At 72.6% G+C, this 57,671-nt stretch carries 42 protein-coding genes and 1 pseudogene (2 of these 43 cut by a window edge); 24 read left to right on the top strand and 19 right to left on the bottom strand.

Translation table 11 applies throughout. The annotated features are described in order from the left end of the window. Together NP777_RS21285 and NP777_RS21290 are read right to left on the bottom strand one after the other, a co-directional pair. Positions 1–831, bottom strand: partial view of an NAD-dependent succinate-semialdehyde dehydrogenase gene (locus tag NP777_RS21285; protein ID WP_256651765.1) — the 5' portion only. It extends 642 nt beyond the left edge of the window; the window shows 831 of its 1,473 coding nt (coding positions 1–831); its start codon is at positions 829–831; its stop codon lies off the left edge, out of view. Positions 832–918: 87 nt separating this feature from the next. Further along, positions 919–2,178, bottom strand: coding sequence for an aspartate aminotransferase family protein (locus NP777_RS21290; RefSeq protein ID WP_256651766.1), 1,260 nt, complete (start codon positions 2,176–2,178; stop codon positions 919–921). Between the two features lie 202 nt (positions 2,179–2,380). Between NP777_RS21290 and NP777_RS21295 the strand changes: the two genes are divergently transcribed. Further along, positions 2,381–4,066 carry a PucR family transcriptional regulator gene (locus tag NP777_RS21295; protein WP_256651767.1) on the top strand — a complete coding sequence of 562 codons (1,686 nt, stop codon included), beginning with the start codon at positions 2,381–2,383 and terminating at the stop codon, positions 4,064–4,066. A 159-nt stretch (positions 4,067–4,225) separates the two neighbouring features. Here NP777_RS21295 and NP777_RS21300 read toward each other — a convergent pair whose 3' ends face one another. The 6 genes from NP777_RS21300 to NP777_RS21325 form a co-directional block, all read right to left on the bottom strand. Beyond that, a complete protein-coding gene (locus NP777_RS21300; protein ID WP_256651768.1) occupies positions 4,226–4,831 on the bottom strand; it encodes a LuxR C-terminal-related transcriptional regulator in 606 nt (201 codons plus the stop codon). Positions 4,832–5,162: 331 nt separating this feature from the next. Beyond that, positions 5,163–7,973: a helix-turn-helix transcriptional regulator gene (locus NP777_RS21305; protein ID WP_256651769.1), complete on the bottom strand. Its 2,811-nt coding sequence runs from the start codon at positions 7,971–7,973 to the stop codon at positions 5,163–5,165. Next, a complete protein-coding gene (locus NP777_RS21310) occupies positions 7,963–10,719 on the bottom strand; it encodes an AAA family ATPase (protein ID WP_256651770.1) in 2,757 nt (918 codons plus the stop codon). The genes NP777_RS21305 and NP777_RS21310 overlap by 11 nt, the downstream gene beginning before the upstream one ends. Positions 10,720–10,777: 58 nt before the next feature. Next, the gene (locus NP777_RS21315) at positions 10,778–13,678 is read right to left on the bottom strand and encodes a helix-turn-helix transcriptional regulator (RefSeq protein ID WP_256651771.1); all 2,901 of its coding nucleotides are present in this window, start codon (positions 13,676–13,678) and stop codon (positions 10,778–10,780) included. Positions 13,679–13,957: 279 nt separating this feature from the next. After that, a complete protein-coding gene (locus NP777_RS21320) occupies positions 13,958–14,440 on the bottom strand; it encodes an ATP-binding protein (RefSeq protein WP_256651772.1) in 483 nt (160 codons plus the stop codon). Continuing rightward, on the bottom strand, positions 14,437–14,631 hold the full coding sequence (locus NP777_RS21325) for a DUF5999 family protein (RefSeq protein ID WP_256651773.1): 195 nt from the start codon (positions 14,629–14,631) through the stop codon (positions 14,437–14,439). Before NP777_RS21325 ends, NP777_RS21320 begins: the two co-directional genes overlap by 4 nt. Before the next feature lie 294 nt (positions 14,632–14,925). Here NP777_RS21325 and NP777_RS21330 point away from each other — a divergent pair, with 294 nt between their 5' ends. Beyond that, positions 14,926–17,301 carry an ATP-binding protein gene (locus NP777_RS21330; RefSeq protein ID WP_256651774.1) on the top strand — a complete coding sequence of 792 codons (2,376 nt, stop codon included), beginning with the start codon at positions 14,926–14,928 and terminating at the stop codon, positions 17,299–17,301. A 234-nt stretch (positions 17,302–17,535) separates the two neighbouring features. Beyond that, the gene (locus tag NP777_RS21335; RefSeq protein WP_256651834.1) at positions 17,536–19,503 is read left to right on the top strand and encodes a pyridoxal phosphate-dependent aminotransferase; all 1,968 of its coding nucleotides are present in this window, start codon (positions 17,536–17,538) and stop codon (positions 19,501–19,503) included. Positions 19,504–19,534: 31 nt separating this feature from the next. On the opposite strand, the gene NP777_RS21340 is transcribed toward NP777_RS21335, so the two are convergent. Next, complete coding sequence (locus tag NP777_RS21340) at positions 19,535–20,005, bottom strand: hypothetical protein (protein ID WP_256651775.1); 471 nt, start codon at positions 20,003–20,005, stop codon at positions 19,535–19,537. Positions 20,006–20,215: 210 nt separating this feature from the next. Between NP777_RS21340 and NP777_RS21345 the strand changes: the two genes are divergently transcribed. Together NP777_RS21345 and NP777_RS21350 are read left to right on the top strand one after the other, a co-directional pair. After that, positions 20,216–21,076: a helix-turn-helix domain-containing protein gene (locus NP777_RS21345; RefSeq protein ID WP_256651776.1), complete on the top strand. Its 861-nt coding sequence runs from the start codon at positions 20,216–20,218 to the stop codon at positions 21,074–21,076. Between the two features lie 5 nt (positions 21,077–21,081). Next, complete coding sequence (locus tag NP777_RS21350; protein WP_256651777.1) at positions 21,082–21,318, top strand: DUF397 domain-containing protein; 237 nt, start codon at positions 21,082–21,084, stop codon at positions 21,316–21,318. Positions 21,319–21,385: 67 nt separating this feature from the next. Here the strand turns inward: NP777_RS21350 and NP777_RS21355 are convergent, their stop codons facing one another. Together NP777_RS21355 and NP777_RS21360 are read right to left on the bottom strand one after the other, a co-directional pair. Next, positions 21,386–22,540: a M20 family metallopeptidase gene (locus tag NP777_RS21355; protein WP_256651778.1), complete on the bottom strand. Its 1,155-nt coding sequence runs from the start codon at positions 22,538–22,540 to the stop codon at positions 21,386–21,388. Between the two features lie 48 nt (positions 22,541–22,588). Further along, positions 22,589–24,256: an AbgT family transporter gene (locus NP777_RS21360; RefSeq protein WP_256651779.1), complete on the bottom strand. Its 1,668-nt coding sequence runs from the start codon at positions 24,254–24,256 to the stop codon at positions 22,589–22,591. An 81-nt stretch (positions 24,257–24,337) separates the two neighbouring features. On the opposite strand from NP777_RS21360, the gene NP777_RS21365 reads away from it, so the two are divergent. Next, entirely contained in the window at positions 24,338–25,351 is a 1,014-nt protein-coding gene (locus NP777_RS21365) for an Lrp/AsnC family transcriptional regulator (RefSeq protein ID WP_256651780.1), read from the top strand. 96 nt (positions 25,352–25,447) lie between these two features. After that, entirely contained in the window at positions 25,448–25,858 is a 411-nt protein-coding gene (locus NP777_RS21370; protein WP_256651781.1) for an SRPBCC family protein, read from the top strand. A 10-nt stretch (positions 25,859–25,868) separates the two neighbouring features. Here the strand turns inward: NP777_RS21370 and NP777_RS21375 are convergent, their stop codons facing one another. Next, the gene (locus NP777_RS21375) at positions 25,869–26,702 is read right to left on the bottom strand and encodes an MOSC domain-containing protein (protein ID WP_256651782.1); all 834 of its coding nucleotides are present in this window, start codon (positions 26,700–26,702) and stop codon (positions 25,869–25,871) included. A 1,713-nt stretch (positions 26,703–28,415) separates the two neighbouring features. Here NP777_RS21375 and NP777_RS21380 point away from each other — a divergent pair. Then, positions 28,416–29,573 (top strand): transglycosylase family protein, encoded by a 1,158-nt coding sequence (locus NP777_RS21380; protein WP_256651783.1) that lies wholly within the window; start codon positions 28,416–28,418, stop codon positions 29,571–29,573. Between the two features lie 114 nt (positions 29,574–29,687). Here the strand turns inward: NP777_RS21380 and NP777_RS21385 are convergent, their stop codons facing one another. Then, positions 29,688–30,359, bottom strand: coding sequence for a DUF429 domain-containing protein (locus NP777_RS21385; protein WP_256651784.1), 672 nt, complete (start codon positions 30,357–30,359; stop codon positions 29,688–29,690). Between the two features lie 124 nt (positions 30,360–30,483). Between NP777_RS21385 and fdh the strand changes: the two genes are divergently transcribed. The 3 genes from fdh to nrfD are packed head-to-tail and all read left to right on the top strand — an operon-like array spanning position 30,484 to position 35,809. Further along, a complete protein-coding gene (gene fdh / locus NP777_RS21390) occupies positions 30,484–33,744 on the top strand; it encodes a formate dehydrogenase (RefSeq protein ID WP_256651785.1) in 3,261 nt (1,086 codons plus the stop codon). After that, on the top strand, positions 33,741–34,760 hold the full coding sequence (locus NP777_RS21395) for a 4Fe-4S dicluster domain-containing protein (protein WP_256651786.1): 1,020 nt from the start codon (positions 33,741–33,743) through the stop codon (positions 34,758–34,760). The genes fdh and NP777_RS21395 overlap by 4 nt, the downstream gene beginning before the upstream one ends. After that, positions 34,760–35,809, top strand: coding sequence for an NrfD/PsrC family molybdoenzyme membrane anchor subunit (gene nrfD, locus NP777_RS21400; RefSeq protein ID WP_256651787.1), 1,050 nt, complete (start codon positions 34,760–34,762; stop codon positions 35,807–35,809). Before NP777_RS21395 ends, nrfD begins: the two co-directional genes overlap by 1 nt. A gap of 31 nt (positions 35,810–35,840) precedes the next feature. On the opposite strand, the gene NP777_RS21405 is transcribed toward nrfD, so the two are convergent. Then, positions 35,841–37,877, bottom strand: a complete 2,037-nt coding sequence (locus NP777_RS21405; protein ID WP_256651788.1) for a sulfatase-like hydrolase/transferase — start codon at positions 37,875–37,877, stop codon at positions 35,841–35,843. Between the two features lie 207 nt (positions 37,878–38,084). Here NP777_RS21405 and NP777_RS21410 point away from each other — a divergent pair, with 207 nt between their 5' ends. Continuing rightward, complete coding sequence (locus NP777_RS21410; RefSeq protein ID WP_256651789.1) at positions 38,085–38,456, top strand: MerR family transcriptional regulator; 372 nt, start codon at positions 38,085–38,087, stop codon at positions 38,454–38,456. 60 nt (positions 38,457–38,516) lie between these two features. On the opposite strand, the gene NP777_RS21415 is transcribed toward NP777_RS21410, so the two are convergent. Further along, entirely contained in the window at positions 38,517–39,275 is a 759-nt protein-coding gene (locus NP777_RS21415) for a GntR family transcriptional regulator (protein WP_256651790.1), read from the bottom strand. A 108-nt stretch (positions 39,276–39,383) separates the two neighbouring features. Between NP777_RS21415 and manD the strand changes: the two genes are divergently transcribed. From manD to NP777_RS21445, 6 genes are all read left to right on the top strand, one after another. After that, entirely contained in the window at positions 39,384–40,601 is a 1,218-nt protein-coding gene (gene manD, locus NP777_RS21420) for a D-mannonate dehydratase ManD (RefSeq protein WP_256651791.1), read from the top strand. Then, on the top strand, positions 40,598–42,031 hold the full coding sequence (locus NP777_RS21425; protein ID WP_256651792.1) for a mannitol dehydrogenase family protein: 1,434 nt from the start codon (positions 40,598–40,600) through the stop codon (positions 42,029–42,031). The genes manD and NP777_RS21425 overlap by 4 nt, the downstream gene beginning before the upstream one ends. A 33-nt stretch (positions 42,032–42,064) precedes the next feature. Next, positions 42,065–43,471, top strand: coding sequence for an MFS transporter (locus tag NP777_RS21430; RefSeq protein WP_256651793.1), 1,407 nt, complete (start codon positions 42,065–42,067; stop codon positions 43,469–43,471). Between the two features lie 38 nt (positions 43,472–43,509). Next, positions 43,510–44,553: an NAD(P)-dependent alcohol dehydrogenase gene (locus NP777_RS21435; protein ID WP_256651794.1), complete on the top strand. Its 1,044-nt coding sequence runs from the start codon at positions 43,510–43,512 to the stop codon at positions 44,551–44,553. A 53-nt stretch (positions 44,554–44,606) separates the two neighbouring features. Next, positions 44,607–45,029 carry a YchJ family protein gene (locus NP777_RS21440; protein WP_256651795.1) on the top strand — a complete coding sequence of 141 codons (423 nt, stop codon included), beginning with the start codon at positions 44,607–44,609 and terminating at the stop codon, positions 45,027–45,029. A gap of 153 nt (positions 45,030–45,182) precedes the next feature. Continuing rightward, the gene (locus NP777_RS21445; RefSeq protein ID WP_256651796.1) at positions 45,183–48,689 is read left to right on the top strand and encodes a phosphodiester glycosidase family protein; all 3,507 of its coding nucleotides are present in this window, start codon (positions 45,183–45,185) and stop codon (positions 48,687–48,689) included. 64 nt (positions 48,690–48,753) lie between these two features. On the opposite strand, the gene NP777_RS21450 is transcribed toward NP777_RS21445, so the two are convergent. Beyond that, the gene (locus NP777_RS21450; protein ID WP_256651797.1) at positions 48,754–49,308 is read right to left on the bottom strand and encodes a tyrosine-type recombinase/integrase; all 555 of its coding nucleotides are present in this window, start codon (positions 49,306–49,308) and stop codon (positions 48,754–48,756) included. 96 nt (positions 49,309–49,404) lie between these two features. On the opposite strand from NP777_RS21450, the gene NP777_RS21455 reads away from it, so the two are divergent. Next, the gene (locus NP777_RS21455) at positions 49,405–49,908 is read left to right on the top strand and encodes a metallophosphoesterase family protein (protein WP_256651798.1); all 504 of its coding nucleotides are present in this window, start codon (positions 49,405–49,407) and stop codon (positions 49,906–49,908) included. A gap of 157 nt (positions 49,909–50,065) precedes the next feature. Next, entirely contained in the window at positions 50,066–51,457 is a 1,392-nt protein-coding gene (locus NP777_RS21460) for an MFS transporter (RefSeq protein ID WP_256651799.1), read from the top strand. 19 nt (positions 51,458–51,476) lie between these two features. On the opposite strand, the gene NP777_RS21465 is transcribed toward NP777_RS21460, so the two are convergent. Next, positions 51,477–52,454 carry an SLAC1 family transporter gene (locus tag NP777_RS21465; RefSeq protein WP_256651800.1) on the bottom strand — a complete coding sequence of 326 codons (978 nt, stop codon included), beginning with the start codon at positions 52,452–52,454 and terminating at the stop codon, positions 51,477–51,479. Positions 52,455–52,793: 339 nt separating this feature from the next. On the opposite strand from NP777_RS21465, the gene NP777_RS21470 reads away from it, so the two are divergent. The 4 genes and pseudogenes from NP777_RS21470 (at position 52,794) to gndA (ending at position 55,782) form a co-directional block, all read left to right on the top strand. After that, positions 52,794–53,285, top strand: coding sequence for a hypothetical protein (locus tag NP777_RS21470; protein WP_256651801.1), 492 nt, complete (start codon positions 52,794–52,796; stop codon positions 53,283–53,285). A 234-nt stretch (positions 53,286–53,519) separates the two neighbouring features. After that, positions 53,520–53,777 (top strand): annotated as a pseudogene (locus NP777_RS21475) (histidine kinase); the annotation flags it as partial. 109 nt (positions 53,778–53,886) lie between these two features. Continuing rightward, positions 53,887–54,108 carry an ATP-binding protein gene (locus NP777_RS21480; RefSeq protein ID WP_256651802.1) on the top strand — a complete coding sequence of 74 codons (222 nt, stop codon included), beginning with the start codon at positions 53,887–53,889 and terminating at the stop codon, positions 54,106–54,108. A gap of 219 nt (positions 54,109–54,327) precedes the next feature. Then, positions 54,328–55,782 (top strand): NADP-dependent phosphogluconate dehydrogenase, encoded by a 1,455-nt coding sequence (gndA, locus tag NP777_RS21485; RefSeq protein WP_256651803.1) that lies wholly within the window; start codon positions 54,328–54,330, stop codon positions 55,780–55,782. 97 nt (positions 55,783–55,879) lie between these two features. Here gndA and NP777_RS21490 read toward each other — a convergent pair whose 3' ends face one another. Both NP777_RS21490 and NP777_RS21495 read right to left on the bottom strand, forming a co-directional pair. Further along, positions 55,880–57,250 (bottom strand): MFS transporter, encoded by a 1,371-nt coding sequence (locus NP777_RS21490; protein ID WP_305889986.1) that lies wholly within the window; start codon positions 57,248–57,250, stop codon positions 55,880–55,882. Positions 57,251–57,300: 50 nt separating this feature from the next. Then, positions 57,301–57,671 carry the end of an XdhC family protein gene (locus tag NP777_RS21495; protein ID WP_256651805.1) on the bottom strand. It continues 781 nt past the right edge of the window, so only the last 371 of its 1,152 coding nucleotides appear in the window; the start codon falls outside the window, past its right edge; the stop codon is at positions 57,301–57,303.

The raw sequence follows: 57,671 nt of genomic DNA on the forward strand, positions 1-57,671 counted from the left end.
GTCGGCGTCCTCGAAGACGATGAAGGGGGCGTTGCCGCCGAGCTCCATGGAGGTGCGGACCACCGCGGGCGCGCTCTGGGCGAGCAGGGTGCGGCCGACCTGGGTGGAGCCGGTGAAGGAGAGCTTGCGGACGTGCCCGCCGGTCAGCAGCGGCTCCACGACCTCTCCGGCGCGGGAGGTGGTGACCACGTTGAGCACCCCGGCCGGAAGCCCCGCCTCCGCCAGGATCCCGGCGAGCGCCAGGCTGGACAGCGGGGTCTGCGGGGCGGGCTTGAGCACCATGGTGCAGCCCGCGGCGATCGCCGGGCCGATCTTGCGAGTGCCCATGGCCAGCGGGAAGTTCCACGGCGTGATGAGCAGACAGGGGCCGACCGGGCGGCGCATCAGCAGCATCCGGTTCTTGCCGTCCGGCAGCGTGGAGAACCCGCCCTCGACGCGCACGGCCTCCTCGGAGAACCAGCGGAAGAACTCCGCGGCGTAGGCCGCCTCCCCACGCGCCTCGGCCAGCGGTTTGCCCATCTCGGCCGTCATCAGCGCGGCGAGCGCGTCCGCCCGCTCCACGATCAGCTCATAGGCGCGGCGCAGGATCTCGCTGCGCTCGCGGGGCGCGGTGGCCGCCCACTTCTCCTGGGCCTCCTCGGCCGCGGCCAGGGCGCGCTGCCCGTCGGCGGGGGCGGCGTCGGCGACGTCGCACAGCACCTCACCGGTGGCCGGGTCGTCGACCGGCATGGTCTGGCCGCCCGCCGCGTCGGACCACGACCCGGCGATGTAGAGCTGCTTGGGCACCGCGGCGACGACCTCGGCGGCCGAGGGGTACGAGGGGGTGGACATAGGGCAATCTCCTATCGGACCGCCGCCGGTCCGAGGGGTTCGGACCGGCGGACGGATCGGGCTCCCGTGGGTGATGTGCGGTGCGCGTCAGGAGTCCGCTGTTCCGGTGCTGACGGCGGCGGACCAGGCGCGCAGACCCTCGTCGATCGCCGCTTCGTCGACGACGAGGGCGGGGATCATCCGGACCACATGGTTCCAGGCGCCGCACAGGAGCAGCAACAGCCCTTCGTCCACGGCGGCGCGCTGCACCCGGGCCGCGGTCGCCGGGTCCGGCTCACCGTCGGCGGTGACGAACTCGCTGGCCAGCATGAGGCCGAGGCCGCGCACATCGCCGATGGCCGGGGTCTTGGCGGCCACGTCCTCCAGACCGCCGCGCAGCCGCGCCCCCATGGCGTCGGCGTTGGCCACGAGGTTCTCCTCGCGGACCACGTCCAGGGTGGCGGCGGCCGCCGCGCAGGCCACGGCGTTGGCGCCGTAGGTGCCGCCCTGGGAGCCGGGCCATGCCTTGCTCATCAGCTCCTCGGAGGCGGCGATGCCGGACAGCGGGAAGCCGCTGGCCAGCCCCTTGGCGGTGACCAGGATGTCGGGGCGGATGCCGAAGTGGTCATGGCCCCAGAACCGTCCGGTGCGGCCCACCCCGGTCTGCACCTCGTCCAGGATCAGCAGGAAGCCATGGCGGTCGGCGCGCTCCCGCAGGCCCTGGAGGAAGCCCTCGGTGGCGGGCACATAGCCACCCTCGCCGAGCACCGGTTCGACGATGATCGCGGCGGTGTCGTCGGGCGGGGAGATGGTCTGCAGGACGTAGTCCAGCTCCCGCAGGGCGAACCGGGTCGCGGTCTCCTCGTCCCAGCCGTACCGGTAGGCCGTGGGGAACGGGGTCACCACGACGCCGCTCATCAGGGGCGAGAAACCGGAGCGGAAGCGGGTTCCGGAGGTGGTCATGGAGGCGGCGGCCACGGTGCGGCCGTGGAATCCGCCGTGGCAGACCAGGACGTTGGGCCGGCCGGTGGCCTGGCGGGCCAGGCGCAGGGCCGACTCCACGGCCTCGCTGCCGGAGTTGCTGAAGAACAGACTGTCGAGGCCGGTGGGGAGCACCTCGCCCAGCTTCTCGACCAGCCGCCGCAGCGGCGGGTGCATCACGGTCGTGTACTGGCCGTGGATGAGGGTGCCCACCTGCTCCTGGGCGGCGGCGACGACCCGCGGATGGCAGTGCCCGGTACTGGTGACGCCGATGCCCGCGGTGAAGTCGAGGTATCGCCGCCCGTCCTCGCCGTCGATGTAGGCGCCCTCTCCGCGGACGGCGACCACCGGAGTGGCTTGACGGAGCTGCGGCGACAGATTGGTCATGTTCTCTCCCACACCCACGGGTCGGCGATGCGCACGGACACTTCGAGGGTGGGGGGACGGACCCGGTCAGGACAATGATCACTGTGTCGCGGGGTGGTGATCGCTATGGACGATCTGTCAACGACCGCGGGTACGGGCGCTGTCAAGAGGCCGGCCGGGATCGTGGTTGCGCCCGGCGCTCGGGCTTGCCACAGTGAACGGCATGAACGGCTCCGGTGGCACCGCGTACGACGCTGCCGGACGGCCGTCCGCCCACCCCGCCGAACCCCCGCGGATCCCGGGGCGTCCGCCGCTCAGCCTCGCCGAGGTGCTGCGGCTTCCGGTGCTGGCCGCCGGGGCGCCGGAGGTGGTCTCCGGCCATGGGCAGCTGACCCGGCCGGTCCGCTGGGTCCACATCACCGAGCTGCTGGACCCGGCGTCCTTCCTCAAGGGCGGGGAGCTGGTGCTGACCACCGGGATGCCGCTGCCCGAGGATCCGGCGCTGGTCCGCCGGTATGTCGACGAGCTCGCGGACGTCGGCGCCGCCGGGCTGGTCATCGAGCTGGTGCGGCGCTACCACCGGCCGCCCTCGGAGCTGGTACGGGCCTGTCTGGCGCGGGACTTCCCGCTCGTCCTGCTCTCGCGGACGGTGAACTTCGTGGAGGTCACCCAGGTGCTCCACTCCCTGATCGTCGGCAGTCAGGTGGAGAGCCTGCGCCGGGCCCAGGACGTCCATGACACCTTCACCGCGCTGACCCTGCGGGGCGCCGGGCCGGAGGAGGTGGTGGACATGGCGGCCGAGATGAGCGGGCACCCCGTGGTGCTGGAGAACCTGGTGCACCAGGCCGTCATCTGCGGGTCGCCGGGGCGCGGGGTGGAGGGGGCGCTGACCGGCTGGGAGCGGCGCTCGCGCGCCACGCCCTCGCCCGACCGGACCGGGCTGAGCGGTCCGGAGGACTGGCTGGTGACCGCGGTGGAGTACCGGGGCGAGCGGTGGGGGCGGCTGCTGATGCTCCCGGACGTGGCCCGGGACCCGGCGGTCGGCCCCGAGGACGCGATGGTCCTGGAGCGCACCGCCACGGCCCTGACCATCGCCCGGCTCACCCATCACACCCGCTGGGAGCGGCGGGCCCAGCGCACCCTGCTGCTTGACCTGGTGGAGCAGCGCTGCCGGTCCAGGGGCGAGGCCCGTGCCAGGGCCGAGGCGCTGGGCGTGCCGGTCGCGGGCCGCCGGCTGATGGTGGTGCTGGTCAGCCCCGGCCCCGGCGCCGGGGAGACGACCGAGCTGGAGGACCGGCTGACGGACGAGCTGGGGGCGGCCGGGGCCGCCGTGCTGGTCGGCGCGGTGCCCGGTGACCACATAGGGGTGCTGCTGGCCCTGCCCGCCGCCACGCCGTGGCGGCCGCTGGTGGAGCGGCTGAGCCGCTCGGTGCGGGAGTCCCGGCCGGACGCCGTGATCGGCGTCGGCTCCGAGGTGTCGGATCTGTCGCAGACCGCCCGGTCGTTCCAGCAGGCGGCGCGGGTCGCGGACGCCGCCGTTCCGGGGACGCCGGACAAGGCGTTCCACGAGCTGTCCGACATCGGGCTGCGGCAGTTGCTGTACGCGCTGCGCGGCGATGTGCGGCTCCAGGAGTTCGTGGAGCGGCAGTTGGGGCGGTTGGTGGACTACGACGAGCGGCACGACACCGATCTGCTGCCGGTGCTGCACACCTTCCTGGACGCGGCGGGCAACAAGACGGTGGCCGCCAAGCGCGCGAATCTGTCCCGGCAGGCGTTCTACCAGCGGCTGCACTCGGTGGAGCGGGTGCTCGGGTGCGATCTGGAGTCGGGTGAGCAGCGCACCCAGCTCCATGTGGCGCTCACCGCCTTCCGCCTGCTGCGGCTGTCCCGGGGCCCGGCCCCGTCCTGAGAGCCTGTGTCATATCCCCGGCCGGGCGTGCGACGCCTGGCACGCACGCTGATCCGACCGGGGATATGACACGGGCTCTGAGACGGCGACGCGCCACGGCCGGCCCGGATCGAATCCGGGCCGGCCGTGGCGCGTTCGTGGACCTCCGCGGCGCGGGGGTCACTTGACGAAGTCGTCGACGACCTTTGGCGGCCAGCAGCCGACGTTGAGTACGCCGATGGAGTAGGCGCGGGAGACGAGGGCCGCGCGGTTGGGCACCCGCAGCTTCCGCAGCAGCCGGGTCACGTGGTACTCGACACCCTGCCGGCTGAGGTAGAGCCGGGAGGCCAGCGGGATGGTGGAGAGCCCGGCGGCGATGCCCTCCAGGATGCGCGCCTCGGTCTCGGTGAGGAGCTTCTTACGGTTGGTGGCCATCTCCACCTCCTCGCCACCCGCCGTGGGACGCATCACCACGAGGATCGAGGCCACATGGGCGGTGCCCTCGCGCACCGCCACGGCGGTGAGCCCGCTGGTGAAGGCGGCCCCCTCGGCGCCGATGGCCACCACATGGGTGGTGAACCGGTGGCGGGAGCCGTCGAGGAGCCGGGTGAACTGCCGCTTCAGCGCCTGTCGGACGCTGGGGTGTACAAGGTCACAGAAATCACGGCCGCACACGTCCGAGGCGGCGTCGTCGAACTGCCGGAAGAATTCCCGGTTCGCCTGCTGGACGATGAGCGACGGGTCGAGACAGACGACACACGCCCCTGGCTGATCGAACTGGCGCAATAGATCCGTGTACTCGGTCTGCTCGTGTCCAAGCTCGTGGGGGGTTGGCCGAGCCGAATCGGTTAGTAAAGGCAATGCCAAGGGACTGCCATCCCTTCCTAATTCTCAGTATTCGGAATTGAATATCGATATTCAATTCCGAATGTTCATTTCAGAATTGAGACTAGGGATCTACGGGTACGGAAGTCAACGTCAACAGGGGTGTCGCCAGCCAATCCCGTGGTGGGGTGCCCCGAAGGTTCGGTCCGCACCCCACCCCTTCGGTGGGCCGGTACGGTAGGTTCACGAAACCTCGTCAAACAGCGACCAATTATCGCCGTTAACGCGCTGTTCACGAATGCATGCGAGGCAGCAGCTCGATGAGCTCGCGCCGCCCGGAGACGCCCAGCTTGCGATAGGAACTCGTCAGATGCTTCTCGATGGCGCGGGAGCTCACCCCCAACTCGGCCGCGACCTCCTGGTTGGTCAGACCGCGTCCGACGAGGGAGGTCACGGTGCGTTCGGTACGGGTGAGGGTCGCCTCCGGCGGGGCGGCCGCCGCACCGCTGCCGTCCGCCGCGCGGATCCGCTCGACCAGCCGTGGCACCCCGCACGCCGAGGCCAGCGCCGCGGCCTCCCGGAGTACCGCCGCCGCCTCGCCGCCTCCCGGCCGCAGCCGCTTGCCCAGCAGCAGCAGGGTGCGGGCGAGTTCCAGTTCATTGGCCGAGGCACGCAGTACGTCGACCGATTCGTGCAGCAGCCGCACCCCCTGGTCACCGTCGGTCAGCCGGGCCTTCACCCGCAGCGCGCGGCCGAGCGCCACGGGGGCGCCCCATTCCGTCGCCCGCAGCAGTTCCTCCTCGGCCAGCGCCCCGGCCGCGTGGGGGTCGCCGACCCGCCGGTGGAGGTCGGCCGCCCAGGGCCGCCAGGAGAAGAGCACGGGATTGCGCCAGCCCGACGCCTCCAACTGCCGGCCGCAGGCCAGGAGGGTTTCCAGGGCGCTGGTCCAGCGGCCGTGCTCGGCGTCCTGCGCCGCCTTGACGAACTGCAGCGCCGCGGTCAGGGCCAGGCTCGAGGAGCGACGCCGCCCGGGGCCGTCCAGAATCCGCTCGATCAGCGCGGAGTCCTGGAGGTCCAGGGCGACACGAGTGAGGGCGAGGGTGGAGACGACCCCGGCCTCCTGCCAGTGCACCTCGGCCAACCGCACGGCGCGCTCGGCGTATTCACGTGCCTGGGCGACGCGGCCGCGGGCGCTGAGCACCATGGCCTGCTGGACGTTGACGAGCGCGTCCACGACCGTGCCGCCCTGCCGCCGCGTCTGCCGCTCCATCGCCAGCCAGGAGCTGATCCCCCGTACCGAATCGGCGGCCACCAGCCCGATCACCACCAGCGGCAGCGGGGTGTGGACCTGGTCGGAGGTGGCCGGTTCGCGCTCCAGGATCCGGTTGGCCAGCCGGGAGACCTCGGCCGCGGGCCATCGGGCGGTCAGCACCGCCGCGTTGAGCAGCACCGCCGTCAGCTCGCGCTCGGCGTAGGTGATCAGTGGCGGCTCCTCCCGCAGCGCGGACAGCCGCTCGACCGCCGCGGCCAGCTCCGCCGAGTCCTCGTGTCCGGCGTGTCGCAGCCGCGCCTCGAGCCGCAGTGCCACATCGCGCGCCGTGCCCTCCAGCGAGTCGGCGGGCCCCAGGTCCTCGGCGACCTGGTGCAGCAGATCGATGGCCGACGGGGGTCCCAGGCCCACGATGGTGGGCGAGATCCGCAGCGCCGCGGCGGCCCGGAGCCTGGCCGTGGTCAGCAGGGGGATCGCCTGGGAGATATGGCGTTCGCAGGCGGCCGGGTCGAAGCCGCGCTCCGCGGTGGCCAGATCGATCAGCAGCCGGGCCCGGCCCTCCCCGGTCAGCGAGCCGTCCAGCAGGGCGCGGCGCAGATAGCGGGCGGCGGTGCGGGGCGCGCCGCGGCGCAGCGCGGTGTCCGCCGCGGCGCGCAGCACCTCCACCGCCCAGGGGTGATCGGAGCTGGTGACGGCCAGGAGCTGGACGGCGACGAGCTCGGCGGGGCGTCCGTTGTGGTACATCAGGGCCGCCGCGGCGTCGTGCAGCCGCTCCCGTTCGGCCACCGTCATCGAGGACTCGACCGCGTCCTGCACCACCCGGTGGAGGAAGCGCGGCTCCTGCTCGGCGGCGAGCAGTCCCAGCTGGTGGAGGTCGCGCAGCGCGGCCAGGAAGCCGATCGGGTCCAGCCCGGCCAGCCGGCCCAGCAGGTCCGGTTCCGCCTGGTCGCCGAGGATCGCGATGGCCGCGGCCAGGTCGCGCGGGGGCCGGGGCTGGGCGCGCAGGGAGCCGGCCAGCCGCTCGCGCAGCTGGGCGGGGCGCAGCGAGCGGGCCACCTCGCCATGCTCGGCGGTGGGCCGGTGGCCGCGCATCGCCAGGTCCGCCAGCACCGACTTCAGGAACAGCGGGTTCCCCGCGGAGCTCTCGTGGCAGGCGCGGGCGAACTCCTCGTCCCCCGGTACGCCGAACTGCTCGAGGATCACTTCCTTGGTGGCGCCCAGCGACAGCGGCGCGGGGCGCAGCACCTGCCGCGCCGCCTCGACGATCTCCCGCAGCAGTGGGTCCCCGGGCCGCCGGTAGCCGTCCCGCAGCGCGCAGACGAGCACGACGCGCAGCCCGTGCAGCCGCTTCACGAGGAAGGCGAGCCAGCGCAGCGAGGGGGTGTCGACCCACTGCAGATCGTCCACCAGGATGAGCAGCGGGCGCTCGGCGCCGGCGGTGGCCAGCACCGAGCGCAGGCCGTACAGCGCCTCCTCGGGGATGGTGACGTCCCCGTTCTCGTCGAGCGGCGGGGCATCGTCGGAGAAGACCGTCCGGCAGAGGTCGACCTCTGCCTCGATGCGCTGCCCGCGGAGCTCCTCCGGGGCGCCGGTGAGCAGGCTGTCGAAGAGCTGGCGGACCACGCCGAGGTCGAAGTCCTGCTCCATCGGCGCGGCGTTGGCGCGCAGGACCCTGATCTTCTCGCCCTCGGCGACCGTCGGCAGCCGGTGCAGCAGCGCGGTCCGGCCGGCGCCCAGGGGGCCGGTGAGTAACAACAGTGACGAGTCACCCGCCGCCGCGGCCCGCAGTGCCTCGGCGACCCGCGCCAGCTCGGCCTCCCGTTCAAGCAACATCGATTCCCCCTCCTTGCGCCGCCCGCAGCAACTCGATCAGCTCCGCACGACCGTCGATCCCCAGCTTTCGGTAGGCACCGCTGAGTCTCAACTCCACGGTGCGTCTGCTAACGGAGAGGGTCTCGGCTATCTCCCGGTTGCCATGGCCGAGTCCGACGAGGGAGGCGGTACGCCGCTCGGGTTCGGTCAGCGTCGCCCACGCCGGATGCGGGACGCGTCCGCGGACGGCGGAGGGCCCGGTCCGCTCGGACAGCTCGCGCACCTTCTCGACCAGCTTGCTGGAGGGCCGGTGGGTGGTGGCGAAGGTGAACAGCTCGGCCACCAGGGGGGCCGCGGCGCGCGGGTTCCCGGTGTCGAGTTCGGCCGTGGCCAGCTCCATCAGGGCCCCCGCGTAGGCGAGCCGGGCCGGGGTGCCGCGCAGGGTGGCCACCGCCTCGCGGAGCCGCTCGACCCGCCCTTCGCGGACCACCCGGCCGATGCCCAGCTGGGCCCAGCCGAGCGTGTTGGGGGCGCCCCACAACCGGGCCAGCGCGAGCTCCTCGTCGGCGAGCCGCCGTGCCTCCTCGTGGTCGCCGAGGGCGTCGTGGACCCGGGCGGCCATCGAACGCCACGGCATCAGGGCGGGGTTGATCCGGCCCCGGCCCAACTGCCATCTGCCGGTGGCCCGGAACAGCTCCACCGCCTCCGGCAGCCGGTCGTCCTTGACGGCGACCAGCGCCCGGGCGAAGAGCAGATAGCCCCAGGATGAGCCCTCGCGCGACTCGGCGGGGGCGGAGGCGGCCGCGAGCACACCGGCCTGGCCGAGGTCGCCGTTCTCCAGGGCGATGAGGATCCGGACGGCCAGCAGATACGGGACGGTGTACCGGTGCCAGAGGGAGCGGGGCAGCGATCGCTCGGCGGCGGCCACGTCCCGTTCGGCCATGTCGAGGCGGCCGCGCCGCAGGTTCAGCTCGCCGCGGACGGCCAGGGCCTGGGCGGCGGCCGCGCGGGCGTGCCGCCGGCGCAGGTCGGTGTGGAGGACGTCCAACCGGACCTCGGCCTCGTCCAGGTCGTCGGTCAGCAGCAGGGTCCGGGCGGCGGTGAGCCGGGGCAGGATCAGGGCGCCCGCGCCGCCGTCCAGGGTGAAGACCCGATGGGCCAGCGCCCGGGCGGTGGGCAGGTCCGCCCCGCGCAGGGCCAGCCGCCAGGCGCACGCCGCGGCCTGCACCGGGCAGGTGGGGTCGTCGGGCAGTGGCGGGATCCCGTCCGGGACCAGATCGGTGTCGTCCTGCCCGTCGGACTCGGTGAGCCAGAACAACCCCGCGAGCGCCCCCCGTTCCTCCCCGTCGGTCGCGGGCAGCACATCGACGATCGCGCGGCGCAGCGCCTTGTCGTCGCCGCGGGAGAGCCCGAGGTCGGCGGCGCGTGCCCGGATCCGGCCGGGCCCGCCGTCCCCGGTGCGGATGATCTCCGCCAGCCGACGGCCGGCGGCCTCGGGGGCGGCCAGCACTTCGATGGCGGCGAGTTCGAGGCCCAGCTGCGCACGCGGCGCCGGGTCCAGCGGCTCCTCCAGCGCCCGGGACAGACAGGCGATCGCCTGGGCGGTCCGGCCCGCGCGCAGTGCGGCGGCGCAGGTGCGGCGCAGCACGGGGATCACCCAGGGCTCGTCGACCGGGCGGGCGGCCAGCAGCAGCCGGGCGATGTCCTCGTCGGCCACGGCCGCCCGGTAGGCCAACTCGGCTGCTCGGGCGTGGAGTTCGGCCCGCTCGTCGCCGGGCATCTCGGCGAGGATCCAGCTGGCCGCCTCGGGCCGGCTCAGCCGGAGCCCGGCCCCGGAGGCGATGGCGAGCCCGCTCTCCTGGAGCGCCTCGGGCAGTCCGGGCTCGCTCGCGGCGCGGGGTCCTGCGAGCGCGTACAGCAGGGACAGATCCAGCAGATCGCCGCAGACGGCGAGCGCGCGGACGAGCGCGACGGCCGTGTCGGACAGCCCTCCGAGCACCCGGAGGGCGTGTTCACCGCCCACGGCCTCGGTGATGGTGGACAGTTCCGGCACCCGCCCGGCCACCGGCGCGTAGCCGTGTTTGGTGAACCGGCGCAGTGCCTCGGACAGCACCTCGGGGTTGCCCGCGCTCGCCTCGAGGGCCGCGGAGATGAAGGTGTTGTCGCCGGGGCGGCCGCAGATCAGCGCGACCGTGGCGGCCACGTCGCGCACGGCGAGCGGGGCCAGTTCACATTCGAGGGTGATCACCTGCTGCGGCGCGGTGGACAGGGGGCACGCGCCGGGGCTGAGCCGGCCGGTGCCGCTCACCAGGAGAACGATCAGGGCGTCGGGCAGCCGCCGGATGAGCGCCCCGAACCAGCGCAGCGAGGCCGGGTCCAGCCATTCCACGTCGTCGACGACCAGCAGTGTGGGCCGTTCCCGGGCGGTCCGCAGCAACTCGGTCAGGCCCGGTAAACGGCTCTCGGGCCGCTGTCCGGTCAGGGCCTTCATCGAGCCGTTGGTGAGTCCGTTCATCGGGGCCAGCAGCTGTCCCACCACGCCGTAGCGCACATCGCGTTCGCCGGGGGTCGCCTTGGCGCGCAGCACGCGGAAGCCCTGGTCCTCGGCCAGCCGGGCGGCGAGGTTCAGCAGGCGGCTCTGTCCGTAGCCGGGCCTGCCGATCAGTGTCACCACCGAGGAACGGCCCCGGCCGAGGTCGGCGACGGTCTGGGCAAGCATGGCCTGCTCTCGTTCACGGCCGGGGAACGGGAGCCCGTTGAGCTGCATAGTGTGACTATATGCCTGGGGTGAGGCGTGGACCTGTCATCGAAGCGCCGTGCGCGCGTCAGCGTCGGCCGCGTGATGCGAAGACCCACTCGGGGGCCTGCGGGTCGGGACGGCGCGGGGTGCTCAGCACCGAGGCCAGCTCCCCGCGCTGACCCACACTCAGCTTCCGGTAGACGCTGGTGAGATGGGTCTCCACGGTGCGTACGGTGACGAACAGCGACTCGGCGATCTCGCGGTTGCCCGCCCCGCTCGAGGCCATCTGGGCCACCTTGCGCTCGGTGCCGGTGAGCAGGTCGACCGGCGAGGCGGTGATCTCGCGCATCCGGCCGCCCGCGGCCACCAGCCGGTTGCGGGCGTCCTTCGCGAGCGCGAGCGCGCCGCAGCCCTGCGCGAGGTCGACGGCCGAGCGCAGCCGCTCCCGGGCCTCGCGCGGCCGCCCCGCGTCCAGCAGCGCGCCGCCGAGCAGGAACTCGGCCCGGGCGTGCTCGGAGCGGGCGGGCGACCCGGAGAAGTGCTCGACCGCCTCGGTGAGCCGGGCGATGCCCTCCTCGCCGGGGGTGGTCACCCCGCGGGCGAGGGCGGCGAGCCCGAAGGCGCGCGGGGTGCTCCAGCGACGGGCCAGCTCGGCGCCGTGCTCGACCAGGTCCCGCGCCTCGTCCGACCGCTTCTCCGCCGCGAGCACACAGGCCGCCTCGGTCCACCAGGGCACGAACGCCGGGTTGGCGAAGCCGGACTCCTCCAGGGATGCGCCGCAGTCGAGCAGCAGCCGCAGCGCGGTGGCGCTGTCGCCGAGCGCCCAGCGGGCCCGGGCGCGGGCCATGAGATACGAGTGGTACTCCATGACGAACCCGTCCAGGTTCGGCCGGGTGACGGCGGCCAGCAGCTCCTCGGCCCGCTCCGGTTCGCCCCGGTCGATCAGGATCGTCGCGAGCACGGTCTGCGGCATGATCACATTGGCGCTCCAGCGCTCCTCGCCGATGATCTCGACGGCGGTCTGGGCGTCGGCGAGGGCGTCGGGGATCGCGCCGACGCCGTGCAGCAGCTGGGCGCGGTAGGACAGCGTGATCACATACGACCACACCGCAGCGTTGTCCTGGCCGTGGCGCAGCGCGTGCTCCAGGGCCTCCATCGACTCCTCGATCTCGTCGGCCAGACCGAGGGTGAACGCGGAGAAGAGCAGCGACCAGTTGTCGAGCCGGTCGGCGGAGCTCAGCGCGCGGCGGGCCTGCCCCACCGCCCGCCGTACCGAGCGGCCCTCCATCGCGGACAGGACCGTCATCATGGCGAGCATCTGGCGCTGGGCGGGGGTGTCCCCGGCGGGTTCGGGGATGCGCGCGAAGCGCTCCCGGACCGTGTGGATGGTGGCCTTCTCGTCGGATCCGCTGATCAGCAGCGTCGATTGGACGAGGGTGCGCAGCTCGCGGTCGCGCGGATCGGGGTCGGGCCCCAGCTCGGCCTCCAACTCGTCGAGCACCTCGCTGAGCACCCGTACGGCGGCCGGTGACTGCTGGACGGTGAGGCAGGTGAGGCCGAACTGCACGGCGACGGGCGCCTTGGTGCGGATGTCGGTGGCCAGCGTGAGCGCCCGTTTGAGCAGGCGGATGGCCTCGGCGGGGTTGATCTCCGCGAGCGCCTTGGCGAGCGGGACATGCGCCGACAGGCTGTCCGGCTCCGCCTCCAGGACCCGGTAGAGATAGCGGGCGGCGGCCTCCGGGGCGCCGCGGTGCTCGGCCTGGGCGGCGGCCTCCCGGAGCACCCAGCCCATCCACGGCTGGGGGGTGCCGGGCACCAGCAGCACCTGGTTGGCGACCTCCTCGGCGGGCCGTCCGGCGTCGCTCAGCAGCAGGGCCGCCCTGGCGCGCAGCTCGGCCAGCCGCTCCGCCCCGGCGGCCTCCAGGACCGCCGAGCGCAGCACGTCATGGGCCAGGTCCGCCCGGTCCTGCGCCATCACCTCGGCCTCGCGCAGCTGCTCCACGGCCTCCGCGACACGGGCGGCGGGCACTCCGGCCAGGGCGCCGATGTGCTCCGCGTCCTCCTCACCGAGCACCGCGATGGCGGTGGCCACGTCCCGGACCCAGTCGGGCCTGGCGTCGAAGAGTGCGCGCACGGACAGGGCGACCACGTAACTCCCGACCTCGGCGATCTCGCGGATGCCGCTCTCGTCGGGCGTCACGCCCTTGGCCCGCAGCTCGCGCAGCAGCCGGGTGACGGTCAGCGGGTTGCCGCCGCAGACGGCGGCGGCGCGCTCGGCGAAGGCGGGCGCGACAGGGGCGGTGAAGACCTGGTGGGCCATTTCGGCCACTTCGGCGTCGGTCAGCGGATCGAGGCGGATCACCGCGGAGCGCGGCTGGGCCAGGATGTCCGCCAGGGCCGCGGGGGCGACCGGCTCCTCCTCGCTGCGCTGGGCGAGCACCACCAGCAGCGGCAGCTGGTCGGCCCGGCGCAGCAGGAAGTCGATCCAGCGCAGGGAGCGCTCGTCGCACCAGTGCACATCGTCCAGGACGAGCACGAGCGGGCCCTGGGTCATCAGGTTGGCGGCGAGCCAGTACAGGCCGTGCAGCACCGGATAGACGCTGGCGGCCGTGGGCGGCCCCTCCTCGGCGGGGCGGGGGCTGAGCGCGGGGAGGGCGCGGCGGGCGCTGCCGCGCAGCAGCGGGGAGTCCTGGGCGCCCTCGGCCGAGAGTCCGAGGCTTCCGAAGAGGGCGCGTACGCCGCCGTATCCGGCTCCGGCCACCACTTCACCGCAGGCGCCGTGCAGTACGGTCATCTTCCGGCAGGCGTCGCCGTCGAGGAAGGCGCGCAGCAGGCTGGTCTTGCCGATTCCGGCCGGGCCGGACAGGATCACCAGACCGGAACGGCCGCTGTGGGCGGCCTCCGCGTGGGCGGTCAGCGCGGCGAGTTCGGCGGCGCGTCCGACCAATGCGCCGGGTAAACCGGAATCCGTTTTCCGGTCCACCACGCAGCCTCCTCGAGCCACAAAATGCGAAGAATTTTCGGAAAAGTGTGCTGCTGCCGCGAGCAGCAGGCTACACGAGCGCAATGACGACGATCAATCCCGATCAGTCTTATGCAATCCCGATCGGGTCGTGGAACAGCGAAGCCCGGAGACGGAAGGTGTGGTGAGGGCGTTCACCGTCCCGTCCCCGGGCCGTTCGGTATCACTGTGTGGGTACGAGGCGTGAAGTCTTCTATGGCATCTCCCTTCGTCGGCTCACGATCACGGGGTCGTTCGGGCCGCCTAGAGGGCGGCCTCCAGGGCGACGGCGGGCGGGTGGAGCTCGAACCAGACGACCTTGCCCGCCGCCGTGCAGGTGGATCCCCAGCAGCGGGAGAGCAGGTCCAGCAGGTGGAGTCCGCGCCCGCCCTCGTCGTCGCCGCACGCCTGGCGCGGCAGCGGCTGCCCGGGGTCCTCGTCCGCCACCTCGCAGCGGAAGGCCCGGTCGCCGGAGCACAGGGAGAGCGTCAGCCGGATCGGTCCGCCCGCGTGCCGCAGGGCATTGGTGACCAGCTCGCTGACGAGCAGTTCGGCGTCATCGGCGAATTCGTGCAGCGTCCACGCCGAGAGCTGGGCGAGCGCCAGCCGCCGGGCCGTCGGCACCGAGGACGGCTCGGAGGGGAGCAGCCAGGACGTCCCGCCGCTGGTGGCGGGGGTCGTCGTGTCCGGGCGGCGCGCGGTGCTCAGCGGGGAGCCGTGCGTGTGGGCGAGGGTGACGGCGTTCATGCTGACGTGTCGGGGCTGGTCCGGGGGGCGGGGATGGCGCGCCCGTCGGGAAGGATTTCACCCGTGTCCGCGAAGATCACCACTCCGTTGCAGAGCAGGCTCCATCCCTGCTCCGGGTGGGAGGCCACCGGCCGCGCCGAATCATGGTCCGGTGCGTCGGCGGGAGGACATGGGGGTTGATGGAGGCACATGGTCCGAACCTTCGATCTTCCGCCAGTAGGAGGCGGCGGAACTCACCGAGGCCACCATCCTGGTCGGGAGCGGCCGGACGCGGCGAGGGGAGATATCCCCGCATCGGTACCCGTCCCGCTCCCCGTCCCCACCGGATGGTCACGGTCGAGCGACCACCGCTCACCCTCGGTCAACCGCGCCGGGCGCCCGCCCGGGGTGGGTGCGACGAGCCCCGGCCCCGGCATAGCCTGGAAACAGGGCTTCGGGTCCGTGCGGGGACAGGTCCGCCCGCCCGGGGCCGGTGCGAGGCATCGATGGGTGCGGTGGCGACGGGCACCCCGACCGGGCGGCAGGCAGTGCGGCTGCCGGCCGAGGTGACGAGTTTCGTGGGACGCCGGCAGGAGGCTGCCGACGTCAAGCGGATGCTGTCCGCGTCCCGCCTGGTCACCCTGACCGGCGTCGGCGGGGTCGGGAAGACCCGGCTGGCGCTGCGGGTCGCGGACGAAGCGCGCCGGGCCTTCCCCGACGGGGTCTGGCTGGCCGAGCTGGCCGAGCTGGACAACCCGGCGCTGCTCGCCCAGGGCGTCACCGAGGCGCTGCGGATACGCGACCACTCCTCCCGCCCGGCGATGGACGTCCTCGTCGACCATCTGCGGGACCGGCAGGCCCTGATCGTCCTCGACAACTGCGAACACCTGCTGGAGGAGTGCGCCCGGCTCGCCGACCGGCTGCTGCGCGCGGCCCCCCGGCTGCGGCTGCTGGCCACCAGCCGTCAGGCGCTGGGCACCGCGGGTGAGCAGAGCCTGGCCGTGCCCACCCTGGGGCTGCCGGACCCCGAGGGGCCGCGGCCGTCCCTCGCCGCGCTCGCCCGGTGGGACGCGGTGCGGCTGTTCGTCGAGCGGGCCGCGGCCATCGTGCCCGGGTTCGAGCTCAGCGAGGACAACCGGGACGGGGTGGAGCTGATCTGCCGCCGGCTCGACGGCATCCCGCTGGGCATCGAGCTCGCGGTCGTACGGCTGCGCGCCCTGTCCGTCCAGCAGCTGCTGGACCGGCTGGACGACCGGTTCCGGCTGCTCACCACCGGCTCCCGGACGGTCCTCCCCCGCCACCAGACGCTGCGGGCGCTGATCGACTGGAGCTATGAGCTGTGCACCGAGCGGGAGCGGCTGCTGTGGTCCCGGGTCTCGGTGTTCGCCGGAAGCCTGGACCTGGAGGCGGCCGAGGCGGTCTGCTCGGACGAGGGCATCGACCGCGAGGAGATCCTGGACCTGGTGACCGAGCTGGTGGACAAGTCGGTGCTGCTCAGGGAGGAGCACCCGGCGGCGGTGCGCTACCGGATGCTGGACACGCTGCGCCAGTACGGCCGTGAGCGGCTGACCGCCTCCGGGGAGGAGACGGTACGGCTGCGGCGACACCGCGACTACTACCGCGGGCTCGCCGCGGACGCGCGGGCGGCGCTCTTCGGACCGGCCCAGGTGCAGTGGTTCACCCGGCTCCACCTGGAGCACGCCAATCTGCGCACCGCCCTGGAGAACTGTCTGGCCGAGCCCGAGCAGACCGTATGCGGCCTCGACATGGCCGCCGACCTGCTCTACCACTGGATCACCAGCTACTACCTCGGCGAGGGCCGCCGCTGGCTGGACGAGGCGCTGGCGCTGTGCACCGAACCCGACGGGTCGCGGGCGCGGGCGCTGTGGACCGACAGCTGGCTGGCCGTCATCCAGTCCGACGTCGACGCCGCCGCGGCCATGCTCGAGGAGAGCCGGTCCCTCGGCACCCGGCTGGGTCTGGAGCCGGTGCTCGCCTATGCCGCGCTCTACTCCGGCATGGTCGCGATGTACCGGGGCGAGACCCGGTCCGCGATCGCGCTCTACGAGGAGGCCGTGGCCCGGCATCGCGCGACCGGCGATCCGGTGGGGCTGGCCCTGGCGCTCATCCGGCTCTCGCTCGCCCACTCCTTCATCGGCGACTCACCGCGCGCGATCGCCCTGGGCGAGGAGTCGCTGGAGGTGTGCGACGCGTACGGGGAGGGCTGGCACCGGGCCTACACGATGATGGCGCTCGGCGTGGACGTCTGGCGCCAGGGCGACACCGTCCGGGCGACCGCCCTGGAGAAGGAGAGCCTCGCGTTCAACCGCTCGCTGGACGACCCGCTGGGCGTCGGGGTCAATCTGGAGGTGCTGGCCTGGATCGCGGCCACCGAACACGACCACGCGCGGGCGGCCAGGCTGCTCGGCGCCCTGGGGACCCTCTGGCAGGCCATCGGCGCCCCGCACTCCGGCTACGGGCATCTGGTCCACTACCACGAGGAGTGCGAGGCCGCGGTGCGGCGGGCCCTGGGCAAACCGGCCTTCAACGCGGCGTGCAAACAGGGCGCCCGGCTGTCCTACGCCGAGGCACTGGGGTACGCGCTGGAGGACGAACTGCCCAGCGGGGAGCCGGCGGCGGGCGGGCGGCCGTCGCCGCTGACACCCCGGGAGTCCGAAATCGCGCGGCTGGTCGCGCAGGGGCTCAGCAACAAGGAGATCGCCTCGTCCCTGGTCATCGCCCAGCGCACGGCCGAGGGCCATATTGAGCACATTTTGAGCAAGCTGGGTTTCACCTCGCGTGCGCAGGTGGCGGTCTGGGTAGCGGAACAGCACCGCACCACCGAGGCCGACGGCGAACGCCCGCCGGAGGATACGGTCTGAAGGCCGCACCGACATTCTCAAGGGGCAAGGGGCGGAATTCTATTCGAGACCGGAGCATGTGTCCCGGTAGTTTTCACAACCCCCACGAAAATCCTCGCCCGCCCCGGCTTCGAGAGATCATGCGTCAGGCTCGAGGGACGAGCCGCAACGGCCGTGTCAGTGCGTCGACGCGGCCCATGCGACCGAGGAGGTCCCGCCGTGACTGTTGCCGCAGTCGGCAATACCGGTGATGCCATGGAGCTTTTCCGTGGCACCGCCCACAGCCCGTCGTTCTTCGCGCTCAACCGCGCCGGGGTCACGGGTGGCGGACAGGAGCTCGTGGACTTCTGCATCCCCTGCAATCCGTACTTCCCCACCCCCGCGATGTTCGCCGTGATGGCGGTCAGGCTGCGGGACATCCTCACCTACTACCCGAGCTCCGCGGAGACCATCACCGCCGAACTGGCCGATGTGCTCGGGCTGCAGCCGCAGACCATGGCGATGGGCAACGGCTCGACCGAGCTCATCACCTGGATCGACCATCTGCTGGTGAAGGAAAGCCTGGCGGTGCCGATTCCCACCTTCGGCCGCTGGACCGACCAGCCGATGGAGACCGGCAAACGGGTCGATATGTTCCAGCTCCCGGAAATGAGCGGATTCGCCCTCGACCCCAACGCCTTCGTCAACTTCGTACGCTCCCGGGGCTCCCGGGTCGCCGTGATCTGCAATCCCAACAACCCCGACGGCGGGCTGGTGCCCCGCCAGGCCCTCATCGGCATCATGGACGCCCTGGCCGACCTCGACCTGATCGTGATCGACGAGTCCTTCCTGGAGTTCGCGGACGCCGAGGCGTATCCGAGCGTCGTGGACGAGGCCATCCTGCGCCCGAACGTGATCGTGCTGCGCAGCCTCGGCAAGAACTTCGGGCTGCACGGGGTGCGCTTCGGCTATCTGGTGGCCAATCCGTCGCTCGCCGTGCAGATCCGCTCCCGGCTGCCGAAGTGGAACCTCAACTCCTTCGCCGAGGTCATCGTCTTCATGCTGAAGCGGTACCGGCAGGAGTACGTGGAGAGCCTGCGCATGCTCAGCCGCGACCGGCAGCAGATGACCACCCAGCTGGCCGGGCTGCCCGGGATGACGGTCTACCCCTCCCAGGGCAACTTCGTCTTCGTCAAGCTGCCCGCCGGGACGGACGGCAGCTGGATCCGTGACCAACTGCTCTCCCAGCACGGTGTGCTGGTCCGCGAATGCGGCAACAAGCTGGGCAGCAGCAGCCAGTTCATGCGGCTGGTGGTGCGGTCCCAGCCGGATGTGCAGCGGCTGCTGACCGGGCTGAGCACGGTGCTGTACGGGACGTCCTTCTACGCCCCGCAGGTCAGCTGGGACCAGCAGCCGTCGCTGCCCTCGGGGTACGCGCAGCCCTCGGGCTCCATGGAGGCCCTGGGAGTCACCGGGCAGGCGCAGTCGCTGGACTACTCCTACCAGCAGCCGCCCCAGCTGCCCGCGGCGCCGGTGGCGCAGGAGCCCCAGCCGATGTACTCCGCGGCCGCCCTCCCGGTCCCGCAGGGCGTCTCCGGCGACCCGTACGGGCAGGCGTCCTTCGCGGGTGCGGGCGCCGGCGCCTCGCCTGGGTACGTCCAGCAGCAGCAGCCGCTCCCGGAGCTGTCGCCCGCGTATGTCGCCACTCCCCCGGCCCAGCCGCCCCTGTACCAGGCCCCGGCCGCACTGCCACAGCCCCAGATGGTCCAGGCCCCGCAGCCGCAGATTCCGCAGCAGGCACCGGCGCAGCAGTTCCCGGCCCAGCAGTTGCAGCCGGCCCAGAACCTGGCGCCGCAGGGCCAGGCTCCGTTAATGCAGATGGCGCCCCAGCCGCAGGGCGCGCAGTACCAGGGCGCCCAGGCGCAGACCTCCCAGATGCCGATGGTCCAGGCCCAGGGCGCCCAGGGGCAGGGGACGGCGGCGTACGCCCAGGCCCGGCCCGAGGAGACGACGGTCGACCAGATCCCGGTCTACGGGCAGCGGAACGCCGGGATACCCGAACCGTCGCCGATGGAGCGGACGCAGGCCATGACCTACGACCCCGCCGAGCTGAAGGCCGCGGCGGCGGCAGCGGCCCCGATGGTCCCCCTCAGCGAGCAGGACGACGACCCGACCGGCCAGACTCCGGCGCTGCAGCGCTATCCGCGCCCCGCGGCGTACCTCCAGGACGACTCGACCGCATGACCGGGCCTTGGACCGGGCCCCGCCACCGAGGTCATGACCGACGCATCCGGTCGTCGCACGGCCAGGCCGGGGACACCCCGGCCGCCGCGCAGACCGCGATGTGCAGCAGCAGGGGATGGGTGTACGGCTCCCCGTCGCCCGGCCAGTGCACCACATCGGGCTCCGCACTCCCCGTGGTGCCGGTCCGCCGCCCGGGTACACCGGTCACCATGGCGCCGGCCGCGTAGACGGCCGGCGCGGGCCAGTCGACCCCGACGTCCGAATGGGGCGGCACGATCCACCACCAGCACCCGGCGCCGGTGAGCACGCATCCCGCCCGGGGCAGCAGAGCCATCACCCCGGGACCGTGCCGCTCGGCGATCCCCACCGCGTCGTAGGCCCGGTCCGTCCGCAGCGCCGCGGGCAGTTGAAGGCGGTGGCGGCCGGACACCGCGCGGAATCCCCACCGGCCGAACCGGTCGCGGACGAGGCCGGTCAGCGCACCGGCGAAGGCGTACGTCATCTAGGGGCACTTCACAGAGGTCGGGCCGATGGTGCCTGCGGTCGCCGCGGCGGAGCGCGGTAACGGGATCATGCCGCAACTATGCGCACCGCCGGGGACACTTGGCAAGCGTCACTCTGAATTGTGCAGAGTCGTCGGTGCAATGTGTCCGTTCCGCACTGGCCATGGCACACTGCGAACATCAGTGTTGGGGGTCAGGGAGGGATTCAGGTGAGTGAACCGCGGTCGGCACCGACCGTGGGTCAGGTCGTCCTCGGCAAGAGGCTGCAGGATCTGCGGGAGAAGGCGGGGTTCAAGCGGGACGAGGCGGCCAGAGTGCTGCGGGTGGCGCCCGCCACCATCCGCCGCATGGAGACCGCCGAGGTCGCGCTGAAGGTCCCGTATGTACAGATGCTGCTGGACGCCTACGGGATCACCGGTGAGGAACTCGACTCGTTCGTCACCCTGACCGAGGAGGCCAACAAGCCCGGCTGGTGGCAGCGGTTCCACGACATCCTGCCGGACTGGTTCAGCGTCCACGTCAGCCTGGAGGGCGCGGCCGAGATGATCCGGGCGTACGAGCCGCACTTCGTGCCCGGACTGCTCCAGACCGAGGACTACGCCCGCGCGGTCATGCAGACCGGCGCCGTCGGCCAGGCCGGTCCCCGGCAGGCGGAGCGCCATGTGGCGCTGCGCATGGAGCGGCAGTCCCTGCTCACCCGGCGGGATCCGCCCCGGCTGTGGGTGGTGATGGACGAGACGGTGCTGCGCCGGCAGGTGGGTTCGGCGGCGGTGATGCGCCGGCAGGTCGACCGGCTGCTGGAGGCCGTGGAGATGCCGCACATCACGCTGCAGATCTCGGAGTTCACCTCCGGGCACCATCCGGGCACCTATGGGCCCTTTGTCCTCTTCCGCTTCGCTGTACCCGAACTGCCGGACATGGTCTACGTCGAGTACCTGACCGGCGCCGTCTACCTGGATGAGCGCATCGAGGTGGCCTCCCATCTGGAGGCCATGGACCGCATGGCGGCCCAGGCGGCAACCGCACGACGCACAAAGGAAATCCTCCGGGATTTCCGCAAGGAGCTCTGATCGGAATGGATCGCATTCACAACGGCATGCGCGCGAGCGACCTCGGCAGTGAGGGCTGGCAGAAGCCGTGGAGCGGTGGCAACGGCGGCAACTGCGTCGAAGCCATGAAGCTGGACGACGGCCGGGTCGCGATCCGCCAGTCGACCGATCCGGACGGTCCGGCGCTGATCTACACCCGCGACGAGATCATCGCGTTCATCCAGGGCGCCAAGGCGGGCGAGGCCGACTTCCTCGTCTGCTGACGCGGCCTCCGCGCGCGGACGCCGACGGCCGGTGGGCCGTCGGCGTCCGCGCGGCGTCGGTGTGCCGTTACGTGACGTCGGTGGCCAGCGCCCGCAGCAGGCCGACGGTCAGCGCGGTACGGGCCGGGATCGGGGCGAGCACGGTGTGTTCGTGGCGGGCGTGGGCACCGGAGCCGAGGGCACCGAGCCCGTCGAGGACCGGACGGCCGAGCGCGGAGACGAAGTTGCCGTCGCTGGCGCCGCCGACCGCGGTCTCCGCCAGCTCCCAGCCGTGTTCCGCGGCGATCGCGTGGGCCCGCTCGAACAGCCGGCGGGACGGGGCATTGGGAACCATCGGCGGACGGTTCCACTCGCCGGTGACGGTCAGCCGCACCCGCTGGTCGGAGGGGGCGAGGGCGTGCAGCGCGGCGTCGATCCGCTTCATCTCCTCCGGTTCGGCGATCCGGACGTCGATGCCGCAACTCGCCTGTGCGGCGATCACATTGCGTCCCGTGCCGCCTTGAATCAGCCCCACGTTCACCGTGGTCCCCCGCTCCGGGGCGCCGAGCGCGGCGATCCGCGGGACCACCTCGGCCAGCGCGTGGATGGCGCTCGCGCCCGCGAACGGGTCGAGACCCGCATGCGATTCGATGCCGTGGGCCGTCACATCGAACAGCCCGACGCCCTTGCGGGAGGTCTTGAGCGCCCCGTCCAGGGATGCCTCGAAGACCAGCGTGGCCAGGACGTCCTCACTCAGCCGCTCGATATGGCGGCGGGAGGCGGGGCTGCCGATCTCCTCGTCGCCGTTGAGCAGCAGCCGCACCGAGGGGTGGGGAAGCCCCAGCTCGCGCAGCAGCCGCAGGGTCCAGACGGCCTGCACCAGACCCGTCTTCATGTCGAAGACCCCGGGGCCGCTCGCCCGGCCGTCCTCGACCTCGAAGGGCCATTCGGCGAGCGTTCCGGCCGGCCACACCGTGTCGTAGTGGCACAGCATCAGCACGGTGCCGGGGGAGGTGCCGCGATAGGTCAGGGCGAGCACATCGCCGTGCGGTCCGCAGTCGTGGCGCTCGGTTCCGTCCGGTTCGCCGAGCCGGTCGACGACCCAGCCGCTGATCGTGGCGAGTCCCGCGTCCAGCAGCCGCTTGTCGTTGCTCGGCGTCTCCAGCTCCACCAGCGCCCGTAGGTCTTCGATCATCTCGGGGAGCGCCTGGGCGGTGGCGGCGGCGAGGTCGGAGGGGGTCATGCGATGAGGATCCTTCCCGGGTTGGCGTGGGTGAGGGAGCGGCTGGGATCAGCGGACGGGCGCGCCGGGGCCGAGCGGAATGCCCAGCGCCCACCAGACGTAGAAGAGCAGGGTCCAGGCCACCAGCATGGCCACGGACAGCGGCAGGGTCAGCGAGGCGAGGGTGCCGATCCCGGCGGAGCGCCGGTAGCGCTGGAGGAAGCCGAGCGCCATGACGAAGTAGGCGCTCATCGGGGTGATGGCGTTGGTACAGGAGTCGGCGATGCGGTAGACGGCCTGGGTGGCCTCCGGGGGGATGTGCAGCAGCATCAGCATCGGCACGAAGACCGGGGCCACCAGCGCCCACATGGCCGAACCGCTGGTCATCGCCAGATTGATCACCGTGCACACCACCACGATGCCGAGGAAGGCGACCGGGCCGGTGACCCCGAGGTCCTTGAGCAGATCGGCGCCGCGGATGGCGAGCACCTGGCCGACACCGGTCCACTTGAAGTAGGCGAGGAACTGGGAGATGGCGAAGAACAGCACCAGGATGGGGGCCATCTCCCGCATGCCCTGCGCCATGAAGTCCGGAAGGTCACGGCCGCTGCGCACGGTGCCCGCCGCCCGCCCGTAGACCGCGCCGAGGAGGGCGAAGAGCAGTCCGAGCACCACGGCGATTCCGGAGAGCACGGGCGATTCGACGATGCTGCCACCCTCGCCGCGCAGCGGTGATCCGGTGGGGATCATCGCCACCACGATCACCGCGAGGTAGCCGACGAGGGCGACGGTGGCTCGGCGCAGCCCGCGGCGCTCCTCGGGCGCGAGGGCGAGCTCGACCTCCTCAGTGGTGTTCGCGGTGGCTTCCCCGTCCGTCTCCTCGGGCTCCGGTGGAAGCGCCGCCACCCGCTTCACCAGCACCTTCTCGGTGACGAAGGTGATCACGGCGGCCAGCACCACCGAGGAGGCGAGGGAAAAGAAGTAGTTGGACAGCGGGGTGACGACATAGCCGGGGTCCACGGTGTGCGCGGCGGCCGTGGTCAGCCCGGACAGCACCGCGTCCATCGGGGTGATCAGCGGGCTGGCGTCATAGCCCGCCGATACGCCGACGAACGCCACCACGATCCCCAGCAGCGGGCTGCGCCCGACGGCCCGGAAGGCCAGCCCGCCCAGGGGGACCAGTGCCACATACGCGGCGTCGGACGCGATGTGGGCGACCATCGCGGTGAAGGCCAGGGCGAAGGTCATCCAGCGCGCCGGGACCCTGGCGACACCGGCCCGCAGCATCGCCGCGAGCAGCCCCGACCGGTCGGCGACGGCGACACCGAGCATGACGACCAGGATGGTGCCGAGCGGCGGGAAGGTGGCGTAGTTGGTGATCGCGTCGCTGATCATCGACCGCACCCCGTCGACCGAGATCAGGCTGCGCACCGCCACGGTCTTGTCCCCCGCCGGATCGACCGCGGAGACGTCCGCGGTGGCGAGCCCCCAGCTGATCAGCGCGAGGAAGGCGCTGAGGATGGCGAACAGCCAGAAGGGGTGGGGAAGTTTGTTGCCCGCGCGCTCGACGGCGCCGAGCACCCGGAGCAGTGCGGACAGCGCCGCCGAGGATTCCCCGGGCGCGTCGGGAGGCGGTTTGCCGGGCGTGTTGTCGGGTGTGGTCGTGGTGTCGTTGGAACTCACCGTCCGCACTCCTTCGTCGACGACGCAGTAGTGGTCGTCCATTAGAGAAGCCATGGCGGAATGAGGCAAGTAAAAGACTCGTTACGCAAGAATGATTCACGCATGGCGCACCAATCGCACGATAGATTCGTAACCATGACAGCCGTTCCCTCCACCCCACCGGTGCTCGACGACGCCGACCTCGATCTGGTGGCCGCCCTCCAGGTGGCGCCGAGGGCGCCGCTGAGCGCGCTGGCCGACGTGCTCGGCAGCTCCGCCAGCACCGTCGGCCGCCGGCTGGGCCGGCTCGCGGAGGAGCGGCTGCTGCGGGTGATCGGGCAGGTGGAGTGGCCGATGCTGGCCGAGGGCAACCCCATGCACATCTGGGTGGCCACCGCCCCGGGGCAGGCGTGGGAGGTGGCCCGGCAGCTGTCCGAGCTGCCCGAGATCCCGTTCGTCGCCACGACCACGGGCCGCACGGATGTCTACTGCTCGCTGCACGCCACCCGCCGCGACCGGGCGCGTGAGCTGCTGATGACCCGGATCCCGTCGGTCCCCGGTGTGCGGTCGGCCCATACCGAGCTGGTGCTGCGGGCGACGGCGAAGTCCGACTCCTGGCGGCTGCGGCGGCTGGACGACGCCCAGGTGCGGGCGTTGCGGGAGGTGGCCGATCCGGTGGCGGAGCCCACCGCCGTCACCGGGTTCGGCGACGACGAACTGCGGGCGACGGAGCTGCTGCGCCGGGACGGACGGGCGAGCGCCGCCGATGTGGCGCGCGGGCTCGGCATCAGCCGGTCCACCGCCTACCGGCTGACCCAGTCGCTCCTCCAGCGCGGGCTGGTGCGGCCCCGCGTGGAGATCGAACCGGCGCTGCTCGGCCATCCCCTGGAGGTCGTGATCGAGCTGCATGCCGCGCCCGGGGCCATCCAGGACGTGGCCGACGCGCTGGCCCGGCATCCCTCGGCGCGCTATGTCTCGATCGTGGCGGGCACCTCCTCGGTGATCCACCACGGGGTGTTCCGGGACGAGGAGGGCCTGGCCGAACTGCTCACCCGCGATCTCGCGACGCTTCCCGGCATCACCGCCTGCGAGGTGTCGGTGGTCCTCGATGTGCTGCGCCGGTACTGGATCGGCCGCGAGGACGGAAGGCTGCTGGCCCAGGACCGATGAGTTCCGTGCGGCGCGCCGGTCTGAGAGGTGGAACAAGGAGCAACGGCTTTCCGCTCCCCCAAAAGCCTTCCCCCGCCCGCTCGCCGAGGAGACACCATGGGCAACAACGAGATCACCATCACCCGGGACCTGGACGCACCGCGCGAGACGGTGTGGCGGGTGTGGACCGAGCCGCAGTACTTCGCCCGCTGGTTCGGCGCCGCGCCCGAGTCCGCCGACCTCGACGTCCGGCCGGGTGGCGCCTGGAAGGCGACCGTCGCCACGCCCGCGGGCGAGATGCCGATGCGCGGTGTCTACCGCGAGGTGGCCGCCCGGGAGCGGCTGGTGTGGACGCTGGACCTGCCGCAGGGCGCGATGGAGATGAGCGCCACCTTCGCCGATCTGGACGGCGGCCGGACCCGGGTGGTGCTCCGGCAGCCGGCCCCGCCGCGGGAGCAGTGCGCCCAGGCCGAGGAGGGTGCCGCCCAACTGCTGGACGCCTTCGCCAAGGTGCTCGCGTCGGTCTGAGGGCTCCCGGTCACTCCCCCGGTGGCGGCCCGTCCCATTCGATGACGTCCACCTCGTCGCCCACGGCCAGTTTTCCGGCGCGGGTCACGGAGAACTGGCAGCCGAACAGGGTGGCGCCGCCGGGGCCGCGCCGGTAGCCGGCCATGGTGCGCAGCGGCTCGGGGCCCGCCTTGACGCCCTCGCTCTGATCGACCGTCGTCACGACGCACCGGGCGGTGTGCTTGGCGAAGCCCAGCTCGGCTCCGCCGACGGCGATCCTGCGGACCCGGTCCTCCCGATGGGGTTCGTCCCATCCGCCGATCACGATGCCGGGGCGGAAGCGGCTCATCGGCAGTGCCGCGCCACCCGCCTCGGCGATCCGCGCGTTCAGCCCGTCCAGGCTGGCCCGGGAGACGATGTGCACCGCGGCACTGTCGGCGTAACCACAGGTGCCGGGGATCCAGCCATCGGTCACCCGGTCGTGCTCCGGGGGCACCCGCACCAGCCTGCTCGGCGCGCCCAGGAACCGGGAGAGCCACGTGGCGGCGTCCTCGCCCTGGTCGATGCCAAGGTAGGGCGTGTCGAACACGGTGACCTCGCGCCGGGCGGAGGTGGTGTCGATGTCGATGGCCACCTCGTCCTCACCGGGTGCGGACAGGGTGAGCCGGGTGCCGTGCGGGTCGATGGCGGGGCGGATGACGGCGAGCCGGGGATCCCGCCGCTGAGTGCGGCACTCTCCGTCCTCGTCCATGACCATGAAGCTGCGGTCGTGTTCCAGACCAGCCTGTGTCAGCAGCGCCTCGGACAGGGAGACACCCGCGCAGCCCTTGATGGGATAGCAGGTCAGCTCGACAACGGTGGCCACGCGGGCACCTTACCCCAGGGGTGGCGGCGGCTCCGAGCGGCCGATCGGGGCGGTCGTCCCCATCGCCCGGTGCCCGACCGGCGTTTCATGGCACGGCCCGGCTCCGCCATGCGCCCCCGGCCCGGCGTCCAGCGGCAGGACGTAGCACCGAGTACGCCGAATGACCCCCGTGCACGGCCGGTGACCACCGGCATACGCCGTAGGTGCGCTGCGCCTCCCGTCGGCGGGAACGCAAAACGAACCGTTTCCGGGGAGCGGCGGACGAGGCCGCGGGAAAAGCGCGGCCCCCGGGCCGCCCGGGGTCCCGGACAGGCGGGGTGAGGGGTGACTATTCCGGGGCCGCTCCTGCGAGCGGCTGGAAGGGAGGAAGTCGATGTGAGGCAATGATATGCGCGGCGGCGCGGTTCCCGCTATACACGGACGGCGTGATTCTCCGCCAGTTCCCGGCCGCCATGACGACCGGCCCTTTTCGGAGAACTGCCGCGACGCACGGACGGTCGGCGAGGCGATGCCCGACAAGAGATACGGTAAGCGCCGAGTCAAGTCCGTTCCGTGACCGATGAGTTGGCCAGGCGCGCAAGCGGCTGCCGCTGTTCCGCGGGCCATACCGGAGGCGAGAGGGCATACGGCTCGGGACCCTGGTTCCGCGCCCGGCGACCTCGGGAGCCAGCCGTAGGGCGCGCCGGTGCCGAAAGCGGCGAGGAGCGGGGAGCGAGGAGCGGGGAGCGAGGACCGAGCGCCCGTCGACGGGGAGTGTCGGCACCGGATCAGGGCGACCGTCGACGAGGAGCGTCGGCACCGGATCAGGGCGGCCGGAGGCGAGCGACCCGAGGAAAGGCGGTCACCTCGCCGTCTTCCCGTCGCCTCCCCGCCGCGTCGTCGTCCGGGACCGCGTCCGGCCCCGGACGGCGGCCCCGCCCCTGAACGCCGCGGTCGGCGGCCGGCCCCGTCGATACGTTTCAGTCTCCCGCCGCGCCCCGCGAAACTCCGCCGGGCACCTCCGGGCGCGTTCACTCATGCGTCCCCCTCTTCCCCACCCCACCGCAAGACCGTCCTATTTCCCGCGCCTCCCGCCGTCTCCCGCTCTCCCCTTCCTCTCCTCCCCTCCCCGGCATTCTCCGGATGCCGGGGAGGGGGCCGGAACGGCCGGTTCCAGCGCGGTGCCGCGCGGTTACCGCCGCCGCCTCGGGTCCGGCCGCCATGCGTCCGATCTTGACCGGGCGGTGCCGCAATAGCGCCGGAGAAGATCCCGTGCCGCGCGCCCGGCCCGCACCGGACGCCGTATTGAGCGGCCCGCCGCTCGTCCGCGCTTCAACCTTCCACGCCCCGGCGGCAATTCACCCGGACCGCCGTCCGGGATCGGTCGCCGATCACCCGTAATCCAATCCAGCGGAATAGCGTCCGCCCCTCCCCGGGGTCCGGAGAATCATTTCCGTTCGTACGAGGACGTCCGGCGGCGCGTGCTCGCCCGCGCCCGCCCCCGGCCCGTCGCTCCCGCCCCGCCGGCGGCCGTGCGCCCCCGGCCCTCCATGCGCCTCCCACCGCGCAGCTGAGGAGGCGTCAGCCGATTCCGGGGTGGCACCGGGCGGCGCGCGGCGGTCCATGAGGCCCCCTGCGCCTTGTGACCGGCGGGGCCGGGCTGCGGTACTCGTACAGCCCGCCGGGTCCTCCGGAGGGCGACGTCGAGAGCCGTTGTGGAGAGGAACCAGCCTCATGGCCGTACGAGGAAGTCACCGACGCCCCGCATCGCCCAGCCGGGTCTCGCCGCTGTGCGCGGCGCTCACCGCGGGTGGTGTCGGCATCGTCCTGCCGCTCCTCGGCGCCGGCGCCGCCCACGCGGCCTCGGTCGACACCTGGAACCGGGTCGCCAAGTGCGAGAGCGGGGGCAACTGGCACATCAACACCGGCAACGGCTACTACGGCGGACTGCAGTTCTCCCAGCACACCTGGGCGGCGTTCGGCGGCACCGCCTACGCCGCGCGGGCCGATCTGGCCTCCAAGGGCCAGCAGATCACCGTGGCCGAGGCGGTGCTGCGCAAACAGGGCCCCGGCGCGTGGCCGGTGTGCTCCGGCCGCGGCCGGCTGTCCCGGTCCGGGCCACCCGCCGGAGTGACGAGCCAGAACGCCCACCCCCGCGCCCAGCACCCGGCGAAGCCCAAGAAGTCGGCCAAGTCCGCCGCGAAGTCCCGGGCCCGGCAGCACACCGCCCGGCGCGCGGCGGCGTCCGGCTCCTACGCGGTCGTCCGCGGCGACACACTGTCCCGCATCGCCACGCGTGCGTCCGTCAGGGGTGGCTGGAAGGCGCTGTACCACGCCAACCGCGGGACCGTCGGCCCGAACCCCGATCTGATCCACCCGGGACAGCGGCTGGCCCTGCCCGCGGGCTCCCGGCATCCGCACAAGGCGGCGCCCCGCCACCGCGCCTCGGCGATCTCGAGCCACACGGTGGTCCGCAAGACGGCGGCCCGGCCGCATATGACCCCGGTCAGCGGGCCGGTCAGCGCGGGGTACGGCATCCGCGGCTCACGGTGGACGAGCGGCCATCACACCGGCGTGGACTTCGCGGTGCCCATCGGCACCTCCGTGTGCGCGGCCGCGCCGGGCACCGTGGTGGCGGCCGGGTGGGGCGGCCCCTTCGGCTACCAGGTGATCATCCGCCACGCCGACGGGCTCTACACCCACTACGGGCATCTGTCGGCGCTGACGGTCCGCACCGGGCAGCCGGTCGAGGCGGGCCACCGGATCGCCCGGTCCGGCAGCACCGGGAACGCCACCGGACCGCATCTCCACTTCGAGGTCCGCACCGGCCCGCGCTACGGGTCCGACATCGACCCGCTGGCCTATCTGCGCTCCCACGGCGTCAGCGTCTGACGCCGCTCACTCCGGACGCATCGCGTCCGCACGGTCCATCTCCGAGGGGTGGGGGAAGGGGAGGCCGCCCGAGGCACGGCTCGGGCGGCCTCCCGCCATCCGCGCGGAGACCGGTCAGTACCAGATCGCGACGGGCAGCCCGGTCGCCGTCGTCTCAGGCGGATCGGGAAGGCTCCGGGCGGCCCGGAGCGCGATGCGCCGCGCGCTCCAGGCCGCCGCCGCGGCGTCCAGGACGTCGTCGGGCGGCACCCGCCCGGCCACTCCGAGGTCGTCGGGCAGGACGATGCCCTGGTCCGCCAGCAGCCGGCGGCGCACGGCCTGGCCGTTCCAGCTCTTCTTGCTCCAGGGCACGGGCCGCCCCTCCTCCAGGGCGGCGAAGGAGACCTCGGGATGGACCTCGTACAGCCGGTGGTCGCCCCCGTCGCGGCAGGCGTTGGCCTCACGCAGCTTCGCCGCCAGCCCCCACGACTGGCGGCTCAGCCCCTTCTTGACCACCCGTCGGCAGACCTCATTGGCCTCGTCGTAGTCGCCCGCCTCCCAGACCTCGCGCGGCGGTACGGAGAAGACCCGGGAGCGGTGCGGGGCCACCAGCGCGGCGGCCAGGGCGTCGGCCGCACGCCATCCCTCCGCCAGCAGCCCCAGCGGCATGTCGACCGCCACCACGGCGGCGTCCGGAACCCGGCCGAGCAGCTCGCTCAGCGCCTCGTCGGTGTCGGCCCCGGCGAAGCGGCCCTCCTCGTCCAGGGTCACGGCCACCCAGCCGGTGCGGCAGGCATCCACCCCCACGACAGGCGATTCGGCGCATCCGGATGCGGGCGGAGTGTGAAAAGCATCGCGACGGGAACCCATGCGCCGTATCCGACCACACGGATGAGCCGGTACGGGACCGAACGGCAGGAAAGGGACGGAGATGGGCGTACGTACTTGGATCCAGGATTGGCCTGTCTACCGCCAGCTGACCGGAAGTGACCCGCTCGGCCGCGGCGCCGCCGCCACCTCGGCCGCCACCCGTGAGCAGCGCCCCCGCACCGTCACGGCCGACAAGGTGGTCAAGTCGGTATGCCCCTACTGCGCGGTGGGATGCGCCCAGAACGTCTATGTGAAGGACGACCGGGTGGTGCAGATCGAGGGCGACCCCGACTCACCGGTCAGCCGCGGCCGGCTGTGCCCCAAGGGCTCGGCGTCCCTCCAGCTGACCACCGGCGAGTCCCGGCGCCACGAGGTGCTCTACCGCCGCCCGTACGGCACCGACTGGGAGCGGCTGGACCTGGACACCGCGATGGACATGGTCGTCGAGCGGGTGATCCGCACCCGCCGCGAGGGCTGGCAGCGGGAGCGGGACGGGGTCCGCGTCAACCGCACCATGGGGATCGCCAGCCTCGGCGGCGCCACCCTGGACAACGAGGAGAACTACCTCATCAAGAAGTTGCTGACCGGGCTCGGGGTGATCCAGGTGGAGAACCAGGCCCGGGTCTGCCACTCCTCGACCGTGGCCGGGCTCGGCACCTCCTTCGGCCGCGGTGGCGCCACCACCTTTCTGCAGGACCTGCAGAACGCGGACTGCATCGTGATCGAGGGCTCCAACTTCGCCGAGGCCCATCCCGTGGGCTTCCAGTGGGTGATGGAGGCCAAGGCGCGCGGCGCGCGGGTCATCCATGTCGATCCGCGCTTCAGCCGCACCAGCGCGCTGGCCGATCTGTACGTACCGATCCGGGCCGGGACCGACATCGCCTTCCTCGGCGGCATCATCAACCACGTCCTCACCGGCGGCTACGACTTCCGCGCCTACGTCCTGGAGTACACCAACGCGGCCACCATCGTCGGCGAGGAGTTCGAGGACACCGAGGACCTGGCCGGGATCTTCTCCGGTCTCGACCCGGAGACCGGCCACTACGACATCTCCACCTGGAGCTACGAGGGCGCCGAGGTCCAGGCGCCGCAGGGCGCGCCCGACGAGCTGTACGAGGACCGCACCCGGCGTGCGTCCCTGTCGACCGCCGCCTTCTCCGAATCCCACGGCTCCGGCGGCGCGCCCATCCCCGCGGCGGTCCCCACCGACCGGACCCTGCGACATCCGCGCTGCGTCTATCAGATCCTCAAGCGCCACTTCTCGCGCTACACACCCGAGATGGTCGAGCGGACCTGCGGGATTCCCCAGGACACCTTCCTGGAGGTGTGCCGCGCGCTGGTGGAGAACTCCGGCCCGGACCGCACCTCGGAGTTCGTGTACGCCGTCGGCTGGACCCAGCACACCGTGGGCGCCCAGTACATCCGCACCGCCAGCATCCTCCAGCTGCTGCTCGGCAACATCGGCCGCCCCGGCGGCGGCATCCAGGCGCTGCGCGGCCACGCCAGCATCCAGGGCTCCAGCGACATCCCCACCCTGTTCAACGTGCTCCCCGGCTACATCCCGATGCCGCACGCCCACGCCCACGAGGACCTGGACACCTTCATCGAGGCCATAAAGACCGAGAAGGGCTTCTGGGGCGAGATGCGCTCCTACGTCGTCAGCCTGCTCAAGGCGTACTTCGGCGACGCCGCGCACGCAGGCAACGACTACTGCTTCGGCCATCTGCCCCGGCTGACCGGCTCCCACAGCACCTATCACACCGTGAAGGAGATGCTGGACGGAGTCTGCAAGGGCTACTTCCTGATGGGCGAGAACCCCGCCGTGGGCTCGGCCAACACCAAGATGCAGCGGCTGGGCATGGCCAATCTGGACTGGCTCGTCGTCCGGGACTTCTCCCTCATCGAGTCGGCCACCTGGTGGCAGGACGGCCCGGAGATCGAGACCGGCGAGCTGCGCACCGAGGACATCGCCACCGAGGTGTTCTTCTTCCCCGCCGCCGCCCACACCGAGAAGTCCGGCTCGTTCACCAACACCAACCGGATGCTGCAGTGGCATTTCGCCGCCAAGGAGCCGGACGGCGAGGCGCGCAGCGATCTGTGGTTCATGTACCACCTGGGGCGGCGGATCAAGGAGCGGCTGAAGGACTCCACCGACCCGATGGACCGGGCCATCCAGGACCTGTCCTGGTCCTACCCCACCGAGGGGCCGCAGGACGAGCCCAGTGCCGAGGCGATCCTGGCCGAGATCAACGGCCAGGACGCGCGGGGCGAGCCGCTCAGCGCGTATACCCAGCTGAAGGACGACGGCTCCACCTCCTGCGGCTGCTGGATCTACTGCGGGGTGTACGCCGACGGCGTCAACCAGGCCGCCCGCCGCAAGCCGCACACCGAGCAGGACTGGATCGCCGCCGAATGGGCCTGGGCCTGGCCGGCCAACCGCCGCGTCCTCTACAACCGAGCCTCGGCCGACCCGGACGGCAAGCCGTGGAGCGAGCGCAAGGCGCTGGTGTGGTGGGATGCCGAGCGGAAGCGGTGGACCGGCCATGACATCCCGGACTTCATCCCCGACCGGGCGCCCTCCTACCGGCCGCCCGAGGGCGCCCGGGGCCCGGACGCGCTCAGCGGAGTGGATCCGTTCATCATGCAGGCCGACGGCAAGGGGTGGCTGTACGCCCCGGCCGGGCTGGTGGACGGTCCGATGCCGACGCACTACGAGCCGCAGGACTCGCCGGTGCGCAATCCCCTCTATCCGGAGCAGCAGCGCAACCCGGTCCGGGAGGTGATCCCCGATGTGCACAACGCCTTCCACCCCAGCGGGGGTGAGCCGGGCAGCGAGGTGTTCCCGTACATGATCACCACCTATCGGCTCACCGAGCACTTCACGGCGGGCGGGATGAGCCGCTGGACACCGTATCTGGCCGAGCTGCAACCGGAGTTCTTCTGCGAGGTCTCCCCCGAGCTGGCCGGTGAGCGGCATCTGGAGCACACCGGCTGGGCGACCCTGATCAGCGCGCGGGGGGTGATCGAGGCCCGGGTGATGGTCACCGAGCGGATGTCCCCGATCAGGGCCGGGGGCCGCACGGTGCATCAGATCGGGCTGCCGTACCACTGGGGTCCCAATGGCTACACCCGCGGGGACGCCGCCAATGAACTGTCCGCCATCGCCCTCGACCCGAATGTCCACATCCAGGAGGTGAAGGCGCTGAGCGCCGATATCCGTCCCGGCCGCCGCCCCCGCGGCCCGGAGCTGACGGCCCTGCTCGAAGACTACCGGCGGCGCGCCGGCATCACACCGCGGACCGGAACGGAGGTACGGGGATGACCGACACCTCGAAGCGCTCCTCGCTGATCGGCCGCAATCTGCTCGCCGGAGCCGAACCGGATGTCGCCGGGGACGCCGGGCACGAGGGCCATCCGCCCCGGGTCGGCTTCTTCACCGACACCTCGGTGTGCATCGGCTGCAAGGCGTGCGAGGTGGCGTGCAAGGAGTGGAACGCCGTCCCGGAGGACGGGCTGGACTTCACCGGCATGTCCTTCGACAACACCCAGGGCCTCTCCGCCTCCACCTGGCGCCATGTGGCCTTCATCGAGCAGAACAAGCCGCTGGGCCGGGCCGAGGCGGGGGTCGACCACGGCGATGTCGATGTGCTGGCCCTCGCGGCGCGGGGCTCCGGAACCCCGGTCGAGGAGGCGGCGATCACCCCCACCTCCCCCGCGTCGCCGTCCGACGGCGGGCGGAACGGGCTGCGGTGGCTGATGTCCTCGGACGTGTGCAAGCACTGCACCCACGCGGCGTGCCTGGACGTGTGCCCGACCGGTGCGCTGTTCCGCACCGAGTTCGGGACCGTGGTGGTCCAGGACGACGTGTGCAACGGCTGCGGCTACTGCGTGCCCGCCTGTCCGTACGGGGTCATCGACGTACGGCCCGAGGACGGCGGCGCCCACAAGTGCACGCTGTGCTACGACCGGCTGGGCGCGGGCCAGGAACCCGCGTGCGCCAAGGCCTGCCCCACCGACTCCATCCAGTTCGGCCCCCTGGACGAGCTGCGCGAGCGCGCCGCCGCCCGGGTCGAGGAGCTGCACCGGGTGGGGGTCGCGGACGCGCGACTGTACGGGCACGACCCGGAGGACGGCGTCGGCGGCGACGGCGCCTTCTTCCTGCTGCTGGACGAGCCGGAGGTGTACGGGCTGCCGCCGGACCCGGTCGTCACCACCCGTGATCTGCCCTCGATGTGGCGGCACGCGGGTGCCGCGGCCCTGTCCCTGCTCGGTGGCGTGGCCGCCGTGTTCGCGGCCCGAGCCGGTGTGAGCGGGCGCCGTACCGGAAGGAGGCGCTGATGAGCGAGTCGGACGTGACCCGTGACGGCATCCGCGGCGCCCGGCCGGGCCGGGACGCGCAGGTCGGCAAGGGGATGGGGGACGGCAGGCGGCGCGGCCGCAAGGGCGGGAAGGGCCGCGGGGGCGAGCAGTCGGTGGTCCCCCGGGCGGAGTTCACCTCCTACTACGGGCGGCCGGTGCTCAATCCGCCCACCTGGAGTTCCCTGGACATCGCGGGCTACTTCTTCCTCGGCGGACTCGCGGGCGCCGGGTCGGTGCTCGCGGCGGGCGCCGAGCTGACCGGCCGTCCGGCCATGGCCCGCGCGCTCAAGGTGTCCTCGATCGCGGCCCTGGCCGGCTCCACCGCCGCCCTGGTCCACGACCTCGGGCGCCCCGGGCGGTTCGCCAATATGCTGCGGGTCTTCAAGCCCACCTCGCCGATGAGCGTCGGCTCCTGGCTGCTGGCGGCCTACGGCCCGATGGCCGGTGCGGCCGCCGCCTCGGACCTGGCCGGGCGGCTGCCGCGCACCGGCCGGGCGGCCACAGTGGGGGCGGCACTGCTGGGTCCCGCGGTGGCCTCGTACACGGCGGTGCTGGCCGCCGACACCGCCGTCCCCGCATGGCACGACGGCTATCGCGAGCTGCCGTTTCTCTTCGTCGGCTCGGCCGCCATGGCGGCGGGCGGTATGGCCCTGCTGACCTCGCCGGTCGCCGAGAACGCCCCGGCGCGGGGGGTGGCGCTGCTCGGCACGGCGGTGGAGACCGCCGCCGTCAAGGCCATGGAACGGCGGCTCGGGGTGGTCGCCGAGACCTACCGCGAGGGCCGGGCGGGCAAGCTGATGCGCGCCGCCGAGGCGCTTTCGGTGGCGGGCGCGCTCGGCGGCGCCCTCCTCGGCCGCCGCGGCCGCCCCGCCGCGGCCCTCGGCGGCGCGGCCCTGCTGGCCGCCTCCGCGTGCACCCGCTTCGGGGTGTTCCACGCCGGGATGCGGTCGGCGGAGGACCCCAAGTACACGGTCCTGCCCCAGCGGGAACGGCTCGAGGCGCGGCGGGAGCGGCCGGAGGACGACTGACGACCGACCCGCCGCCAGGAGCGTCGAGGGGCTATCGCTCGCCCGAAGGCGACGGCGAGGTCGCCTTGGACGAGGTCGCCTTGGGCGAGGCCGCCTTGGGCGAGGCCGACGGTGCGGCGGGCGCCGTGCCACCGCCGGGGTTCGGCCCGTAGGCGTCCAGGAAGCGGTCGCGGAAGGAGCTCATCTTCCACACCGGGGCCTTCGCGCCCGGCATCAGACCGTCGTCCCAGCCCCAGTGGGAGATCCGGTCCAGCACCGCCTTGTCGTGTGCGACGATCGCCACCGGCACGTCCCGGCTGGCGTTGTCGCCGCTGACCCGGGCCAGGGGCTGGTGGTCGCCCAGGAAGACCAGCACCGTGTTCTTGTTGCCGTACTTCAGCACATAGTCGATGAGGCTGTTCACCGAGTACTGGATGGACCTCCCGTACTCGGTCTTCACCTTGTCGGGGTCGGTGAACACGTCCGCCGGCTTCTTGCCCGCCTTCTGGATGGCCTTGTAGACCGAGCCGTCGCCGACCTGGCTCCAGGGGATCGTCTTGGGGATGGGCGCCCAGGGCTGGTGGCTGGAGGTCAGGATGATCTCCGACATCAGCGGCTTGTCATGCTTCTTGCCGTGCTCCAGGCGCTGGAACGCCTTCAGGGCGTACTGGTCGGGCATGGTCGACCAGCTGAACTTGGGGCCCTTGTAGCCGAGGTCACGGGAGTCGTAGACGTGGTCGAGGCCGTAGAACTTGCCCTCCGGCCAGCCCTTGGTGACACCCGGCATGATGCCGACGGTCCGCCAGGCGCCGGTGCGCTGGAAGGCGCGGGTGATGGACATGTGGTCGCCCGCGGTGACGGTGCGGTAGCGGTTCTGGTTGTCGATCCACAGGCCGGTGAGGAAGGTGGAGTGGCCCAGCCAGCTGCTGCCGCCGTACGTGGCCGAGGTGAGCCAGCCGCTCTTGCTGGCGAACCCGGCCTTGTCCAGCCGCTTGGTGGCGTTCTTCAGCGTCTTGTCCACACCGGGTGCGATCGCCGGGTCCTCGATGGCCGAGCGGCCGTAGCTCTCGATGAAGGTGATCATCATGTCCTTGCCGCGCAACCCGGTCAGCAGCTGGTCGCCGGGGGTGTCGCCGTAGGTGTCCACGGCGGCCACCTTGGCGAACTCCTGCTCGTCCTTGAGGGTCTTGCGCACCCGCTCCGCCCGGTCCTGGACCAGCGCGGTGGTGCTCCTGGACGCGAACGGCGCCCCGGCCACCTGCACCCCGAGCGCCGCGCACATCACCCAGACGGTGCCGAGCACCAGGACGGTACGGGTCGCCACGGCGGTGTTCCGCGCCATGACGTTGCTGACCCGCAGCACGGCGAGGGCCATCAGGACGAGCAGGGCGACGGCGAGCACCACGACCCCGATCGCGGCGACGGTGGCGGCCGTCTCGCCGACCGAGTCCTTGAGGTACGACTCCGCGTCGTCCAGCAGTATCCAGTCGAGCACCACGTTGAAACCGCGGCCGAGGAACTCGTTGAAGCCGATGTCGAGGAGGTTCAGGATGGTCAGCGCCCCGAGGACCGCCCCGGCGAGCACCGCCACCACCCGCCGTGCCACCGTCGGCAGCATGAGCAGCAGCGTGGCGCCGAAGATCCCCTCCACCGGGATGCGCAGGAAGGCGCTGGGTTCGACGAGGATGAGTTTGGTCGGCAGGAGGAGGGCGGTGAACACCAGGGCGAGGGACAGTCCCGTGACCGTCCAGGCCACCGTGCGCGCCGCGACGGGGTACTTGGCCCGCCACCCCTTGCGTGCGGGGGGCGCGTCGGGGGCGGTGCCGGCCAGCGGGCCGGTCACGGTGGTCTCCTCCGGGTCCTCCGCCTCCCCGCTCGCTTCGCCGGACGGCTCGGCGGACGTGTCGCGTCCCGCGGAGGTGTCCGTGTCGGCAGAGGTGTCCGTGTCCTCGGCGGCGTCCGGCGCCCGCGCGGGGACATCCGGCGTGCGCTCAGGTGGACCCTCCGGTGACGGGCCCTCCGTCGGCCCCTCCTCCGTGGTTCCCTTGTCCGTTTCCGACCGCTGACGAGAGCTCGATTGGCGCGACAACCCGAAGGTCCTTCCCTGCGAAGCCCGGTGGTGGCACGGCGGACCCGGCTCGGGAGGCCGGGCCCGTCGTTATCCGTACGGCGCGCCGGAGGTCCCCGTTCAATCAACCTGGCACTTTTCCCGGCACCTTCCGCCCCTCGTGAGTGCGCCCGCCCCGACGTTACGCTGCGTCCCTCACATGGATGTGAAGGCGAGGAGGACCCGCACATGCGCATCGGAGAGCTGTCGGAGCGCACCGGCACGCCGCGCCGGCTGCTGCGCTACTACGAGGAGCAGGGGCTGATCCTGCCCGACCGCTGCGCGAACGGCTACCGCGCGTACGACGAGCGGCTCGTCGACCGGGTGCTGCAGATCAGGGGCCTGCTCGACGCCGGGCTCCCCACCCGCATCATCAAGCAGATCCTGCCGTGCCTCGACAAGCCCCGGCGCATCCACTTCTCCGACGCCACACCGGAGATGATCACCACGCTGAAGGACGAGCGGGACCGCATGACCCGGCGCATCGACTGTCTGACCCGCAACCGGGACGCGATCGCCGAGTATCTTGACGCCGTGCTCGACAACCACACCACCAGCTGAACCACCGGAGGAAGCCGCCAGCCCACCGCCGGGAGCCCAGATCACAACCCCAGACAGGCCCTAGCGGTCCCCCCGGGCGGCGGTGCGCCGGGGGCTGTCGCGGCGGGGCCGCAAGGGGGCGTCCTCGTCGCTGAAGAGCTCCGGGTGCTTGGATCGGATCTTCTCCACATCGCTGAAGACCAGCCGCAGATGGGAGCGCAGCGCCTCGTCGGCCCGGTCCAGATCGCCCGCCTCGAGCAGGTCGACCACCTCGCGGTGCTGGCCGATGAGCAGGGACATCTGCTGGGTCATCGGCAGTGAGAGCCTGCGGGCCCGGTCCAGCTGGGCCTTGGCCTGGCTGACGACCGGCCAGGCCGAGGCATGGCCGCTGACGGCCATCAGCCGGGCGTGGAACTCCTCGTCCAGCTGGAAGAAGCCCTCCATGTCGGCCTGGCGGTCGGCCTCCTCCTGCGCGGTGAGCAGCACCCGCAGCTCCGCCACGTCCCGCGCGCCGGCCTTGCCGACGGCCTCCCGCAGCGCGGCGCACTCCAGGGCCTCGCGGATGAACTGGGCGGAGGCCACATCGCGCTCCCGGATGCGCGAGACGAACGTGCCCATCTGGGGGTAGATGTCCACCAGCCCCTCGTCGGCGAGCAGGATCAGGGACTCGCGGACGGGGGTACGGCTCACCCCGAGCTCGGCCGCCAGGTCGTTCTCCGAGACGGCGGAGCCGGGCTCCAGCTCCAGGCCGACGATGCGCGAACGCAGCACCTCATGGACCAGTTGCCGGGTGTTGCGCCCCCGGGAGCGTGCCGCGTGCAGTCCCTCCGCCGATGCCATCTGGCCCCTTCCGAACCCTTGACTCCGCTTGCTGACGTACTTGTATGGTAGCCGACCGACAGCCCGGGTTCCACCCCGGGAGCCCGCTCGAGTGAGGAGCACGCACACATGGCCACGATCACGGAGGCCAAGGTCATCGTCACCTCGCCGGGTCGCAATTTCGTGACCCTGAAGGTGACCACCTCCGACGGCGTGACCGGTCTCGGTGACGCGACCCTGAACGGCCGCGAGCTCGCGGTCGCCTCCTATCTGGAGGACCACCTCGTACCGCTGCTGATCGGCCGCGACCCGGCCCGCATCGAGGACACCTGGCACTACCTGTACAAGGGCGCCTACTGGCGCCGGGGCCCGGTGACCATGACCGCCATCTCGGCCGTCGACACCGCGCTGTGGGACATCAAGGGCAAGGTCGCGGGCCTTCCGGTGTACGAGCTGCTGGGCGGCAAGGCCCGCGAGGGCGCCCTGGTCTACGGCCACGCCAGCGGCGGCGACGTCCCCGAGCTGCTGGACGACGTGGCCCGCTTCCAGGAGATGGGCTACCGCGCGATCCGCGCCCAGGCCGCCGTCCCCGGCTCACCGGGCACCTACGGCATCCGCCACGGCACGGTCGCCACCGTCTACGAGCCCGCCACCGGCGCGCTGCCCGAGGAACAGCCCTGGTCCACCGAGGCGTATCTGGACTTCGCACCCCGCTATCTGGAGGCGGTCCGCGAGCGGTTCGGCTTCGGCTTCCACCTGCTGCACGACGTCCACCACCGGCTCACCCCCACCGAGGCGGGGCGGCTCGGCCGGAGCCTGGAGGAGGTGCGGCTGTTCTGGATGGAGGACCCCACCCCCGCCGAGCTCCAGGAGTCCTTCCGCCAGATCCGCCAGTCCACCACCACGCCCATCGCGGTCGGCGAGGTCTTCAACTCCATCTGGGACTGCCAGCAGCTCATCACCGAGCGGCTCATCGACTACATCCGCGCCTCGGTCGTGCACGCCGGCGGCATCACCCATCTGCGGCGGATCTTCCACCTGGCCGAGCTGTACCAGGTGCGCACCGGTTCGCACGGCGCCACCGACCTGTCCCCGGTGAGCATGTCGGCGGCCGTCCACCTCGACGTCACCGTGCCCAACTTCGGCATCCAGGAGTACATGGCCCACGACCCGCTCACCCACGAGGTGTTCCGGCCCACCTACGAACTCATCGACGGCGCCCTGCACCCCCAGGCCGTGCCCGGCCTCGGCATCGAGCTCGACGAGGAGGCGGCCGCCCGCTTCCCGTACGACCCGAAGTACCTCCCGGTGAGCCGCCGTACCGACGGGTCGGTGCACGACTGGTGACCGCCGACTCCCCGGGCCGCCTGTCGCTGGCCACCCTGTCCCGCGTCCCCGCCGAGAGCCGCCCGCGCGTCGACCCACGGGCGCTGCGCCCCCGGATCGTGCACCTGGGCATCGGCGCGTTCCACCGCGCCCACCAGGCCCTCTACACCGAAGCCGCCGAGGCCGCGCACGGCGGCGGCTGGGGCATCGCCGGTGTCACCCAGCGCAGCCGGTCCGTCGTGGACGCGCTGCGACCGCAGGACGGGCTGTACTCGTTCACCGAGCGGCGGCCCGAAGGACCGGCCACCCGCGTGGTCGGCACCGTGACCGAGGTGCTGCACGCCACCGACGACGGCGCCCGGCTGGCCGCGCTCCTCGCCTCCCCCGAGGTCACCGTCGTCACCCTGACCGTCACCGAGAAGGGCTACCGGCGCGACGCCGCCACCGGCGGACTCGCCCTGGACGACCCGCTGATCCGGGACGACCTGGCGGGACGGCCCGCGCCCGCGAGCGTGGCCGGGCAGCTCGCCGCGGGGCTGCGCGCCCGGCTACGGGCCGGCGGCGCCCCGGTGTCGCTGGTCTCCTGCGACAACATGGCGGACAACGGCGCGGTACTGCGGCGCCTGGTGCGGGAGTTCATCGCCGCCACCGCATGGGCCGACCGCGACCGCCTGCTGGACTGGATCACCGGCTCGGTCGCCTTCCCCGCCACCGTCGTCGACCGCATCGTCCCCGCCACCACCGACACCGACCGGCGGACCGCCGCCCGCGCCCTGACCGTGGACGACGCGGGCGCGGTCACCGGCGAACCGTTCACCCAGTGGGTGCTCCAGGACATCTTCGCCGCCGACCGCCCGCACTGGGAGCGGGCGGGGGTGCGCCTCGTGCCCGATGTGAGCCCGTACCAGCTCGCCAAGCTCCGGCTGCTCAACGGCTCCCACTCGCTCATCGCGTACCTCGGGCTCGGACACGGATGCGAGACCGTCGCCGACGTCCTGGCCACCCCCTGGGGCGAGGAGACCGTACGCGCCTACTGCGCCGAGGCCGCGCAGAGCCTGCCGCCCACCGAGGGTCTTGACCTCCCCGCCTATGTCGACAGCCTGGTCGACCGCTTCGCCAACCCCGCGATGCACCACCGCATCCAGCAGATCGCCATGGACGGATCCCAGAAGATCCCCGAACGGTGGCTCGCCCCGCTGCGCGAACTGCGCGCCGCCGGACGGGACACCCCGCTCCTGGCCACCGCCCTCGCCGCCTGGGCCCGCCGCACCCGAGACCACCCCCTGGACGATCCCCGGGCCCAGGAGCTGCGCGGCGCCTGGGACGGCCCGCACGCCGAGGCCCCGCGCCGGCTGCTGCGGCTGCTGGGCGCCGAGGACCTCGCCGACGACACCGCTCTCGTCGCGTCCGTACGGGCGGAGCTGGACCCCGGCGCCCGGCCACCGCGCTGACCCCACGCACCGCCCCTTCAAAGGAGAGCCGCCTTGAAGACCCCCAGAGCCGTCCCCGCCACCGACCAGCCCTCCCCACCCCAGGACGAGGCCACCACCGGGCCACCGCGCCCCCGCGGGCTGCGCCACAACACCCGCTGGCTGATGGTCTTCCTCTGCTTCCTGGGCATGACCGTCAACTACGTCGACCGCGCCACCATCTCCATCTCCCTGCCCTATATGACCGATGACCTGCACATCGGCCCCGAGTGGCAGGGCGTCATCCTCAGCATGTTCTTCGTGACCTACGCGCTGGGCCAACTGCCCGCCGGGGCGCTCATCGACCGCTACGGCGAGAAGCGCATGTTCGCCATCGGCGGGCTCATCTGGTCCCTGGTCACCGTGGGCACCGGATTCGTCCGGGGCATCGGCAGCCTGCTCTTCGCCCGCCTCGCCCTCGGCGCGGGCGAGGCCCCCGCGTACCCCTCGTGCGCCAAGTCCGTCTCCCGCTGGTTCCCGGTCCGCGAACGGGCCCTGGCCAACAGCGTCTGGGACAACGGCGCCCGCGCCGGCACCGCCGTCGCCGCCCCCGTCGTGACCGCGCTGATCGCCTGGCAGGGCTGGCGGATGGCGTTCTGGGTCACCGGCGGCGTGGCCCTGCTGTGGGTGGCCCTGTGGCTCAAGGCGTACCGCGAGCCCTCGGCGCGCGGCGGGCTCAGCGCCGAGGAACGCGCCTACGTCATGGCGGGCGGCGCCCGGCTCGAGGAGCACCCCGCCGAGAAGACGGCCGCCCCGGAGCCCGCCGAGAAGACGGCCACCCGGGAGGAGCCCGCCGTCCGCTGGCGCGACCTGTTCCGCCACCGCACGGTCTGGGGCATGATGATCGGCTTCTTCTGCCTCAACTACGTCATCTACTTCTTCATCACCTGGTTCCCCAGCTACCTCGTCGACGCCCGCGGCTTCGACCTGCTCAAACTGGGCTTCTACGGCGCTCTGCCCGGCATCGTCGCCATCGCCGGCAGCCTGCTCGGCGGCTGGACCAGCGACACCCTGCTGCGCCGCGGCTGGTCGGTGACCCGCGCCCGCAAGACCTGCCTGGTGTGCGGGATGCTCTTCTCCTCCGTCATCGCCTTCGCCGTGCTCGTCCCCAGCGCCATGTGGGCCCTGGCCCTGCTCTCCGTCAGCTACGCCAGCCTGGCCTTCTCCGCCGCCTCGGTGGCCAGCCTGCCCGCCGATGTCGCGCCCACCCCGCGCCATGTCGCCTCGCTCGGCGGCATCCAGAACTTCGCCTCCAACCTCGCCGGGGTGCTCGGCTCGACCACCACCGGTCTGCTGCTGGGCTTCTTCCACCACTCCTTCGTCGCCCCGCTGATGCTGTCCGGCGCCCTGTGCATCGTCGGCGCCCTCACCTACGGCCTGGTCATCAAGCGCGTCGAACCACTGCGGCTGTCTGCCGCCTGAGTCCCCTCCATGTCCCCGCGTACCAGGAGAACCACCCGATGAACGACGCCACCGCCGCGATCCTGCGCGGCCCGAAGGACCTGGCGCTCGAGCGGCGCCCAATTCCCCAACCCGCCCCCGGCGAGGTCCTCGTGGAGATCGGCGCGGTCGGGCTGTGCGGCTCCGACCTGCACTACTACGCCCACGGCGAGAACGGCCCCAATGTGCTCCGCTCCCCCACCGCGCTCGGCCACGAGGCGGCCGGAACGGTCGTGGCGGGCGACGGCCCGCTGCCCGTGGGCACCCGGGTCGCGATCGAGCCCGCCATCCCCTGCGGACGCTGCCGCGCCTGCCGCGCGGGCCGCTACAACCAGTGCCCGCACGGCCGCTGCTTCGGCTCCCCGCCCACCCATGGCGCCCTGGCCGGACAGCTGGCCGTGCCCGGGGAGTTCGCCCACCCCCTCCCCGACGACTTCCCCCTCACCTCCGGGGCGCTCGTCGAGCCCCTCGCGGTGGCCCTGCACGCGGTGCGCCGCGGCGGCGTCGCGGCCGGGGACCGGGTGCTGGTCACCGGCGCCGGGCCGATCGGCCTGCTGGTCCTCCAGGCCGCCCGCGCGGTGGGCGCGGGCGAGACCGTGGTGACCGACATCAACCCCGGCCGGCTCGCCCACGCCCGCCGCCTGGGCGCCGACCGGACCCTGGACACCTCCCGCGAACCCCTCCCCCAGGAACCGCTGTTCGACATCGCACTCGACTGCTCCGGCATCGAGGCCGCCCTGACCGCTGCCGCCCACGCGCTACGCCCCGGCGGCACCCTGGTCGCCGTCGGCAACCCGCCCCGGCCCCGGACCACGCTCCCGCTGGCCTGGATGCAGCGCCAGGAACTCAGCCTGGTCACCGCCTTCCGGTACGCCGGGGAGTTCCCCGCGGCGGTGTCCCTGGCCGCCACCGGCCGGGTCGACCTGGAGTCGCTGATCACCGCGCGCTTCCCGCTGGAACGTTCGGCGGACGCGCTCGAGACGGCGCTCACCGACCCCGCCCAGCTGAAGGTCGTCATCGAACCCACCGAACCCATCGAACCCATGGAGGCCATCGGGCCCTGAGCGGGCGTGGCCTGGGCGGCACCCCGGCCGTCCCAGCCGTCACAATGGGGATCATGTCCCGACGTACCCGACGCCCGCGGCCGACCGGCACCACCCCGGCCACCTGCCCCTGCGGACTGCCCGCGGCCTACGCCGACTGCTGCGGCCGGCTGCACCGCGGCCAGGCCACGGCGACCACCGCCGAGCAGCTGATGCGCTCGCGCTACAGCGCCTTCGCCGTCGGGGACGAGGCGTATCTGCTGCGCACCTGGCACCCCACCACCCGGCCGCCCGGCGCGGACCTCGACCCGGCGCCGCGCTGGGTGCGCCTGGAGATCCTGGGCACCACCGAGGGCAGCGCGTTCCACACCACCGGCACCGTCGAGTTCCGCGCCCACTACACCCAGGGCGGGCGCGCGGGCTCGCTCCACGAGAACAGCCGCTTCGTACGCCACGAGGGCGCCTGGGTCTATCTCGACGGTGTGACCGGAGACTGACCCCACCCCGCGTCAGCGATCACGGTCCGCACCGACTTGGTCATTTGTTTCCCGTGTCGTCGCCGACGCCTTCTGGTGCCCGGTCAACTCCGGGGCGATGCTGGGGCGCTGTGCGTGTGAACCACGCGTGTCCCCTGGCCCCATGGAGTTGCCGTGCCTCCTGTCGCGTGTCCCAGACCACTGGCGGCCCTGGCCGCGGTGTCCGCCCTCGTGCTGGGCGCCGCCGGCCAGGCCACCGCCGACAACACCCCCGCCCCGGCGCCCGAACCCGTCCCCAGGTCCTCCTCGGAGATGCTGCGCCCGGTCGCTCCCCCGGCCGCCAGCGGTGCGACCGGCACCCGGTCCGTGGCCGACGGCGACGGGGTGCAGACCGCCCGCTCCTCCCGGCCGGTCGCCCCGGGGGTGCGGCTGACCTCGTACGACCGGCTGGAGTCGGACAAATGGCTGCGGGTCGACTCGCTGTCGGTGGACCTGACCGGCGGCACCAAGGTCGACTATCTCCACCCCGACAAGGTCGCCGAGCGCCGGACCGTCTCCCAACTGGCCGCCGACCACGACCCCGGGCCGGGGCGCCGCACGGTCGCGGCCATCAACGGTGACTTCTTCGACATCAACCAGACCGGCGCCCCCGAGGGCAACGGCATCGGCGACAGCCGCCTCGTCAACTCCGCCTCCGCCGCCGGGCCCGCCCGAGCCGTCGGCATCGGCCCGGCCGACGCCGGCCGCGTCCTCCAGCTCTACTTCGACGGCACCCTGACCCTCCCCGACGGCCCCCACCCGCTCGCGGCGCTCAACGCCGCCAACGTCCCGGCCACCGGCATCGGGGCGTACACCGCCCAGTGGGGCGAGGCGGACCGTGCCCAGACCGTGGACGGCGCACGGCGCACCGCCGAGGTCACGGTCGTGGACGGCAAGGTCACCCAGGCGGCGGGCGCGCCCGGCAAGGGCCCGATCCCGGCCTACGCGACCGTGCTGATCGGCCGGGACGCCGGGGCCGACACGCTGTCCGAACTGGCCGTCGGCGACCCGGTGTCGATGGAGTACCGGCCCCGCACCGACGGCGGCGACCTGCCGCGCACCGCCCTCGGCGGCCGCGAGCTGCTGGTCGTGGACGGCACGGCGGTCGGCCACGAGGGCGAGGGCAACAACGCCACCGCGCCGCGCACCGCGGTCGGCTTCTCCCGCGACGGCCACACCATGCAGATCCTCACCGTGGACGGGCGGCAGGCCGACAGCGGCGGCGTCACCCTCACCGAGCTGGGCCTGATGATGAAGGACGCGGGCGCCTACAGCGCGCTCAACCTCGACGGCGGCGGCTCCTCCACACTCGTCGCCCGCGAGCCCGGCAGCGACACCACCCGGGTGGAGAACAGCCCGTCCGACGGGGCCGAGCGCACCGTCCCCAACGGCCTGGCCCTCACCGCCCCCGACGGCAGCGGCCGGCTCAAGGGCTTCTGGGTGGACACCGCGATGGACCGCGCGTCCGCACCCACCGCCGATCCGGTCCGGGGCGGCCACCCCGAGCGGGTCTTCCCCGGGCTCACCCGCCGCCTCACCGCCGCCGGTTACGACGAGACGTACGGCCCCGCCGAGGGCGCGCCGCAGTGGCGAACGGACGATTCCCACATCGGCCGGATCGACGCCGACGGCACCTTCACCGCCCGCCACGGCGGCGACACCACCGTCACCGCCCGGCGCGGCGCCGCCCATGGCGACCTCGGCCTCACCGTCCTGGACCGGCTGGACCGGATCCAGCCCACCAGCCGGCTGGTCGGCCTCGCCGACGCCGGGGCCACGGGCCGGTTCGGCATCGTCGGCCTGGACGCGCACGGCACCAGCGCCCCCGTCGAACCGTCCGATGTGCGACTGTCGTACGACCACGCGCTGTTCGACATCGCCCCGGACCCGCGGACCGGCACCTTCACCGTCAAGGCGCGCCACGACCAGGCCGCGGGACAGGTCAACGTCGCCGTCGGCGGCACCACCACGGTGCTCGCCGTCACCGTCGGCCTGACCGAGCGGCAGGAGGCGACCTTCGACGACGCCGGGCACTGGACCTTCAGCCAGGCCCGCGCCTCCGGTTCGGCCGAGGCCACGCCCGACGGCCACACCGGCACCGGGCTCGAGCTGGACTACGACTTCACCCAGTCCACGGCCACCCGCGCCGCCTATGTCACCCCGCCCCAGCAGATCGCGGTGGACGGCCAGCCGCAGTCCTTCGGCCTGTGGATCAAGGGCGATGGCAAGGGGGCCTGGCCCACTCTGCACCTCAAGGACGCGGCGGGTTCGGACCAGTTGCTGCGCGGACCGTATGTCACCTGGACCGGGTGGCGACATGTCGACTTCGCCGTACCGGCCGGGGTCGCCTATCCGCTGAAGGTCAACCGCTTCTACCTCGCCGAGACCTCCGCCACCCGCCAGTACACCGGCAGTGTCGTCATCGACGACCTCACCGCACGGGTGCCGCCCGCCGTCGAACTGCCCACGGAGAGCGTGCGCCCCGATCCGCTCATCTCCACCGCCGCCCGGACGCGGGGACGCGACTGGCGGTTCGCGGTGATGTCCGACGCGCAGTTCGTGGCCCGCGATCCCAACAGCCCGATCGTCGCCCAGGCCCGCCGCACCCTCCGCGAGATCAAGGCGGCCAAGCCCGACTTCCTGGTGATCAACGGGGACTTGGTGGACGAGGGCTCCCCCGCCGATCTCTCCTTCGCCCGCACCGTGCTGAAGGAGGAGCTGGGCGACGAGCTGCCCTGGTACTACGTCCCCGGCAACCACGAGGTGATGGGCGGCTCCATCGACAACTTCACCACCGAATTCGGGCCCGCCCACCGCACCTTCGACCACCGGGGCACCCGCTTCCTCACCCTGGACACCTCACGTCTGGGACTGCGCGCCGGTGGCTTCGACCAGATCAAGGAGTTGCGCGCCCAGCTGGACGCGGCCGCGAAGGACCCGGAGATCGGCTCGGTCATGGTGATCGAGCATGTCCCGCCCCGTGACCCCACCCCGCAGCAGGGCAGCCAGCTCGGCGACCGCAAGGAGGCGGCGCTGCTGGAGGGCTGGCTGGCCGACTTCCGCCGCACCACGGGCAAGGGCGCGGGATTCATCGGCAGCCACGTCGGCACCTTCCACGCCTCCCGGGTGGACGGCGTCCCGTACCTGATCAACGGCAACTCGGGCAAGAACCCCGCCACCCCGCCCGGTCAGGGCGGCTTCACCGGCTGGTCGATGGTCGGCGTGGACCACGTCTCGGCACGCGATCAGGCGGCCGCCCGCCACGCGCCGTGGAAGGGCGGCCCGGACTGGGTGTCCGTGCAGACCCGCGCCCATGTGGACGGGCTGACCGTCGCCGCCCCGGCCGAACTGCGCACCGGGCAGGACGCCGACGTCACCGCGACCGTCCTCCAGGGCGAGGGGACCGCCGCCCGCCGGGTGCCGGTCGGCTTCCCGCTCAGCGCGGACTGGACCGGCTCACCCAACCTCCACATCGGCGATCCGGACGGCGCCGGGCACCGCGATGTGGCGGCGTACGACCCGGCGACCGGCAGGCTGACCGCGCTGCGCCCGGGAACGGCCACCCTCGCGGTGAGCGTGAACGGCGCCGTCGCACAGGCGCGGTTCACCGTCACCGCGGCGGCCGCGGCACCCGCGGCCTAGCCGGGCCGGTGGGGGCGGGGCGGCCCGAGCGCCCCGCCCCCACGGTGCCCGACCGCCCGTGCGCTCAGGCGTCCCAGACGCGGCGCACCTGCTCGAAGCGGGTGGGCAGCGGCGGGCGGCGACCGGCGTACCGGGCGTTCGTACGGTGGACGAACCGGCGCCAGGAGAGCACCAGACCCTGCCGGGTGATGGGCAGCCCGGCCACCACGGTCACCCCGTTGTCATGGGTGTGGTGCACCGTCAGCAGCAGCGCGTCCGGCACCGAACCCTCCAGCTCGGCGCAGAGCTCCTGACGCACCCGCAGCCAGCGGCGCAGCACCAGCACGGTGCCGCGGTCCAGGCCGTGGCGGCGCGGGACGCGGTGTTTGCCGTGCTCGATGGTCACCCACCCGGAGTCCAGGTCCAGCGCCGACAGGGTGCAGCGCAGCAGCCCGCCGTACCGGGCGCCGCTGGCCCGCGCCAGGCCCACCACCACGGCGAGCCGTACGGTCTCCGGCTTCGCGCCGTCCTCCATCGCCCGCACCGACAGTTGGCGCCAGATCCACTCCGCCTCCGCCGTCGTGACCACCGGCCGCGGATAGCGGTCCTGCGCCGTCTCCTTCGCCGTCCGCGTTGCCACCTGTACCCCCTGGAAGCCTCCCGACCGAGCCGCTTGGCACACTATTTCTTCCGTGGATGTTCTCGTCAAGGGACGCGCGGCGGTACGGTCGTCCGTGTGCGCCTTCTGCTGATGTCCGACACCCATCTGCCCCGGCGCGCCAAGGCGCTCCCCGGGGAGCTGCTGGAGCGGCTGCCGGACGCCGATGTGGTGATCCACGCGGGCGACTGGGTCGACCTCGCCACCCTCGATCTGCTCGAGGAGCGCTCGCGGCGCCTGATCGGGGTGTACGGCAACAACGACGGCCCCGAGCTGCGGGCGCGGCTGCCCGAGGTGGCCCAGGCGGAGCTGGCGGGAGTGCGGCTGGGCGTGGTGCACGAAACCGGCCAGTCGAAGGGGCGGGAGCGGCGCTGCGCCGAGCGGTTCCCCGACCTCGATGTGCTGGTGTTCGGCCACAGCCACATCCCGTGGGACTCCACGGCCGAGGGGCGGCTGCGGCTGCTCAACCCCGGCTCCCCCACCGACCGGCGCCAACAGCCGTACTGTACGTATCTGACGGCCACGATCGAGGCGGGGCAACTGACCGCCGTGGAGCTGCACCGGCTGCCGCCCCGCCGCTGACCGATCGCCGCTTCCCGGGCGTATCACCGTTCCCTGGGCGCATCGCCGTTTCCCGGGTGTCATGACCGCGCCTGCGCCCGTTTCCTTCCGAACTCGCTCGTCCCACTCTTCAGCCCCGCTATCCGACCTGTCCTTTTGGGGTGCCGAGGAGTGAGTGATGACGACGGCAAGTGGTGGATCCGCATGGTGCTGGGCGCTGGCGGCGGTGGCCGCGACCGTGTTCTGCGTGCAACTGGACGCCTTCGCGCTGAACCTGGCCCTGCCCGGGATCGGGCGCGATCTGGGGGCGGCGGGAGGTGGCCTCCGATGGGTGGTGAGCGGGTATCTGCTCGCGGCCGGCTCGCTGATGGCGGGCGCGGGCCGGCTCGGCGATCTGTACGGCCGCCGCCGGTTGCTGACGGCGGGCCTGGCGGTGTTCGGCGGTGCGTCGCTGGTGTGTGCGCTGGCCCCGTCGCTGCCGGTGCTGGTGGCCGCGCGGGTGGCGCAGGGCGCGGGCGGCGCGGTGGCCATGCCGGTCGGGCTCGCCCTGCTGACCAACGCCTGCCCGCCCGGCTCGCGGGCGCGGGTGATGGGGCGGGCGCTGGGCATCGGGGGCGTGGCCACCGTATGCGGGCCGTACGTGGGCGGGGCGCTCACCGAGGCGGTGTCCTGGCGGGCGGTGTTCTGGCTGAACGTACCGGTCGCGCTGGTCGCCGTGGTGTGCGCGGCACGGGCCGGGGAGTCGCGGGACACCACCGCGCCGCCGTCCGTGGATGTGGCGGGGCTGGTCACGGCCACGGGCGCGCTCGCGGCGCTCGCGGTCCTGATCGACCGGGGGCCGCTGTGGGGCTGGTGCTCGGGCCGCTCGGTGGCGGCCCTGGGGCTGGCCGTCGTGCTCGGGGTGGTCTTCGCAGGGCATGAGCGCGCGGTGGCGAATCCGCTGGTGGATCCCGCCCTGTTCGGCAACCGGCCGTTTGTGGCTCTCACGGTGGCCGGGGCGGCGGCCAATGCCGCGACCGTGATCGTGCTGTTCGTCGTACCTCTGGCGCTCCAGGGGCCGTGGGGGCTTTCGGCGACGGGCGCGGGGGCGGCCTTCCTGGCCCCGGCGGCGGCGATGGCGCCGGCCGGGCCGGTGGCGGGGCGGATCCGCACGGTGGTCGCGGTGCGGGTGATGGCCGGGGCGCTGGGGCTGGGGGCGGCGTCGCTCGGCGCCGCCGCCGTGGCGACGGCCCTGCCGGTCTTCCTCCTGGCGATCACGGGGTGCGGGGCCGCGCTCGGGGTCGCGGGCGCCCTGACGCTCATCGCCACACAGGCCGTGGTGCGGCCCGAGCGCGCGGGGGAGGCGTCGGGGGTGACCAAGACGGTCATCACCACCGCGGCGGGGCTGGGGGTGACCCTGTCCGGACCCGCCGCCGAGGCGGAAAGCGGCACTGCGGTCGAGGCGGGCCTGATGACGGCCGGGGGCTGCTGTCTGGCCGGGGCCACGCTCCTGGTCAGCACGCTGCTGACACGGATACGGCCCGGCTGTGGCCCACGAGCCCGGCGTCGACATGCTTTTCCACGGAAATGACTGACTCAGCCCTGCTCGTCTACGGGCTGTGGGCGCCGGAGGTGGGCGACGAGGGCGGAAACAGTTCGCCACGGGCCAGGGCCAGGACGGTCCGGGCCGCGATGCCACCGATGAGGATGGTGATGGCCGCGAGGACGAGGTAGGTGTAGACGAGGTGGCCCGCCGGTTTGCCGTCATCGATCCAGTGCAGCGTGGTGGTGGCGACCACGGCCCAGGAGAAGGTGAAGGCCCACGTGGCGACCGTGAACCGCAGGCGCGCGTAGAGAGGGACCAGCCGGAGCTGGACGATGACCGTCAGCAAGAGGTATCCGGCCAGCGCGGCCGCGATGAAGTCCACCCGGCCCTTGTCGAGTGCGAAGTAGGCGACGCTGGCGATGGCGGCGGGGGCCACCTCGATCGTCATCGTCGGCAGGAGCGGCGCGGGCAGTCGAGGGCGGTGGAAGAGCCTTCCCGTGATCATCGAACCGAGGATGAACCAGCAGATCACGCCCAACCCGAACATGACCTCGGCCAGCCGGGTCTGTCCCACCCTCGCGGCGCTGGCGCAGGAGACGAGGCCACCGGCCACCGTGGGCAGGTAGTAACCGGGGTGCATCCGGTCCAGTTCCATATCCCTGCAGACCCACTGTCCGGTGAGCCATCCGCCGAACAGCACGGTCAGCACGAGAAAGACGTCCACCAGGACCTTTCCCGCCATCGGGCTGTACGGCGCCAGTCCCTGGGCCGCCAACAGCATCGGGGTGATCAGCGCCAGGGAGGTGAACGGACTCGCCACGGGGTCTTCCAGATCGGCGCGGAGTCTCCCCCTGCCGCCGCACACGTAGCGCAGATACCATCCCACCGACACCAGCCACACGACAGAGGCCAGTCCGATCAGGGCTCTTCCGACGATCACCGGCACATGCCCGGCCTGACCAGCGGCCACCCAGGTACCGCCGAGACCGGCCAGGCCGAAGGCCATGCTGAAAACGTTGGGCGGGACGCGCCGTACGGCCATCGCCGGGCTCCCTTCAGATCCGGCTGGTGAGCCACCGCAACCGACTGTGCACCCCGCGGACCGCCTCCGCGACTTCGCCATGTCATCCGGGGACGCCGGCAGCCACGGAAACCGGCAGCCACGGAAATACGAGACGACGCCCTTACCGCCGCACCTGTGGCACGGCCACGGCGTACGTGATGCCCCCGTGAGCGACGATCGTGCTCGGCGCGACCTGACAGCCCTCCGTAGATCAGGTGAACGCGCGGGGCCGGTTCTCCGTATGGCTCTGTGTGCGTCCTGCCCATGGGGACGCGCGCCGCCCGCACAGGCCGATACCGAGACCGGAGGCCCCGTTCCATGAATGACCGGTTCATCCCTCCCATCCAGGCGCTGCCGGATGGCGACGCCGAAGTCCGCCTGGTGCTCCATCTGCCCTGGGAAGTGGTCGCCGCCCTGGGCCAGGAGGCCGGCCGGCTGGCGGCCCAGACACAGCGGCCGGTGAGCCTCGACGAGGCGGTCAGCCATCGACTCCGCCATGGGACCGCCCAGACCATCGGCGTCCACGCCAAACCGGAGCGGGAGCGGACCCAGCCCGCGCCCACCGCGCCCCACACCTCGCCCCCGCTGGCCGCCCGCTCCCCCGGTGAGCAGGCCCGGCAGGCGATCGAGAAGATCAACGGCTCGGCGCATCCGCACAACGGCACCGCGAACGGCTCCGGCGAGTCCACGGGACCGCAGCACACCACCGGCGCCCCGGATCCGGCCCCGCCCGATGCCCGGGGCATCCTGGAGCGCCCGACGCGTGCCACCGGAACCGTGAACGGCACCGCGACGGAGATGCCGAGATAGCACCGGACCCCGGTCCTCCAGCAGCAGCCCCGCTGGGTGATGCGGCTCTCCCTCGGCGCGGCCGCCGTCCTCATCATCGCGGCGGCGCTGAACACCGGCGTCCGGCGGGCGCGGCTGGCGGCCCTGTGCGGGCTCGCGCTCATCCTCGCCGTGTCACAACTGGTCCGCATGGCCAAAGAGCCGCTCCTCAACGGCTTGAACATCGTGCCTCTCCTGCTGATCGGCTGCGCCGCCATGCTGGGCCGCGGCGCGGTGGCGCGCAGCCGTGGTCTCGCGCGGGAGCGGGCCCAGGCTCGCAGCGACGGCGAACAGCGAGAACGGCGGCGCTGGGCACGTGAGTTGCACGACGAGACGCTTCAGGAACTGGTCGCCGTCCAGATCGTGCTGTCCACCGCCGCCGGGAGTGGCGAGTCCGCCGCCATGAAGGAGGCCATCGACCAGGCGCGCGGCTTGATCGCGAACCAGATCACCTCGCTGCGGCACCTGATCGTGGAAATGCGGCCCTTCGCCCTCGACCAACTCGGCCTCGCGCCCGCCCTCGAGACCCTGTGCGAGCCGCCTGCTCGTGGAACTCGACAGCGACGATCACGCGATCAGTGGGGTGGTCAGGGACAACGGCCGCGGAATGGCCCGTCCGTCTGCCACACCGGTCAGCCGCCCCGCGCTCCGCACGGTGGTCTCCACGGGTACCGGCCTGTCGGCCATGCGCGAGCGCGGCCACCTGCTGAACGGACACCTCACCGTGGGTTCCACCCCCGGTGAGGGAACCCGGGTCTCCCTCCTGATACCCCGCCACACCAGGCGAGGCTCCAGGGCCACGTAGCCGTCGCCCTTTATGGACACCCCACAATCCGGCACACCGTCCGGGTACGCGAAAAGTGACACACCTCGGCCGCTTTCTCCGGACACTCGTCCGCCGTCCCGCACATCGTGCAACTATGGCCGGGCGATATCCGGCTGATCGATGGGGAAGATCCTCGCTCCCCTCGTCGTTGCTGCCTCGCATAAGGATTCGATGCGCGTGACAGGAGTGGAACACCGTATGCCCAGCCCTTCCACCGCCCAGCCGACCGCCCAGATCGGCGTCACCGGGCTCGCCGTCATGGGGAGCAACCTCGCCCGCAACTTCGCCCGGCACGGGCACACCGTCGCCCTCCACAACCGCACGTTCGCCAAGACCAAGGCGCTGATGGAGGAGCACGGCCACGAGGGGAACTTCGTGCCGGCCGAGAGCGCCGAGGAGTTCGTCGCCTCGCTGCAGCGGCCCCGGCGGCTGATCATCATGGTCAAGGCGGGTGCGCCCACCGACGCCGTCATCGAGGAGTTCGCACCCCTCCTCGAAGAGGGCGACGTGATCATCGACGGGGGCAACGCCCACTTCGAGGACACCCGGCGCCGGGAGAAGTCCCTGCGCGAGCGCGGGCTGCACTTCGTGGGCACCGGCATCTCCGGCGGCGAGGAGGGCGCCCTCAACGGGCCCAGCATCATGCCCGGCGGATCGGTGGAATCCTACAAGTCGCTCGGCCCGCTGCTGGAGTCCATCTCCGCCAAGGTGGACGGCACCCCGTGCTGCACCCACATCGGCCCGGACGGCGCCGGCCACTTCGTGAAGATGGTGCACAACGGCATCGAGTACGCCGACATGCAGCTCATCGCCGAGTCGTACGACCTGCTGCGGCGGGCGCTGGGGATGTCGCCGGGTGAGATCGCGGAGGTGTTCCGCACCTGGAACGGCGGCCGTCTGGAGTCGTATCTGATCGAGATCACCGCCGAGGTGCTCGGGCACACCGACGCCGCCACCGGCAAGCCGTTCGTGGACGTCGTGCAGGACCAGGCCGAGCAGAAGGGCACCGGCCGCTGGACCGTGCAGACCGCGCTGGACCTGGGCGTGCCGGTGAGCGGGATCGCCGAGGCGGTGTTCGCCCGTTCGCTGTCCGGCCACGCGGATCTGCGGGACGCCTCGCAGGGGCTGCCGGGGCCGTCCGGCAAGGGGCTCACGGGGGCCGCCGCGGAGCGGTTCGCCGACGATGTCGAGCAGGCGCTGTACGCCTCGAAGATCGTGGCGTACGCGCAGGGCATCCACCAGATCGAGGCGGGCAGCCAGGAGTACGGCTGGGACATCGACCCGGGGGCGGTCGCGCGGATCTGGCGCGGCGGCTGCATCATCCGGGCGCGGTTCCTGAACCGGATCACCGAGGCGTACGCCAAGGACCGCAAGCCCGTCACGCTGCTGACCGACGGCCACTTCGCCGAGGCGCTGGGCGCGGCGCAGGACGCCTGGCGGCGGGTGGTGGCCACCTCGGTCGAGCTGGGCGTGCCGGCGCCGGGCTTCTCGGCGGCGCTGGCGTACTACGACGCGCTGCGCTCGGAGCGGCTGCCGGCCGCGCTGGTCCAGGGGCAGCGGGACTTCTTCGGCGCGCACACCTACCGGCGGGTGGACCGCGAGGGTTCGTTCCACACGCTGTGGGGCGGCGACCGCGACGAGCGTACGGCCTGAGAGCCGACCGCGACGAGCGTACGGCCTGAGAGCCGCGACGGCCGTGCCCCCGCCCCGGGGCACGGCCGTTGTGCCGCGTCGTATCGCGGCCGCGTCGTCAGGGCGTGTAGCGGCGGAAGGCGGGCACCGCGAGGGCGAGCCCGAGTGTGCTGACGGCCACCAGCAGCCCGCCCGCGGCGACCGCCGCACGGGCCCCGAGGAGCGAGCCCGCGGTGCCGTGCAGCAGATCGGCGACGCGCGGGCCGCCCGCCACCACCACGGTGAACACGCCCTGCATCCGGCCGCGCATGTCGTCGGTGGCGGCCGCCTGGAGGATCGTGCCGCGGAAGACCATCGAGACCATGTCGGCCACGCCCGCGAGGGCGAGGAAGGCCACCGCCCACCACAGGTTGAGGCTGAGCCCGAATCCGGTGATGGCCACGCCCCAGGCCACCACGGCGGCGATGACCATCAGACCGTGGCGGCGGGCGCGGGAGAAGGTGCCGGACAGCAGACCGCCGGCCACCGCGCCGAGCGGGATCGCCGCGAACAGCAGGCCGAGCGCGAACCCCTCGCCCCAGGGTGCGTAGGTGTGCGAGGCGAGTTGGGGGAAGAGCGCGCGGGGCATGCCGAAGACCATGGCGATGATGTCCGCGAGGAAGGACATCAGCAGGATGCGGTTGGCGGCGATGTACCGGAAGCCGTCGGCCACGTCGCGCCATCCGCCGCGCCGCGCGCCACCCGCGCCGCCCTCGGTGAGGGGCGGCAGGGCGGGCAGCCGCCAGACGGCCCACAGGGTGGCGCACAGCGCCACGGCGTCGATGAGGTAGAGCGCGGGCAGGCCGAGGACGGGGATCAGGGCGCCCGCGAGCAGCGGGCCGAGGATCATACCCGTCTGGGCGACGGTGGACTGCAGGGCGCCCGCGGCGGGCAGTTCGTCGGCGGGGACGAGACGGGCCACGGAGGCGCTGCGGGCCGGGGAGTTCATACCGAAGAAGCCCTGCTGGGCGGCGAGCAGCACCATGAGCACCGCCACCGAGTCCAGACCGGCGAAGGACTGCGCCCAGAACAGCACCGAGGTGACGGCGATGCCGACATTGGTGACGAGCATCAGGGTGCGCCGGTCCATCCGGTCGGCGACCACTCCGCCCCACAGCGCGAAGACCACCAGCGGGAGGAGCCCGGCGAAGCTGGCATAGCCGACCCACGCCGACGAACCGGTGATGTCGTAGATCTGCTTGGGCACGGCGACGGCGGTCAGCTGGCTGCCGATGGCGGTGACGGTGGTGGAGCTCCACAGCCGGCGGAAGGGGCGGTGGCGCAGCGGCCGGGTGTCCATCACCCAGCGGCGCCAGCCGGGTCTCGGCGGCGGGGCGGGGGCGACGTCCCCGGCGCCAAGGATCACGTCATCGCCGGCGGCGGTGGGTTCTATGTCGTCGTCGCTGCTTCGAGCGGTCTCCACGGCTGGTTCGATTCCTCCTACATCCATTCGGGCCGGGAACCATTGTGACGATCCCCGGCCCGGGCCGTGGCCCCGTCTCAGCCTCCGGCCGCGGGCCGCATCGGCTCCTGACCGTGGATGCTGCCGCTGAGGGAGGCCAGCCGGGTGCCGCTGCCGCCCCAGCGGTCGGCGATGATCTCGGCCGCGATGCTGACGGCGGTCTCCTCCGGGGTGCGGGCGCCGAGGTCCAGGCCGATCGGCGAGGCGAGCCTGGCCAGCGCCTCCTCGCCGACGCCGGTGGCGCGCAGCCGGCGGAGCCGGTCGTCGTGGGTGCGGCGGGAGCCCATGGCGCCCACGTAGGCCAGCGGCAGGCGCAGGGCGACGTCCAGCAGCGGCACATCGAACTTGGGGTCGTGGGTGAGCACACAGACCACCGTGCGTTCGTCGATCCGGCCCGCCTCGGCCTCGG

Source organism: Streptomyces rugosispiralis, from assembly GCF_024505145.1.
In the GTDB taxonomy this organism is placed as follows: Bacteria; Actinomycetota; Actinomycetes; order Streptomycetales; family Streptomycetaceae; genus Streptomyces; species Streptomyces rugosispiralis.

What these genes read in the sequence shown, in the direction of transcription:
- NP777_RS21435 (WP_256651794.1), top strand. Translation starts at nt 43,510, where the DNA reads ATGAACGACGCCACCGCCGCGATCCTGCGCGGCCCGAAGGACCTGGCG.
- NP777_RS21295 (WP_256651767.1), top strand. Translation starts at nt 2,381, where the DNA reads ATGAACGGCTCCGGTGGCACCGCGTACGACGCTGCCGGACGGCCGTCC.
- NP777_RS21470 (WP_256651801.1), top strand. Translation starts at nt 52,794, where the DNA reads ATGAATGACCGGTTCATCCCTCCCATCCAGGCGCTGCCGGATGGCGAC.
- nrfD (WP_256651787.1), top strand. Translation starts at nt 34,760, where the DNA reads ATGAGCGAGTCGGACGTGACCCGTGACGGCATCCGCGGCGCCCGGCCG.
- NP777_RS21330 (WP_256651774.1), top strand. Translation starts at nt 14,926, where the DNA reads ATGGGTGCGGTGGCGACGGGCACCCCGACCGGGCGGCAGGCAGTGCGG.
- NP777_RS21490 (WP_305889986.1), bottom strand. Translation starts at nt 57,250, where the DNA reads ATGGATGTAGGAGGAATCGAACCAGCCGTGGAGACCGCTCGAAGCAGC.
- NP777_RS21360 (WP_256651779.1), bottom strand. Translation starts at nt 24,256, where the DNA reads ATGGCTTCTCTAATGGACGACCACTACTGCGTCGTCGACGAAGGAGTG.
- gndA (WP_256651803.1), top strand. Translation starts at nt 54,328, where the DNA reads ATGCCCAGCCCTTCCACCGCCCAGCCGACCGCCCAGATCGGCGTCACC.
- NP777_RS21465 (WP_256651800.1), bottom strand. Translation starts at nt 52,454, where the DNA reads ATGGCCGTACGGCGCGTCCCGCCCAACGTTTTCAGCATGGCCTTCGGC.
- NP777_RS21310 (WP_256651770.1), bottom strand. Translation starts at nt 10,719, where the DNA reads ATGCAGCTCAACGGGCTCCCGTTCCCCGGCCGTGAACGAGAGCAGGCC.
- NP777_RS21320 (WP_256651772.1), bottom strand. Translation starts at nt 14,440, where the DNA reads ATGAACGCCGTCACCCTCGCCCACACGCACGGCTCCCCGCTGAGCACC.
- NP777_RS21290 (WP_256651766.1), bottom strand. Translation starts at nt 2,178, where the DNA reads ATGACCAATCTGTCGCCGCAGCTCCGTCAAGCCACTCCGGTGGTCGCC.
- NP777_RS21355 (WP_256651778.1), bottom strand. Translation starts at nt 22,540, where the DNA reads ATGACCCCCTCCGACCTCGCCGCCGCCACCGCCCAGGCGCTCCCCGAG.
- NP777_RS21350 (WP_256651777.1), top strand. Translation starts at nt 21,082, where the DNA reads ATGGATCGCATTCACAACGGCATGCGCGCGAGCGACCTCGGCAGTGAG.
- NP777_RS21415 (WP_256651790.1), bottom strand. Translation starts at nt 39,275, where the DNA reads ATGGCATCGGCGGAGGGACTGCACGCGGCACGCTCCCGGGGGCGCAAC.
- NP777_RS21370 (WP_256651781.1), top strand. Translation starts at nt 25,448, where the DNA reads ATGGGCAACAACGAGATCACCATCACCCGGGACCTGGACGCACCGCGC.
- fdh (WP_256651785.1), top strand. Translation starts at nt 30,484, where the DNA reads ATGGGCGTACGTACTTGGATCCAGGATTGGCCTGTCTACCGCCAGCTG.
- NP777_RS21410 (WP_256651789.1), top strand. Translation starts at nt 38,085, where the DNA reads ATGCGCATCGGAGAGCTGTCGGAGCGCACCGGCACGCCGCGCCGGCTG.
- NP777_RS21365 (WP_256651780.1), top strand. Translation starts at nt 24,338, where the DNA reads ATGACAGCCGTTCCCTCCACCCCACCGGTGCTCGACGACGCCGACCTC.
- NP777_RS21380 (WP_256651783.1), top strand. Translation starts at nt 28,416, where the DNA reads ATGGCCGTACGAGGAAGTCACCGACGCCCCGCATCGCCCAGCCGGGTC.
- NP777_RS21440 (WP_256651795.1), top strand. Translation starts at nt 44,607, where the DNA reads ATGTCCCGACGTACCCGACGCCCGCGGCCGACCGGCACCACCCCGGCC.
- manD (WP_256651791.1), top strand. Translation starts at nt 39,384, where the DNA reads ATGGCCACGATCACGGAGGCCAAGGTCATCGTCACCTCGCCGGGTCGC.
- NP777_RS21305 (WP_256651769.1), bottom strand. Translation starts at nt 7,973, where the DNA reads ATGTTGCTTGAACGGGAGGCCGAGCTGGCGCGGGTCGCCGAGGCACTG.
- NP777_RS21395 (WP_256651786.1), top strand. Translation starts at nt 33,741, where the DNA reads ATGACCGACACCTCGAAGCGCTCCTCGCTGATCGGCCGCAATCTGCTC.
- NP777_RS21460 (WP_256651799.1), top strand. Translation starts at nt 50,066, where the DNA reads ATGACGACGGCAAGTGGTGGATCCGCATGGTGCTGGGCGCTGGCGGCG.
- NP777_RS21325 (WP_256651773.1), bottom strand. Translation starts at nt 14,631, where the DNA reads ATGTGCCTCCATCAACCCCCATGTCCTCCCGCCGACGCACCGGACCAT.
- NP777_RS21335 (WP_256651834.1), top strand. Translation starts at nt 17,536, where the DNA reads ATGGAGCTTTTCCGTGGCACCGCCCACAGCCCGTCGTTCTTCGCGCTC.
- NP777_RS21340 (WP_256651775.1), bottom strand. Translation starts at nt 20,005, where the DNA reads ATGACGTACGCCTTCGCCGGTGCGCTGACCGGCCTCGTCCGCGACCGG.